Origin of the sequence: Bradyrhizobium sp. HKCCYLS1011, assembly GCF_051167795.1 — a bacterium.
Taxonomy (GTDB): domain Bacteria; phylum Pseudomonadota; class Alphaproteobacteria; order Rhizobiales; family Xanthobacteraceae; genus Bradyrhizobium.
In genome coordinates, this window is sequence record NZ_JBNPTT010000004.1 from 452,202 (window position 1) to 509,666 (window position 57,465).

The following is a 57,465-nucleotide window of genomic DNA, read 5'->3' on the forward strand; positions in this document are numbered from 1 at the left end:
TACAATTCTGCCAGTGCTCGGCGTGCGAAAAACCTATGCCGTGATCGACGGCCTCGAGGGCTGTACTTATCACGTCAAATTCCCCGACCTCGACGCCACCGGCGACAGCGGGGCCGGCTCGATTGTCGCGCTGGGCAAGTTAAATGACGCGCAGGGACGGCGGCGCGTGGTGCTCGCCGTGCGTTCGGATCTCGCCATCGAGGACTAGATGACGGCCAGCGGGGCAACTTGGCTCGATCGGCAAGCGGTCTCGCGCGATCCCGTGGTGCTCGGTCAGGCGAGTTTCGGCGCAGAGGGACGTCGTTCCTCTCAAGTCAAGGCAAAATAGGGGGTCGATTCCAGGGAGAACACAAGCCCAACACCCGCTATCCACGTCTCGGGTTTCGGTCTGCCGAAAGCTGCGACATTAGCGCAATCCACACGCGAGATCGCGGCTTCACAATCTTCCCCGGCGGATCGCCCAGCGTTCATGGCTATCGCGCATCACGCGCTCGAGCGCTGCCCGTGAACCCAAGGTCCTCTCAGAAATGCAAGCGATGACGGCATTGCGATCCTCGATGGATGGTTCATCGACGATCCATGTCCGCAGTTCTTCACCGGCGAGTCTAGCCGCAATCCGATCGGGTGTCGGATCAATGTCGTGTGCGACCAAGACGTTCATCACAATCCGGCCACCCGGTGCCAAACGGGCGCGGATGGCGTCGCAGGTCTCCGCATCAAACTCTTCCGTGAACCGGAATCCCGGTCCGCCGACGTCGATCGCAATGCCATCGTAGTATCCGCGGTCGTCGAACACGAATCTTCGAAAATCGGAGACGATGCATGGCAATTCGTCCGGAAGATCGAAATACCTGTGCGCGAGCACGAAACTGATCGGGTTAATGTCGACGATGGTCAATCTCTTGCCGAGACGCCACAGCCGTGTCGCAAGATTTCCGCCGCCGCAGCCCAGGACGAGTATCTGTTCAGAGCGGGATAAGAGTTCGTCCATAAGCTTGACGTAGGTGAAGACGCTTTCACCGTCGGGCGTTGCCTGACTCTGCCTTACGCCTTCTTCGAAGTACACACGTGTTCCATCCCACGAACACTCGACGATGTCGATCTGTCCGTTCTTCCCTTGATAACGCCCCAGCAGTTTCACGGCAGGCAACTATCCCAAAGACTAGAGTATCAGAATAAATGCATTAAACATCTCTTATCATGTAGTTTGCGGGGCACCAACGATGCCGATACTGCCGGCAATGTTTCCGCGTTTGTTCGATAGAAATTCGATTGAAGTCTCCAGCTCAGTCCAGTCCGAGCTGCCATGAATTTTTCAATGATATAATTTATATCTAGATTGATGCTTGAGGTAGCAATTCGGATTGTGTAGGTATCTTCAATGAGAATCTCACCGGAGCTCGCCATTTCATGATCACGGCCAACCAACTTAGGGCCGCCCGCGCGCTTCTGAATATCGACCAGCGTCAGATGGCCGAGCTCGCTGATCTTTCAGTCCCTACCATTCAACGCATGGAAGCAAGTGACGGCGTTATCCGCGGGAATGTCGATTCCCTGGTGAAATTAGTTTCCGCGCTGGAGAATGCCGGGATCGAGTTGATCAATCCGGGAGTTGCGAGTTCGGCCGGTGGTCGAGGCGTTCGTCTCAGAGAACAACACGTCACGAAGCCGAAGATGAAGAACACGAAGCAGCCCAAGGCTTCGCCACGGACTTTAGAACGGGCGCGATGAACCTCCCCGCGTCATCCGGGAGAGGGGTTTCCCGATCGGGCGTGATGAGATTACTGAAGAGAAGTGTACTCGCAAGCGGGTTCTGACGCCTTAAAGCGCCTAGATGGCAGCTCAGGGCAACAGGAACGATTTGATCGGTATATCGCCAGCATGCTGCGAGGCGGTTGCAGGCAAACGTCACGCTTCCGATGGACGCAAATAGGAAACAAACAGCGGGCCGCTGGCTGCAAGATCAGTCTCGAAAGACGGCATGAAACAGCCTCCCCAGAGGCTTACGCCGAAGTGGCGTCTGGGGCCGCTCGATCGAGCAAGGCGAGAAGTCCCTGCAAGACCATCGTGGGGGAGGGAGGACAACCGGGAATATGAAGATCGACGGGAACTACCTGCGAGACCCCTCCCGCCACCGCATAGCTGCCGGCGAAGCAACCGCCATCGCGGGCGCAATCCCCCACGGCGACGACCCATTTCGGATTCGGGGTTGCGTGATAGGTGCGCTCCAGCGCGTCGCGCATGTTCTTCGTTACCGGTCCCGTCACCATCAGCACGTCTGCGTGCCGTGGCGAGGCCACGAACCTGAGACCGAAGCGCTCGATGTCGTAGTAGGCATTGTTCAACGCGTGGATTTCAAGTTCGCATCCATTGCAGGATCCGGCGTCGACCTCGCGTATTGAGAGACTTCGGCCGAGGTGTCGCCGCGCAGCGCGACCGACCGCTGTTGCGAGCTCGGTTACCGCGGTGTCGTCTGGCAACGGCGCCTGCTCGGTCAATGGCGGCCGGAACAGGCTTTGGAAGAGCAGCTTGCGCATTTGTGCGGTCCCTAGAGATCCTGGCCCGAATAGGAACAGTTGAACGACTTATTGCAGAGTGGAAAATCTGCCACGATATTGCCCTCGATGGCAGCTTCAAGGAGCGGCCATTGAAACCATGAGGGGTCGCGCAGATGGCATCGTTCCACCCGCCCATCCTGTAAGCGCAGCCAAATCAGAACGTCGCCGCGAAATCCCTCGACGATTGCCATGCCTTCGCGCGGCTCCGGCCGATGCGCCACACGCGTTCCGATCGAACCCTCGGGAAGGCGGTCCAATATCTGGTCGATCAGAGAGAGGCTCTGCTCAACCTCACGCACGCGGATCCAGACGCGCGCATTGACATCGCCCTCAGTCAGGACCGGTACTTCAAAGTGCAAACTGTCATATGGCGGGTAGGCCAGTGTCCGGCGAGCGTCAAAGGATCGGCCAGACGCGCGGCCGACGTAGCCTCCGGCGGCGTATTGCCTGGCCAGCGTTGGCTTGAGCACGCCGGTATCCACCGTGCGATCCTGCAGGGATGCGGTGTTGTCGTATAGTTCGACCAAAGCCGGAAAGCGCCGGCGGATGTTAGCCAGCGCCGCTCGGATGATTGCTGTCCCGTCGCCGTTCAGGTCATGGGTCACGCCACCGGGTACGACAATATCCCGCATCAACCGATGACCGAATGCTGCATTTGATGCACGCAGGACGCTCTCGCGCAACACGCCGCAGTGAGCTTGCATCAGCGCGAAAGAGGCATCGTTGCAGATCGCCCCAATGTCGCCGAGATGATTGGCGAGCCGCTCGAGCTCTGCAAGGAGAGCACGCAGCCAGATTGCACGATCCGGCACGACAAGCTGTAAGGCGGCCTCGGCCGCCCGCGAAAACGCAAAGGCATAGGCGACTGTGCTGTCGCCTGACACGCGTCCTGCGAGTTGAGCAGCTCGCTCCACACTGGCGCCAATCATGAGCCCCTCGATACCCTTGTGGGTATATCCGAGCCGCTCCTCCAAACGGACCACGGTCTCCCCGCTTGCCGTAAACCGAAAATGCCCGGGCTCGATAATCCCTGCGTGCACCGGACCGACCGCGATTTGGTGCAGGCTATCGCCCTCCGCCGGCAGAAAGCGATAGGGCGACGACGACTGCGACAGCGCGTCGATGCGATCTCCCAATGGAAAGCGTACGCCCCAATTGTTGTGATCAAGCCAGGGGCGCGAATCGGGCGAGCCGTCGGCCACCAGTCCAAACAGATCGAAGATAGCGCGTTCCAGTCGAAGCGCCGGCGGGTGGTGCTTGCCGACCGAAGGATAACTGTGATCGGGGCAGTCCAGGCTGACGGTGGCGATCTCTGCCGTATGTCCATCCATGATCGCCATGTGCACCGTTGAGAGCTCTCCCCAAAGGCCGAGCAGGCTCCAACGTCCCTGTGCCAGCTCGCTTGCCGCAAATGTCCATACCGAAGCATCGACTGCAACTCGCGGCCACGGGCTGTGTTGTTGGACCTGGCGGCCCTCAAGCATGAGATCGATCAGCGATGGCATGTCCGGCTAATCCTAAACTATCCTAAAAGGCGAGCTACATGCTGGAACCAGACGACGAGCGGCGCGGGAAGATAGATTCCCGCCATCAGAACCAGTGCAAGATGCGCAAACATCGGCACATAAGAAGCCTCGGCAGGCTTGGTGCTGCCGCGAGGTTCACCGAATGCGACGCTTGTCAGGCGCAACGTCAATGCACCGAACGCTAACAACAGCCCGAGCACCAGTACGATTGCGAGCAGGGGCTGGCGCGCGAAGGTCGAGCTCACGACCAGGAATTCGCTCATGAAAATGCCGAGCGGCGGCAAGCCGGCGATCGCGACCACGCCCGTCACCAGACCCCAGCCCAGCGCCGGATGGCTCACGGTCAAGCCCCGGATCCTGCTGATCCGCTGCGTTCCCTTGATCTGTGAGATGTGGCCGACAGCGTAGAAAATCGCCGACTTGGTGAGGCTGTGCATCACCATGTGGAGAAGCCCGGCGAAATTAGCCAGAGGCCCGCCCATCCCAAACGCAAAGACGATGATGCCCATATGTTCGATCGAGGAATAGGCGAACAGCCGCTTGATATCGCGCCGGCGGTAGAGCATGAACGCCGCGAACACGAGTGAAAGCAGCCCCATCGTCACCATCAGGGGCCCGGGAGCAATTGCCGCCGGATTTGCCGCAAGCAATATTTTGAAGCGCAACAACGCATAAAGCGCGACGTTGAGCAGCAGGCCCGACAACACGGCGGAAATCGGCGTCGGACCTTCGGCGTGGGCGTCAGGCAGCCAGGCGTGCAGTGGTGCCAGCCCGACCTTGGTGCCGTAGCCGAGAAATAAAAAGATGAAAGCGACATTCAGAAGCGCGGGATCGAAAGCTTGCGAATGTTCGACCAAGGCCGTCCAGATCATGCCGTCCTGGCCCTCGCCCACAACCGGGCGCGCCGCCATGTAGACCAGAATCGTGCCGAACAACGCGAACGCAATTCCAACGCTGCCGAGGATGAAATATTTCCATGCCGCTTCCAGAGCGGCGTGCGTCCGATAGATGCCGACCATCAGCACCGTGGTCAGGGTGGCGATCTCCACCGCCACCCACATCAGGCCGATATTGTTCGACACGAAAGCGAGGTTCATGCCGAACATCATGGTCTGGTACATGGCGTGATAGAATCGCAGGTAGACCGGGGTTAACCGGCCGGTCTCGAGTTCATGCGCGATGTAGCTCGCGCTGAAGATGCTGGTCGTAAATCCCACGAAGGTGTTGAGCACGATGAAGACGATGTTGAGGTCGTCGACCAGCACGTATGGCCCTGGCTGTGGACGCTCGATCACGAACAACAAGAGCGCCGACAGAAATGTCGCCAAGCTTGCGACGACGTTTAGCCGCGCCGTCAGCCGGTAGCCCGGCAGCATGGCCAACAACGCCGCCGAGCCGATCGGGATCAGCAGAACCGCCGCCACTGGGTCGAAGGAATGCGGGTTCATCGCCGTTCGCCCCGGTAGTCGTCGAGTGCGGAGACATCAACCGAATCGAAGCGTTCGCGGATCCGGAACAGAAAGATGCCGATGACGATGAACGCGATCAGGATCGAGAAGGCGACGCTGATCTCAACGACGAGAGGCATGCCCTTGGCGCCGGTCGCTGCCAGCACCAGTCCGTTCTCAAGCGACATGAATCCGACGACCTGACTGACGGCGTTGCGGCGCGTTACCATGACCAGAAGTCCGAGCAGCACGACCGACAAGGCAAAGGCGATATCCTCCCGCGCCAAAGGGTCTGCCTCTGCTGTCACCCGCAGGATCAGCACCATGGAGAGGGCGACGAGCCCCATCCCGGCCAGCATGGTCGGGCCGATCCCCACTGCCGACTCGATGTCGCGGTGAATCCCGAGCTGTTTGATGATGCGGTGAAGCGCGACGGGAATGACGATTGCCTTGAAGACGAGGGCGATTGCCGCGGTCACGTAGAGATGAGGTGCGTTCTGGATGAAGGCTTGCCAGGCAACGGAAAGCGCGAGCACCAGAGCGTGCAGCGCGAATACGTTGAGCAGTGAGTAAAGCCGGTCCTGATAGAGCATCATGAAGCTGATCAGGACGAGCCCGCCTGCGAGCGCATGCGAGATGTCGAATTCGAGGCTGTGCATCTGCATCAGAAGCTCTTTGACACGAACAGGAGGAGAGTGCCGAGCAGGCCCAGCATGAGGGCCGCACCGAGAAATTGGGGGACGCGAAAGACGCGCATTTTCGCCGTGGCTGTTTCGAACAGCGCGAGGAAAAAACCAGCAGTCGTGAGCTTAACGAGGTACGCGACAGCGCCGATGGCGTAGGACAAGGGGCCGGTACCGAAGACTGCTATCTTCCAGGGGAGGAACACGCACGCGATCAGCGAAATATAAAGCAACAGCTTGAGGGAGGCGCCAAATTCGATCATCGCAAGGTGACGTCCCGAATATTCGAGAACCATTGCTTCATGCACCATGGTGAGCTCCAGGTGCGTGGCGGGATTGTCGACTGGAATTCGCGCGTTCTCTGCGAGCGCGACCATGATGAGCGCGATCATCGCCATCCCTAGCGATACCCGTAAGCCGACATACGACGAGGCTATGAAATTTGCGACCGTCGAAAGTTGGGTCGAGCCGGCAACCAGCGCAATACAAAATACAAACAGCAGCATCGCTGGCTCCGCAAGCGCCGCAATCATCACTTCGCGGCTGGAGCCAATGCCACCAAAACTGGTGCCGACGTCCATCCCGGCGAGTGCAAGAAAGAAGCGCGCACTTCCGAGCAGCGCCACGATGGCAATCAGGTCCGCTGTCCAATTGAAGAGGAGGCCGGTGGCAAAGGTCGGCACCAGGGCGGCGGCAACCCAGATCGCGGCAAAGGTGACATAGGGCGTCACGCGGAACAGCCAGGAGGCGTTGTCCGCCAGCACGACTTCCTTGCGGAGCAATCGCAGGAGATCTCGATACGGTTGAATGACCGACGCCCCCTGGCGACGAAGCAAGCGAGCCTTGATCTTGCGTACAAAGCCGGTCAGCAGCGGCGCCAGCAGCAGCACAAGAAGCATCTGCACGCCTTGCACAAGAATGTCTGACATCACGACCATATCGCGAGAACCAGAAGGAGCGTGACGAGGGTGACAAAAACCAGGCTGAGATACCGGCGTATGGTCAAGAATTGCAGGCGATTGAGTTTATCGGATGAGAAGCCAACCGCGCCTGCTATTGGCTCATACATTCTCTCCCAGATCAGATCGTGCAGTTCGATTCGCAGCCGCGCCGGCTTGATATCTCCGGGGGGCGGCATCTCAACATGGTCGCGGGCATGGAACACGAGCGTACCGAAAACGCGGCGAATGGGCTGGGCGAAGCTTCCGCCCGAATATTGGGCCGCGGGCGTCGGATCGGAAAAGCCGCAGCCCCAGGCCGGGCCCCGCCGCAACGCACGGGAGGCAAAGCGATGAATAAAGACGACGGCCAACGAAGCGGAAATCGTGACAAACACCATCACGAGCAAGCCGTTGTATGAACTACGACTCTCCGCAATCGGCGCGATCGAAAGCCAGGGTTCGTTGGCCTGGACCGGCATGCGGCCACTGAGGATCTGTAGCGTGATCGGCGAAAGCGAGTCGATCACCAGCCCAGGAAGAATCCCGGCCAACAAGCAAAGCGCGGCGAGGATGAACATTGCTGAAAGCGAGTAGAGATCCACTTCCTCAGCGGTTTCCGCCGCCGCGCCGCGCGGCCGCCCGAGAAAGGTCACGCCGTATGCCTTAACGAAACACGCCGCGGCCAACGCAGCAGCCAAGGCCAATAGCGCACCGACCGCAGGCACCGTGATCTTCAGCGCCCATTGCGACAACTCAGGGCTCTGCAGCACGGCCTGGAACATGAGCCATTCCGAGACGAAGCCGTTGAAGGGCGGGAGCGCCGAGATCGCGACACATCCGACGAGAACGGCGAAGCTCGTAAGAGGCATGCGGTGAATGAGGCCGCCCAATTTATCCATGTCCCGCTCGCCCGTTGCGGTCAGGACGGCGCCGGCACCGAAGAAAAGCAGACTCTTGAAGAAGGAGTGATTGAGAACGTGAAACAACGCCGCAGTGAAGGCGAGCGCGGCCAGGAGTTTCAGCCCACTGGCCTGGAAGGCCAACGCAAGGCCGAGGCTTGCGAAGATGACGCCGACATTTTCGATCGTGCTGTAAGCGAGCAGGCGTTTGAGGTCCTTTTCCATCATGGCGTACAAAATTCCCATGACAGCGGTGACGCCGCCAAGGAAGAGGACGATAACGCTTGCCGGCCATAATGGCTGTCCCAGCAGATCGAACACGACGCGAATGAAGCCGTAGATCGCGACCTTGGTCATGACACCGCTCATCAGCGCGGAAACGTGGCTTGGAGCCGCGGGATGAGCGAGCGGCAGCCAGACATGCAACGGCACCAGGCCGGCCTTTGAACCGGCTCCGAGCAACATCAGGATCAACACCAACGTGGCCACGTACGGTGTATGTGGAGCCGCGCGAATGGCCGCAAATCCGTAATCGCCGGCCGGCCCCCCAAGCAGGCCGAAAGCCAGCAGCAGTGCGAGCGTGCCAAAGCTCGCCATCACCAGATAGACGTAGCCAGCCTTCGCGTTGCCCGCTTCACGGTGGTGCGCCATCACCAGCGCCCAAGAGACCAACGACATGAATTCCCAGCACAGCAGATAGGAAAACGCATCATCTGCCAGCACCACGAGATTCATGCCGGCCAGAAAGGCAGGGAAAAAGGGAAGCACACGGTGGGGCGCCGCCTCGTGGTGACCGTAGCCGAGGCCATAAAGGCTTGCCATTGCTCCTCCGAGGTTGACGACAACAAGGAAGAACGAGGCCAACGGGTCGAGGCGGAAATGCGAGCCAAGCCATGGCAATCCGATCGGGAGGGTCAGATCGACAGCGTTCGCCGTGTCGCCAAGCAACCAGTGGATGGATCCAATCAACGCGATCGCAGACGCGGACAAGGTTGCGCTATAGATGATGGCGGTAGCGCTCTTTGAGCGACTCAGAAGGATTGCCAGAACGGCCGATCCAAGCAGCCCGCCAACACACAGCATTTGCAGAACGACAGCCGACATTACGTACGCACCTTCGCTCTGCTAGATGCTTTGTTTGCAGTCCGACTATCCAAATGGATTTTTGCCGAACCGGAATTGAGTTTCAGCCGCACCCCGCGTCCTTCGGCGTTACTGACAGCCCGCTCGTCGATCAACTCAATGCCGGCGGCGTCGAGCGCCGCAATTAGCTTCACCAGCGAATCGACATTGCCCCGGACCATTGCTCCACTAGCCTCCATACGCTGGATGGTTGGGACGGAAAGCCCGGACATTTCCGCGAGCCGCCGCTGATCGATACCGAGGAGCACCCTGGCCGCCCGCAATTGAGCCGCTGTGATCATCGGATTGTCCCGCCATCCAGATTCGAGCGAACGCTAAAACATCATCGCTGCATCATAATTATTCATGTTATATTGTCAATAAGTGATATCTAAAACATCTAATTCAAGTATCTCACGAGTTTGTCGACATTCGATCTTGGCGCGTCGAGGGACAGCATGACTTCGATACGTGCATACGAATTCGTCGATCACACGTTTGATGTGGTCGTTGTCGGTGTGAGGGGGCGATCTACGTGCCACCTAGGGCGCCCGTCGAGGCTGGCCCAACGGCTGCCTGCATCACAAAGGTGTTTCCGATACCCAGCCATACAGTCGCAGCCTAGGGCGGTGTTGCGGTCAGTCTGAAGACTGTTGGCAATCGCATATGTATGACTCCGTCAAAGGGTCAGAAAGGATCTGATTGGTCCCGGCGACTAGGGTGTGCCTCAGGTCTCTGGAACACGGTCGATGGTGCATCGTCTCGCCGTCTGGCGTACGTGGTCGCGACGACCGCAGACTCGTCGAACAATCACGAGCACAAGTCGAGAACCTGCGTCAGAAGCTGGAAGCAGAGCGAAATCGAAATCGGGCTGTTCGGAACGCGATCCAAAATGAGATCAACAAGCGCCATGAGCTCCTCGTTGATATCGAGCGGGATTACGCTAGTTGCGGCTCATTGGCGAAGGTGGCCACGGTTGTCGCGTTCGGTGCGAATTTCTTTTTCGAAATCGCCCGCTGCAAGCTCGGCCCTACGGCCTTCGAGGGGGTGGCTTACGAAACGAAGTTGATGATGGGGCGCGCTCCGGACGCTGGGGGGCGCGGCCCCGCGGCCTCCCCGCGAGGCGAGCCAAACCAACCTCGACCGCAAGTCGATACGTGCGATCGCATTCACTAGCCGGTCGATTTCCCGGTTCAATTGCCCAAGTTGCTGCTCGAGGCGCTGTCTTTTTGCATTTGATGCTATCGCGAGGCGCTTCCGCTCTTCGAGATATGTACGCACGTACTCCGAAATGACTTTCGGTGTTGGAGGAAAACAGGAGGACCGCCGCCGCTTCATGCAAATGAACCTGTGGTGCCATTGGCTCCGGACGGAAAGCGGGTGGTCCCGACGCCAAAAATGCGCGATCGAACTCCGTGCAAAGCAGATTGAAGCTCGGGACTCAACGAAGGAACGAAAATGACCGCGAGACCGCAATCGGTGTGCATTCAACCAGAGGCGGTTGTTGAGACGGATCCCCGCTGGACGCGCGTCCTGGCGCGTGACCGTTCGGCCGATGGACAATTCTGGTACTCGGTCGCAACGACCGGGATCTATTGCCGGCCGTCGTGTCCTTCGAGAGCCGCAAATCCGAGGAATGTCGGTCTTCACGGTTCGCTCGCCGAAGCGAAGGCAACCGGCTTTCGGCCGTGCAAGCGCTGCAATCCGGACGGTCCGTCTGCCGATGTCGAGAATGCCGCGATCGTCGCCAGGGCGTGCCGTTTGATCGAAGAGAGTGACGAAGTCCTGTCATTGAAGGGGCTCGCGCAGGCGGCAAATCTGAGCATTAGCTACTTCCATCGCTTGTTCAAGAGCGTTACGGGCCTTACGCCGAAGGATTATGCGGAAGGCCATCAGGCGTCCCGCGTTCGCGACAGGCTCGCCAGAGGGCATAGCGTGACGGAAGCGATGTACGATGCGGGATTCAACTCCAGTGGTCGCTTCTATGAAAAATCCAGGGACATGCTCGGCATGACGCCGACGCAGTATCGCGCCGGGGGCGCAAATGAAGACATCCGTTTCGCAGTCGGGCAATCCTCGCTCGGAGCCATATTGGTGGCGTCCAGCGACAAGGGCGTTGCCTCGATCCTGATCGGCGAAGATCCGGATGAACTTGTGCGCGATCTTCAGGATCGCTTTCCAAAGGCGCGGCTGATCGGCGCCGACAAGGACTATGAGTCGATGGTCGTTCGCGTCGTCGGCTTCGTGGAGGCGCCACGCATCGGCCTGAACCTCCCGCTCGACGTGCGCGGCACGGCGTTTCAGCGACGCGTGTGGCAAGCTCTGCAGGCTATCCCGGTTGGGCAAACCTCGTCCTATTCCAAAATCGCTCGCAGGATTGGAGCGCCGAAAGCCGTTCGCGCCGTAGCCAGCGCATGCGCCGCAAACAACATCGCTGTTGCGATTCCCTGTCACCGGGTCGTGCGCAATGACGGCGCGCTATCCGGTTACGCCTGGGGCGTCGAGCGTAAGCGCGAACTTGTCGCTCGTGAGGCAACTGAAGTGCGGTCGCGAGAAGGCCGCGCCGCCGTCCCGAGCGAGTCCTTCTCGAAGCGGTAGCCACGCGCGACCTTGTGCGGCGATGAGATGTGCGCGAGGCCGCGGCATCAGTCGGCGAGTCCTTCCCGATTTCAAAGCAAAAAGCGGAGTGCGACGCCGGCGGGATGACAGTACTCCCCGCGGCGTCCGTCGGAAAAAGCGCGGCTTGCGCCGTCGCAACCGACATCACGAGGAGCCTTTCAGCGTCCCCCGACAAAACAAGGGAGTTCACCATGAACATCTTGATGATCCTGACGTCAAACGACAAGCTCGGCGCTTCTGACAAGAAGACTGGAATCTGGCTCGAAGAATTCGCCGCACCCTACTATGCTTTCAAGGACGCTGGCGCCCACGTCACCTTGGCCTCCCCACTTGGCGGCCAGCCGCCTCTCGATCCCAGAAGCGATGCCCCGAACTTCCAGACGGAAGATACCCAACGGTTCCGTGCGGATAGAGCGGCCCAGGAGAACCTTGCCAGCACCGTTAAGTTGTCAAGCGTCTCCGCCGACGGCTTTGATGCGGTCTTTTGCGTTGGCGGTCACGGGGTGATATGGGACGTGGCCGAAGATGTTGCGTCCATCAGCTTGATCGAAACCATGTTCGCGGCGAACAAGCCCGTGTCAGCCCTCTGCCACGGGTCAGCTGTCTTCCGCCACACTAAGGCGCCGGACGGCACGCCGCTCGTTCGCGGGAAAAAGGTTGCCGGATTTACAAACGGGGAAGAAGCGGCGGTTGGGTTGACCGACGCGGTACCCTAGCTCGTCGAAGACATGCTCAAGCAGAACGGCGGCATCTACTCCAAGGCCGAGAATTTTCAATCCCACGTATTGACGGACGGGAATCTGGTGACGGGACAAAACCCCGCCTCTTCGAAGGGCGTGGCGGCCGCGGTGGTCAATTTGCTGTCGCTACCATCCCGATAAACCGGTCGCCCCGGGCGGGTGGCGATCCTGCGCGTATATAGACAAATGCAGGTCCGCCACCCGATCGGAGTTGTCCAATTGCGAATGTCAGAGATCGAAGAAATCGGTGTCCGTTTTCGTCATTGCAAGCCAATGGGTCACGCGAATGCGCGCTCGATGACAGGCTCGGCGTAGCAATCCAGACCGGCGAAGGCTGGACTGCTCCGTCGCTACAGCCCCTCGCAATGACGCCTCTTTTGATCAGTGCACAATTGAATATTGCCAAAGCCGCTACATGGTCCTGGATCGCTCGAGATCGGCGCCCTTGTATAGGGCCTCCGGTATTTGCGACAGGCGTGATGCATGGGCTTGTTGATCGGCGAGGCCATAGAACTTTTGAAAGCTCATGATCAGCGGCCGCCATTTATCGGGGTCGATCCTGTTCGGGTCGCCGTCGGCGAGGATGGAAGACTCGACAAAAACCCGCTGAATGCGCAATTCAAACAAGACGCGGCGGCCACGGCCCGCAGGATCGCACTCGGACATATTGTAGGTGCGCTCGACGACCGCTTCCATCTGGATCGGACATTCTCCAGCGCGCGGCGGATCGATGGTCTCGGACGCAATGGGGGTTAACCCCGCGATTCCGAACTTGTCCTTCTCGAAGCGGTAGCCACGCGCGACCTTGTGCGGCGGCAGGACGTTTGAGCCGGTCGTCAGCGCGATGCGGTCGACCGCCTCGACTTGCGCCTCGGACGGCAGATTGAGCACGCACTGGTTGGTGCGAATGATGTTCGCGACTGTCTTGGACGTCCGGTCGAGGCCGAGCACGCCGTGCCATCCGAGCCAGAACGCTGACGACATTGGCGCGAGATTCGCAGAACCGTCTTCGTTGCACGTACTGATCAACACCACCGGCGTGCCCACATAAAGTATCGGCGGCTCGCTCCTCAGCAACGTCGGCGCTGCAGCAAGTTTGGTATCCAGCATCGTGCCCCCTTCTGACGCGCGTCCTTCATGATCGCGCTCACAATTTCATCGGCACGATGCCTATCGGGCGAGAATCGCACAGGCACTCCGTTTATTGCTTTTGAATTGAATTGCCTTCCTCGCGTCATTGTCGGCCGTCGACAGAAAATTTGGATATCCCGGCAAGAAACGGAGCGTTGCTGCGACACCGCTTGTCTAGCGTCCGCACCGGAAGTTTGGTGCTTCCCGTGACAAATGGAAACTAGAGAGATCAAACATGTCGAAAGAAGATGACAACAAGGCGGTTGTCGGCCGCTGGTTCACCGAGTTCTGGGGTAAAACTGTCAACCTCGGTGTGGTCGACGAAATCGCAGCGCCCGACATGCTGCTGAAATACTCACTGCACGAACCCCGCCGCGGACGCGACGACATCAAGGCGTTCATGACCGATTTCCGCGCTGCATTTCCCGACCTGAACTTCTGGGGTATCGCGGACCTGATCGCCGAAGGCGATTACGTGGTCGGTCAGTGGGAAGGTGGCGGCACGCACACGGGCCCGGCGTTCGATGATTTACTGGCGGGCAGCCTCTCGCCGGCGAGCGGCCGCAAGATGCACTTCACGGGAACCACGATCTTGAAGGTCGTCAAGGGCAAGATTGTCGAAGAAATCGGACTTGATGATGGCGTGGCGGCGCTGACTCAACTCGGTCTCCTTTGGAACCTGACGACGCCTTCATGAGCGTATGGCTGATCCCGTCGGCTATGCACCGACCGCCCGTAAAGTGTGAAGCAGTATTCCTCGGAGTGCTGCTTCATGATACCTGAAGACAACAATCGACGGCCACGCGATCTGAGCAAGCGGCGCCTTCCGGAGACTACTTGGTGTCCTCTACTCTCATGTCAGGCTTCCCTTCAGCCGCAGCCGATCTGGTGACCCTGGCGAATTGGCGCGTCGCTCCGTACAGCAAATGGGCATTTCAGCATATGCGAGAAATCGTGCCGTCAGCGGATATTCCGAACGCGCCCGGCGATGTCTGGAAGCTGGCATCGGAGCCGAAGGATTTCTCTTCGTTTGGTTTCGAGCACGGCGGGAGGCGGTATAGCCTGGATCAATTCCTGGGCAATACCGACACCGACGGCCTCGTCATCTTGCAGCGGGGCAAGGTCATCTTCGAGCACTATGACAATGAAAGCGATGGGTCGTGAAGAATCCTGCACTTCTTGGTTTTAACGAATGCACCGTCTGGTTCGACGAGATCGCCGCTATTTGCTTTCAAGAAAGCGGCTGCGTTTCCGGGAACATATCAACGATCTTGTTGGTCATGCCGTTCACGATCAACACTGGTCCTTCATCTTCACGTACATGTAGTCGCGCAGTTTGGGCATTTGCGATAGAACCGGCGATGGCAGCGATTGGGCCTTAACTCCTTTTGGAATCGTCGCGCCAACTGCAGGGCTAAAATCCTTGGCAGATTTGGTGGCTGCTAGCCGGAATTCGATCTCGTTGTGTTCAGTTAGCACGGCCTTGCGAATCTGCTCGCGCTGCATGTTCGTGAGATTGAGTTTCGGCAGCGAAGGATTCTGCGGCACCTTTGTGCCGTTGCTCAGTTCAACCGCGCCCTGTGCATTCTGTTGCGCCAGCGAAAGCGCGGTGCCGCCGAGCATGATCGCCAGTGCGGCGATGATGGCGGAGGCTCTCATGGATTTCCCTTCTCTGAACATTCAGCCCTTAAACGAACAGGTTGTTCGTCCGTTCAGAGCATCAGGCGTGCCGATCCGAGCTGTCCTGCAGCGCCCCGGGGGTTGCTCGCTTTATGAGAGGCACGAGCTTTGCCATCCGGCGCTGTCGCAGCCGACGCGCAGGTTCCAAATCCGGAACCTGACCAATCCTTGAGTGCGAGAATCTCAAGAGGTGTGAGGTTGCTCACAACTCCACGTCGCGGATCGCACTAATCAAATGACTGCAAGAGGTTGCTGTGTTTGAAGCAACAGGAGATTTCCATGAAGCTTTTGATTATCTCTATAATCGCAGCCATCGGTCTGCTTGCCGTCGTGACCGGTAGCCCGCGCTCACACACCGTGTCGACAGTCGGGCGTGCCGGAACAGGAAGCACGTCGACATTGCACAGCATGCAAAGCGGTCGCGGCGCAGAAAAACTCCCGGTTGACGAATTTGATGATCGGTCATTGGTCTTTCCGCGAGAACCGAAGCGCTAACCAAATCGGTCGCGCTTATCGCCAAGGCTCGCACCATAGGGCCGCTTGAAAGAGGCTTCGAGGTTGGAGGAGAGAGCTTAGTCGAGCGGCGAACGTTACGGACCCAGAAAAACGGTCTGGATGGTGCGGTCGCTCCCCAACAGACCAAGCGATTCCAGCTCACCTCGATGAGCATCGACTTCCAAAATGGCCAAGAGAAGCGCCAGCACGACCGCGGTATAGACGAGGGACGGTGAGGCTCTGGCGGCCACAGCGTCACGATGTGGCGAAATCGCATCGCGAAATGTTCGCCACAAGGAGATGAGATGCAGATACGTTTTAGGTCGTATTTGCATGCCGTCATCCTTGACGGGTTATGATCAAGCATAGGATTAGGCTATGCCTGGTTCAAGACGATAACACCTGTTGCGGCATTGAGTAGCAGATGGCATTCCCTTCCTGCGGTGCAGCCGGGCAACGGCTTCAATCGTTGACAAGACCGACTGAGCGCAAATACCCGGTGTAACCGCCGATGATATGTCCGGACCGCCTGTAAGCCGCAGATGAATCGGATCCCAGGTCTCAGCACAAGTCTCCGCATCGTTGCAGCTACGATGGCAATGCATTTGGCGTCGGCGCGTGCGCAGCTGGCAGGTCACGGCGGGCCCGTGCGGGCCATCGCGATTTCCAGTGATAGCGACAGCCTTCTGTCGGGCAGCTTCGACACCGCCGCCATCCGATGGTCGCTCAAGACCGAAGCCGCTGAGCAGGTCCTTCGATTTCACTCTGATGCCGTGAACGCGGTTGCCTTCCTGAAGGATGGGCGAATGGCGACCGCCGGCGCGGATGCAAAGGTAGCGGTCTGGACGTTCGGCCGGCAACAGCCGGTCCGGGTTTTCGAAGGCCACACCGCGCCGATCGTTTCACTCGCTGTCTCGCCGGATGGCGCAAAATTGGCATCTGCCTCCTGGGACCATACGGTTCGCATCTGGTCGCTCGGCGACGGCGCGCAGCAGGTGCTGGAAGGGCATTCGCAAAACGTCAACGGCGTCGCATTCACACCGGATGGACGATCGCTGGTGAGCGTGGGTTACGATCGTGAGCTGCGGATCTGGTCACTTGTGGGCGGCACCCCAAGCGTCATCATGCTGGCTTCACCGCTCAACGCCGTGGCGGTCGCGCCGGACGGCGAGATCGTGACGGGTGGTGCAGACGGAAAGCTGCGCTTTCTGACGTCGGCGGGCCAGCAAAGCACCGAGGTGCAGGCCGGCCGGACGCCCATTGTCGCGCTGGCGATCTCTTCGGACGGCACGTCGGTTGCTGCTGCAGGAATGGGCGGTGGCGTGGCGGTCATCGACCGAAAATCGCGAAGCGTCGAGCGAACGCTGGTCGATCCAGACCCGCCTGTGTGGTCGGTTGCTTTCTTGGCGGACAACGCAACGCTGCTGACGGGCGGCGCCGACGGCAAGATCCGGCGTTGGAACGCGCGGACCGGCGATCCCATTGGCTCATCGTTGCAAGCCACGTCGCGCGATCCGCTTGCCGCCTATGCCGGAGATCACGGCGCCGAGGTGTTCAGGGCGTGTGTAGCCTGTCACACCCTGTCGGAGAACGACGCGCAACGCGCCGGCCCCACGCTTGCGGGCCTGTACGGCCGCAGGATTGCGTCGCTACCCGGCTATCGCTTCTCCGACGCGTTGAAGCGGATGGACATCGTGTGGACGCCCGAGACGGTGTCAAAACTATTTGAGCTCGGTCCAAACACCTATACGCCCGGGACAAAAATGCCGGAACAGCGGATTGGATCGGCGGAGGATCGCAAGGCGCTCACGGACTTTCTGGCGCGTGCGACGTCGAAATAACGTGTGGCTTCACCCGCGGGTTTGTCGAGCCAAAATTCCAACCGAGCTGTCGGACCCTGCTAGTCATCGTCTTCGCGGTGACGCAAATAATCCTCGGTCGTGCGCGGCGGCGCGCGTTCAGGAACGCCCTTGAACGGATCGAATTCTTGCTCGCTCATGGCGATCACGCGGCAATCTGCACACATTCTCACCACGTCAAGCCGCTTGTCGCCCGCTGGATACATCCAGTGCCGTCCTTCGAGCTTCGCGGCAATCTTGTCGATCGTGCTTTTCACGCCGAACGGCTTGTTGCAGCGGATACAAAGCGCCGGCGCCTCTTCCTTGATGATCCGCGGCGCTGCCCTGGCTGCACCAAAATCGATCTGTGGCTTTAATGTAATGACCTTTTCCGGACAGGTGCTCTGGCATAATCCGCACTGCACGCAGGCGTCTTCGACGAATTTGAGCACGGGACGTTCGGGATCGTCGCGGAGCGCGCCAGTGGGGCAGGCCGAGACGCAGGACAGGCACAGGGTGCACCCATCGACATTGATGCTGACCGCACCGAGTGGTGCGCCTTCAGGCAGAGCGATCACGTCGGTCGGCGCAGGCGCGACGCGGTGCAGTTCGTGAAGAGCGAGCCGGAGCAGGTCGCGCCGCTTGCCGAATGTTTTGAAGGTTGCGGGACGCTCCGCGGCCGGCGCGGGTTCGACCGCCCACAGCAGGTCCCCCAACACATCTGGATCGTCTGTTTCGATTGTCGAGACGCGTCGCCCGGCGAATCCGAGCCCGCAAATAATGGCATCAGCCATCGCTATGGTTTGGGAAAGACAGGCGACATCGTGAAGCGGTTTTGCCCGCAGAAGAAAACGGATTCTCGATGCACCATAGGCAAAGGACGCTGCGATCGCTTCGAGTCCAACCTGCGTCACCTCATTGACGGCAAACGGCAGCACATTGGCTGGAAGCCCATCGCCGTGGCGGGCGAGCGCATCGATCAGCGCGGTGCCGTGTTGGCCGTCGTGGAACAGCACAATGGCGTCTGAGCCGCCGGCCTCGCGGTAGGTCAAAAGCATCGCGCGCAATTTGTGCAACAGCGCGTCGGCCGGCGGCAGGGCATAAGTTGCTGCGCCCGTGGGACAGGCTGCGGCGCACCGGCCGCATCCGGCACAGACTTCCGCGTTGATTTTGACGTGGTCGCCATTCGGCGTGATCGCTCCGGTCGGACATAGATCCAGGCAGCGATGGCAACCCGTCAGCTTCGATCGCGAATGGACGCAGATATCTGCGGTGAAATTGACGTATTTGGGTTTGTCGAAGCTGCCGACAAGGTCACGCGCCCTGAGCACCGCGCGCAGCATAACGGCCGGATCTTGCGGGTCGGCGCGCAGATAGCCATCGCGCAAATCATGCGCGGGGAAAAGCGGCGTTCCGCCGGAGAGATCGAGGACGATATCGCAGCGCGAGGTCAGGCCGCTGCGCGGAGCTTCGAAGACAAGCGCGTCGCGCGAGGAGGGGCGGGGAGTGCCGTAGTCGTCGACCGTCAACTCGAAGGCCCCCAAATGGCCCCTGGCGTTGCGTATCGTGCCCTGGACGATCGGGAAGGATGTCGTTGCCGGCGGCATGATTTGCGACGGCTTCGTGATCATGACGGTCACGTCCAGATGCTCGGCAAGCAGTCGGCCGGCTTCGATCGCAACTTCGTCGCGGCCATAAACCAGTATCACCCCTTCGCTCGATAGCGTGACGAACGGAAAAGCAGGCGCGGCCTCGGACGTGGCTGCGAGCAGCGCGGCCATTTTTGGGCCCGCCTTCGTTCCCTCCGTCGACCAGCCGGCCGCCTCGCGAAGATTGACGAATTCCGTTTTGCCGGAACGCCCTTTCGCCTCGTCGCCAAACAGCGGGGCTTCTTGGGTGCAGCCGACGATGAGCGCTCCGTTCGCCTTTGCGGCGTTGCGGAAATCATCAAGCTCGGCGCGGCAGAGCTGACGGAACTCGGCGATTTCGCTTTTGCGGCATCCTCGTCTGATGGCGCCCGTATCGAGGCGCATCGTGTCTTCGCACGAGCAAATCAGGATCGTTTTCGGCGGTTCGGACATGCGCCGGTGCTCACCTCCCGAAAGGCAGGGAACGACCGCGAGTGGACTCGCATCGGCCCTTCTGCTCGATTAAGTTATTCTCACGAGAGAGGAAAAGGAAGCTGGAGGTCCGACTGAAACCGGCAGCCCCCAGGCGCTCGGCCGTTTCGGAGCCTATCAATCTGCCGCCGCCCTTCAGGCTGGTGAGGCTGCGCGAAAGTCATGACGCGTTTGCCCACGCCATCAGCATCGCGAAAGAGAGCGGAGCAGGTACGCTGACCTATGTAGGACAGTTCGATCTTGCCGAGTTCGCAGTCGTGCTTGAGCCCGGCGAACCCTTGTGCACTGCACGCCGCGCTTTCTACGCGGGCATGGTGGCACTGACCGACGCCTTGCGTGCTTATGCGCCGCCGAACAAGGAGATCGCGATCGACTGGCCGGACGCGATCCGTGTCGACGGTGGCCTTGTCGGTGGCGGGCGGCTTGGCTGGCCGCCATCGGCGGAGGATGAGCCTCCGCGCTGGCTGGTGTTCGGCGTGATGATCCGGACTGTTGCGATGATCGACAGGGAAGCCGGCGTGTATCCGCTTGCGTCCGCACTGGATCAGGAGGGCTTTGGTGAGGCGGGCGCAGTTCAGCTAACCGAAAGCTTTGCGCGGCACCTGATGCGCGCGCTGGACGCCTGGCAAACCGACGGATTCGACAGCATCGCACGCGAATATCTGGCTCGGGTGTCGCGCAAACCGCAGACCGCGCATGTGATCGCTGACAACGGTGATCTTATCACGCGCCGGACCGGGACGAACATGACCGATCGGCGTGACCTGAGGAAGGATTTGCTATCGCCGTCGTGGCTCGATCCGAAACTCGGAGGACCGCGCCTGTGAAACTCTTGCGCACTATCGCACTCGATCCATCCGACACGTTCGTGTTCGACGTGCCGGCTGACCCGGGCGATTGGGCGGTGTCAGGCGCGTTCCGATTTTGTGATCGGGATCCGGCGGAGCTGAGCGGCAAGGATCGTTCGGCATTCCGCAGCGGCTTTCTCGGAGTAAAGTCGTGGGGCTGGTCGACGCTGGCACAAATCGTCCACGCGACGGAGGACGATCGCCGTGCGCTGGTAGAACTCCTTGCGAAGCAGCTGGTGGAACGGTTCGGGGCTCCGGACCTCGCTGCCGCGCGCCTTGCCGCAGAAGAAGAAGTCGAGTTTGCGCAGTCGCTCTGCACGCATCCGATCAGCGCGCTGATCGCAGTCCATCGCTCGGCGAGCGAGGGCGAGGTCCGCGAGTCGTTCCGCAGGTTGCAGCTGCGAGAGGGACAGGGACACGGCAAGGCGTTCTCGTTTATGCAAGAAGTAGAGGATGACACCGAGCCGGACGGCAATTTCAACCTTGCGAATACGAGCGGGGAGCCGTCACGCCGATGAAGGATTTTTGGATCGCCTGCGGCTACCACTTGCTCGATCATAACGCGAGTGGTGAGCTGGTGGTCACGGATGAGTTCCTGAAGGCCTATTTTGCCCGTCCCGAGCTGATGCCGCCCGACGATGCCTGCAAGGTCGAACGCAGGCTGCATCAGGAGCTGCTTTCAGACCCGCGCCGAGCAGTCGCCGCGGCGGACGTTGCGGCGATCGCCGATACGGATGCACGGGAGAACTGGCAGTTCGTGCTGGCATTTCGTGATCTTCTGCTGGGGCAGCCCACATTGGAGGCGGCCTACCTTGCGCTGGTTCGTTCTCCGTCGGTCAATTTGCCGCCCCTGTTCCTGAACCAGCTCGTGCACGTCATCGTGCGTAACGCACTGCACGGCTGCGAGGATCCGTACGTGCTGCGCGCGGCCGAGCTGTTCTTCCGGCCCCAGCGCATTGTGCCTCACGAGCATTCGTTGCTGCTGGGTGACGAGGAAGTCATTGGCGGGCCTAGCCCGACGCCCGTGTTGTCGCTGATCTCCATGTTGGGGGCCGCAACCAGCGCTGGGGTCGACGTCTTGAGCGAGGAGAATGCCGACAGCTACTGGCACCGCAGCGACCGGTTCGATCTTGCGCTTGATTTCACCGGCGGAACAAGGGGGCCGGCTGCGCTGGCAGAGGCCATGAGGTGCTGGATTTGTCATTTGCTTGGAGTTGACGTCGCAATCGAGCCGCTCACAGCGCTGCGCAATGCGAAGCTCACCTGGTACGTCGGGCTCGATGCTGAAGCGACGGGGATCGGCGACCGGCTGTGGCATGGTGAGACGCTCGATGACCGAACGATGGCACGCGTGCTGACGCTGTTTCGGGTCATTGTTGCTGATGCAGCTCTGCTCGTCGATGCTGTCGAACGCGAGCCGGTCTATCTGATACTTGCGATGACCTCCGATCAGCTCGTGCGGATGAAGCCGCAGAATCTGTTGACGGGGCTGCCGATCAAACATCTGGAGGCTGCAACGTGAGCCCCGCCGCCCTGCCGTTGTTGCGCATCCCGGTCGGCGTCGTGGTCGAGCGCCGAAGAGCGGATTCGCCATGGATCGATTTTGTCTGGCGTGGCGCTGGCGTGTTACCGGATGAGCCGGAGATGGCGCCGTGGACTGTCGTCCGGGAGCAGGCGGGAACGACGCTGCTTTATGCCGGGAGCGCGACGGTCGATCTTTATCGTTCGGAAACGGCGCGGTATCGCGATAACCTCGCCAGCGGCGCTCCCAGTGTCTGGATCGTACTCACTCCGTCCGAGGGCACCTGGCCCTACGCCGTTTCCGCCGTCACCGCAGACCCCGCCGAAGGGGAGGCATTCACGGAAGCAGGTGCCAATCTGGTCGAAGCGGTGCCGATGCCTGAGGTGCTGCACCGGGCGATTGAAAATTTCGTCGCCGAGAACCATGTCGAGACGGAGTTCGTCAAACGCGAGCGGCGCCGCGCCGATCCAGAGGCGCTTGCGCGGCGCCACCGCGAAGGTGGGCACGAATGAGCGAAGAGCAATTTCTAGCGCGCTGGTCGCGCCGCAAGCAGGACGCCGATAACGCTGAATTGGCGCCGAAAAGGGAGCAGGGGTCAGCACCGTCCGACTGCGCCGCGGCAGAGCCGGCTCTCCCCGAGACAGATCTCTCGCACTTGCCCCCAATCGAATCGATTGATGCTGCCACCGACATCACTGCTTTCCTGAGCAAAGGTATTCCGCAGGAGTTGGGCCGTGCGGCGCTTCGTCGAGCCTGGAGTGCCGATCCCGCCATCCGCGATTTCGTGGGGTTGGCCGAAAATGCCTGGGATTTCAATGACCCGAACGCCATGGCCGGCTTCGGTCCGCTGGATTATTCTGCAGAGCAGGTGGACGCGCTCGTTCGCCGCATCGTCGACGGCGTAGTGGGGACCGCCGAGAGGCTCACCGAGCCGCCTACAGAAGCTGCCGAAGATGATGCGCCATCGGCTCGTGCGAACGCCGATTTTGCGCAATCATCAACTCCCCCAAAGACGGTCACGGAACCTCCATCGTTTGATGAGTCAGCAGCTGCGGAATTGCCGACAGATTCTGCTGCATCGCAATCGGAAGCCGCGCGTGAAGAGACTTCCCTTCCGCGCCGCACACACGGCGGAGCGCTGCCAAAATAGCCTGCGACTAAATGTGATAGCCCTTAGCTATGGCCTGCAATTGACCAGTTCTCGACGCGCGCCGTAAGCTTTGGTCCGCACCCGCAATTGGCCCCCGGATGGGAGGAGGTCAGCATGCGCGATGCAGGCCTTGAACGTGCCATCGATGCGGCGGGCGGCGTTGCCCAGCTTGCCCGAAAAATCGGTGTTGCCCAGCCTTCGGTGTCGAACTGGGAGCGGGTACCGGCGCAACGAGTGATTGCGGTCGAAGGCGCAACCGGCGTGTCGCGCGAGGTGCTCCGTCCCGATCTCTATAGCGAGCCTATTGTCGCGGTTGATCCAATCGACGCAGCCCGCATGCAGGAATACGCGCTGCTTGCGGCCTTGCTATCGTCGGCGCCGTCGGCCGCATTGCTTGAGCAGATCGCGCAACTGAAGGGCGATGCGACGCCGCTTGGGCGCGCCCACGCCGCTCTTTCAGACGCTGCGTCGAATGGCGTCGTATCCGAGATCGAGCGCGAATATTTCGATCTGTTCGTCGGCCTCGGCCGTGGCGAGTTGCTTCCTTACGAATCCTACTACCTGACCGGCTTTCTCAACGAACGCCCGCTGTCGCGCTTACGCAACGATCTGGCTGCGCTCGGCATCGAGCAGATGGAGAACAATCCCGAGCCGGAGGATCACGCGGCGACGCTGTGCGAGATCATGGCAGGCCTTGCGGCGGGCCGCTTTGCGGGATCGCCGGAGGTACAACGCGCTTTCTTCGAGAAGCATGTGTCGCGCTGGGTGGGACGTTTGTTCGCCGACATGGAGAAGGCGGAAGCCGCCAAATTCTACCGGTTGGTCGGGACGCTTGGACGAGTTTTTCTGGAAATAGAAAGCGAGGCTTTCACGTTCGCCAACTGACCAATGCCGCTGGTCCAGGAGAGATGCGATGCGAGACGAGAAGAAAACGACTGTCGGGCGCCGCGACTTCCTTCGCAAGGTCGGCATCGGCACGGTCGGCGCGGGAGCGACGCTGGCAACGCCCTTGATCACACAAGCGCAGGCTGACAGCGAGACCGACCAGGAGAAACGCAAGGCGCGCTACAAGGAAACCGACCACGTGAAAGCCTACTACCGCGTCAATCGATATCCTGGTTGAGGGAGGCGGCCATGCTGATCAAGAGAACACAACAGCGTTCCGAAACCGCCTCACGCGGATCAATCGCGGCCGGCCTGTCCGGGCAAACCAGTGGCCTCGACCGTCGCACGTTCCTGCGCCGATCGGGCCTTGCCGGCGGCGCGCTCGCCGCATTGGGCACGCTGCCGCTTGGTGGCGTGCGCCAGGCAAAGGCGGCAGCGGCGGGTCCCCTTTCATCCGGAGCCACCGTTCGCAAGAGCATTTGCACGCATTGCTCGGTTGGATGCACGGTGACCGCGGAGGTGTTGAACGGGGTGTGGATCGGCCAGGAGCCGAGCTGGGATTCTCCGATCAATCGCGGATCGCATTGTGCCAAGGGCGCCTCCGTGCGCGAACTCGTGCACAGCGAGCGCCGGCTGCGCTATCCAATGAAGCTCGTGGGTGGGCAATGGACGCGCGTCTCCTGGGACACGGCAATCAACGAGGTCGGCGACAAGCTGCTCGAGATTCGTGAGAAGTCGGGCCCGGATTCCGTTTATTGGCTCGGTTCGGCCAAGATGACGAATGAGGGCGCCTATCTGTTCCGCAAGCTCGGCGCGTTCTGGGGTACCAACAACACCGACCATCAAGCACGCATCTGCCATTCAACGACCGTCACCGGCGTAGCCAACACCTGGGGCTACGGTGCGATGACCAACAGCTACAATGATATCCGCAATGCCAAAACCCAAATGATCATGGGCGGCAATCCCGCCGAGGCGCACCCGGTATCGCTTCAGCATCTGCTTGAGGGCAAGGAGCTCCAAAGGGCGAACTTCATCGTCATCGATCCGCGTCTGACCCGGACCGCGGCACATGCCACCGAGTATGTGCGCATGCGGCCGGGCACCGACATCCCGGTGCTCTACGGCATGATGTGGCACATCCTCCAGAACGGCTGGGAGGACAAGGAGTTCATCCGGCAGCGCGTCTACGGTTTCGACGATCTTCGCAAGGAGGTCGAGAAATGGAATCCGGAAGAGGTTGAGCGCGTCAGCGGTATTCCTGGCGAACAGCTCAAGCGTGTCGCCAAGATGTTTGCGACGGAAAAGCCTTCGACGCTGATCTGGGCCATGGGCCAGACCCAGAAGACGGTCGGCACCGCCAATGTGCGGGCGAGTTGCATCCTACTCCTGATGACCGGAAATGTCGGTGGACAGGGCATGGGCGCCAATATCTTCCGTGGCCATGACAACGTGCAGGGAGCGACCGACGTCGGGCTCGATATCGTCACGCTGCCGTTCTACTACGGCCTCGCCGAAGGCGCATGGAAGCATTGGTCGCGGGTCTGGGAAGTCGACTACGACTTCCTGAAGTCTCGCTTCGACAGCAAGCAGATCATGGAAACCCCCGGCATCCCGCTCACCCGCTGGTTCGAAGCGGTGACGCTGCCGAAAGAGCAGGTGGCGCAGAGAGACAACGTGCGGGCGGTGTTCGTGCAGGGGCACGCCAGCAACAGCATCACGCGTGTTCCTGAATCCCTCAATGGTCTGAAGGCGCTCGAACTGCTCGTCATTGCCGACCCGCATCCAACCACCTGGGCATCGCTCGCTGTCGAGGCGGGACGCAAGGACGGCGTCTATATTCTCCCGGTTGCCACGCAATTCGAGTGCAAGGGTTCGCGCGTCGCCTCGAACCGCTCGCTGCAGTGGGGCGAGCAGATCGTGAAGCCGATCTTCGAATCGAAGGATGATCTCGAGGTCATCTATCTGATGGCGAAGAAGTGCGGCTTCGCCGACAAGATGTTCAAGAATATCAAGGTCGAGAACAATCTGCCGGAAGCCGAGGATGTGCTTCGGGAAATGAATCGCGGCAGCTGGTCTACCGGCTATTGCGGGCAGTCGCCCGAGCGACTGAAGGCCCACATGAAGAACCAGGCCAAGTTCGACTTCCTGACCATGCGGGCGCCCAAGGACGATCCGGAAGTCGGCGGCGACTATTACGGCCTACCATGGCCATGCTGGGGCTCGCCCGAAGTGCGGCATCCCGGCACCCCGCTGCTCTACAATACCAATCTCCACGTGATGGATGGCGGTGGCACGTTCAGGCCCCGCTTCGGGCTCGAGCGCGAGGAAAAGCTTCCTGACGGCACGACGCGGAAGGTCAGCCTGCTTGCGGACGGGTCCTATTCCAAGGGTTCGGAAATCCAGGACGGCTATCCGGAATTCACGCTGGCGGTCCTGAAGAAGCTCGGATGGGACACGGACCTCAGCGAAGCCGAAATGGCGACCATCAACAAGGTCAACTCGGCCAATCCGGATACGGTCTCATGGTCGCTCGACCTGTCCGGCGGCATCCAGCGCGTGGCGCTCAAACACGGCTGCGTGCCTTACGGCAACGGCAAGGCGCGCATGAATGCGTTCGGCTTGCCCGATCCTATTCCGGTTCATCGCGAGCCGATCTACACGCCGCGCGTCGATCTAGTCGCGAAATATCCGACACTGCCCGATGCCAAGCAGTTCCGAATGCCAAATATCGGCTTCTCCGTGCAGAAGGCGGCGGTAGAGAAGGGCATCGCCAAGCAATTCCCGCTTATCCTCTCATCGGGTCGTCTCGTCGAGTACGAGGGCGGCGGCGAAGAAACGCGCACCAACCCCTGGCTTGCCGAGTTGCAGCAGGACATGTTCATCGAGATCAATCCTGCCGATGCGGCCGACCGCGGTGTCAAGGACGGCGGCTGGGTCTGGGTCACCGGTGCCGAAAACAATTCGCGCGCCCGGATGAAGGCGTTGGTGACCGAGCGCGTCGGCAAGGGAGTGGCCTGGATGCCTTTCCACTTCGGCGGCTGGTTCGGAGGCAAGGATCTGCGTGGCAACTATCCGAAGGGCACCGATCCGATCGTGCTCGGCGAAAGCGCGAACACGATCACCACCTACGGATACGATCCGGCGACCGGCATGCAGGAGCCCAAAGTCACTCTCTGTCAGATCGCGGCAGCATAGGGAGCAACGACGACCATGGCACGTATGAAATTCCTCTGCGACGCCGACCGTTGCATCGAATGCAATGCCTGCGTCACCGCCTGCAAGAACGAGCACGAGGTGCCCTGGGGCATCAACCGGCGCCGCGTCGTCACTATCAATGACGGCAAGCCGGGCGAGCGTTCGGTCTCGATGGCTTGCATGCACTGCACCGACGCCCCGTGCGCGGCGGTGTGCCCGGTGAATTGCATCTACACGACGGCTGACGGGGTCGTGCTTCACTCCAAGGATCTGTGCATCGGCTGCGGCTATTGCTTCTACGCCTGTCCGTTCGGCGCGCCGCAATATCCGAAGGTCGGCAATTTCGGCTCTCGCGGCAAGATGGACAAATGCACGTTCTGCGCCGGCGGTCCCGAGGCCGACGGCAGCAAGGAGGAATACGAGAAATATGGTGCGAACCGTCTGGCCGAGGGCAAGCTGCCGCTGTGCGCCGAGATGTGCTCGACCAAGTCGTTGCTCGCCGGCGACGGCGAAATCATTGCCCAGATCTACAAGGAGCGCGTGATGAAGCGCGGCTACGGCTCCGGTGCCTGGGGCTGGAAGACCGCTTATCGCGAGACGATCGAGTCCTGAAAGGCGATAACGCCATCGATCGCTCAATATCGGGAGGAATGTAAGGTGTGTCTTGCACGATTTATTCGGCTCGCGATTGGCACGGGCGCACTGGTGCTTCTCGTCTCCGTGGCTGCACCGTCCGTTGCTCAGCAGGTCAACCCGACCGCCAGCTCGGTCAGGGAGCTGCAGCTTCTTCAGAAAATGGACCGGATCCAGGGGCGCGTCAGCATTCCCGACCAGCGCTCCAGTGTGCTCGTGCAACCAGCCGGGCGCGAGTGGCGTGAGTTCCGCGAGGTTGCGCTGCGCTGGATTGGCGGCATCGCCATTCTTGGCATGCTCGCGGTGTTGATCATCTTCTATCTCAGCCGCGGCATGGTACGACTGGAGAGCGGTCGCTCGGGGCGGGCCATCGTGCGCTTTAGCTCATTCGAGCGCTTTGTGCATTGGATGACCGCGACCTGCTTCATCGTTCTTGCGATTTCCGGATTGAACGTCACCTTCGGCCGTCCATTGCTCCTGCCGCTGATTGGCCACGAGGCCTTTTCCGACTGGTCGCAGTGGGCAAAATACGCACATAACTATCTGAGCTTCCCATTCACCATCGGAGTCGTGCTGATCTTCCTGATGTGGATCGCGGGCAACATCCCGAACAAGGTGGATGTCGAGTGGCTCAAGCGCCGCGGCGGTATCGTGGGTCACGATCATCCACCGGCCTATCGCTTCAACGCCGGCCAGAAGGCGATCTATTGGATCGTGGTCATCGGCGGAGGTTTGGTGGCGGCCACCGGATATAACCTGATGTTCCCCTTCTATCTGTCCGGGATTGAAGGGATGCAGCTCGCGCAAATCGTCCACTCCATCGTGGCGATGTTGTTCATCGCGGCGATGCTGGCGCATATCTATATTGGCACGATTGGCATGGAAGGTGCGTTCGAAGCGATGGGCAGCGGCACCGTCGATGTCAACTGGGCCAGGGAGCACCATAACCTCTGGCTTGAAAACGAGATTGCGCGCGCGGATGCAAATAATGCGCGGACCGCCGCGACTGCGGCAGAGTAGAAATCCGGCAGCCCCGGCGTCGCTTCAGAGCGCCTCGTGCTCCTCGCATAGGCCTGGCAGAAATTACAGTCGTGTCTCCATCGACAGATATTCGATCTGTTGAGCCGGAAACTTGTCTACGCCGGCCAATTTATACAGTTCTTGCAACGGCGGCCTGCCAGCTGAGGGTGATTCAGTCGAAAGCGACCACGATCGCAGCAAGGTCGAGGAACCGGCAACAATCGTAAGAGCGATCGTGAGAGCGAGTATCGTCGAACGCATGGAGAATCTCCGCTCAGCCTCTGTCGGCGCAAGGTTGCACACGGTTCAAAGCGGAATCGGAAGAACTTCACAAACCGTTAAGGTCGGCGTCGCGATCACACGTTACGGAGCAGCCTTGAGCGCTTCGTAAACAAGCGGTACGCAAATCGTTGTCCCTGCCTGGAATCTCTCAGCGCGACGCTTAGAGACGCACAGCTGTCGTTGCAAAGGCCTCTTGCACTGGCTCTTGAACCCAATTGAGCACGACAACGGCAGCCGCAGCAATAACAATGGCGGCGATGCAGGCTAGCAGGAAGGCTTTCATGGCAGGTCTCTTCAGGAGACTGAAAAGGCGCGTAGATTATACAAGAAGGGTCGATTGTGGACAAACCAAAACGTCGCAATGTTCAATCTCGGGGCGCCAAGGCCTCTCCGGTCGTCCACACGGGAGCCAGTAGCACCGAACAAATGCGATTGAGGCGAGGTATGGCGCAGTGCGGAAATAGCAGCTGCAGGGATCGTTTGCCTAGCCACGATTGAAGCGATCGATGACGTGTTTGGGACCGTGCCAAAAGCCCTTCGGCGGTGGGGGCCGCTATCGGCGCGAACCAGACACTTACGAGCTGGCAACTGTTGATAAGCAGTTCGACGACGAAGCGCACCGTTTCAGCCGAATCTACGAAGCACGCGGAGAACCATAGCTAGAGCAAGTGTAGAGCGGTAGTTTGCAGACTGCTGAAGTAATGGCAGTCAATCACGAGGTGAGGCGCTTCTGGTGCGGCGGCCCAGCGGCGACGAAATGAAAGCCTAATAACATTGGATAACATTGGTGGGCCCCGCAGGACTCGAACCTGCAACCAGACCGTTATGAGCGGCAAGCATATCGCTTGGCTTCGTTGATTTTGCTTCGCTTTCGTTTGCGTTCGATCGCGTTCATTGCATTCGAACGATGAGATGAAATATCCGAATGCGCCAAGTGCCACCTGCGAGTGTCACCCGATCGTGAAAAAACTAACAAAAAGGTCATTTGAGTTGGCGTGATGCCGGAATAGATACTGTAAGTTGTCGCTCGTCCTTCACGAGCGTTCGGAAATTTCCTTTGCCAGAAGCGCTGCCCGCTCCGAGTGGAGAGGGCTCGAGAGGTCGCGTGTCGCTCGATCGGCGTCGGGATGCGCGCGCCACGGAACTGGAGGAAATCATGGACGCAATGAATCCGGATCATCATCGTCATCACCACAATCACGATCGCGAAAACCAGGAGGTCGCCGTCACGCAGACCAATCTGGTTGCAGATAGTGCGCAGACCCCTGGCGTCACAGCGACAACGACAATCGATCCAAACCTCATCAATCCCTGGGGCATTGCCGAAAGCCCGACTGGGCTTTTCTGGGTCTCGGATAACGGCAAGGGCGTGACGACGATCTATAATGCTGCCGGAATGCCGGCCGGGCCTCAGCTTGTAACGGTCGCAGGAATCGCCGGAGAAGACCATTCCGCCCCCACCGGACAGGTCTTCAATGCAGGAAGCGGTTTCGACGTCACCAGTGGCGGCAAGACTGACTCGGCGAAGTTCATCTTCGCAACGGAGGACGGCACAATATCCGGCTGGAGCCCGAACGTAGATCCCACGAGCTCGGTCATCGCGGTCGATAATTCGAGCAAGGGCGCCGTCTACAAGGGTCTCGCGATCGGCACTAATGACGAGGGTACCTTCCTTTTCGCTGCGAACTTCAACAGTGGGAAGGTCGATGTCTTCGACCAGAACTTCAATCAGGTGAACAGCTTTACCGATAAGCATCTGCCGCATGGCTATGCGCCCTTTAATGTCCAGGTCCTTGATGGCCACTTGTTCGTTACGTTCGCATTGCAGGATGCGGCCAAGCATGACGACGTTGCCGGTGCGGGCAACGGCTTCGTGGACGAGTTCGACCTCGAAGGGCACTTACTCCAAAGGGTGGCATCGCGCGGGCCGCTCGATTCACCCTGGGGGCTTGCAATCGCGCCTGCCTCCTTTGGAGAGCTGAGCGGCGATCTACTGGTCGGAAACTTCGGTGACGGCACCATCAATGCCTTCAATCTGAAGAGCGATCACTTTGACGGCAAGTTGCTCGACGCCGCCGGCGCTCCAATTACCATTGGTGATCTCTGGGCTCTGGTTCCTGGCAATGGCAGTGGCAACAGCGACCCCAACAAGATCTATTTTACGGCCGGTGTGCAGGACGAAGCACAGGGCCTGTTTGGCACCTTGTCGGCGACCCCCGAGCCGGATCGGTCCTCCATGTCGATGCCGGGCTCGCATCCGCACGGCTGAGGGCGGTGCCATCACTGAGAGACGGCGTTCGGCTTTTCGTTCTGCTGCATGGAGTTCTTCGCACGTGTGGAGCTCCGTATCGGCGGCGTCGCAGGGCCGAATTCCTGGAAATGCAGAGGAGTGCTAGTCTGAGGAGGACCGCTCGTGGAGATATTGGGCGGGCAGTCTTTCGGCTTGGATATCGATAGTCGCTCGCGAATATCCGCAGCCAGTCCCGGAGCAGCCAGTCCCGGGGATGGGCTTGCGGTGGGGAATGGCGCGGCCCGCCCTCGTGACGGCGGCCACGAGGTTCATCCGCGCCTAGAGGCCGTGATCAATGCAGCCCGATTCCATGGCATTGCGCTCGACCCGCGCGAGTTTCCCTGCACCGACCGTCACCAAGTGCCCTCCGCTGCTGCGCTCTCCGCCTGGTTGCAGAACGCCGGCATGTGGGCACGCGCGGTACGGCTGCGGTGGCGTCAACTCATGCGGTTGCAGGACGCCGGGCCGGTGGTGCTGCTGTTCACGGACGGTGGTGCCGCGTTGCTGGTCGGTGCGAATGCCGAGCACAATATCGTCGTCCTCAAGGATGCCCGCGCGGCTGCAGGCGGATGCACGATTGCCGCGGACAGGCTGCGGCTGGAGCAGGTCTGGTCGGGTGAGGCGGTCCTGCTGCGCGCCCCGCGTAGTCAGCCGGAGGCCGAAAAGCCATTTGGCCTGAGCTGGCTCGCGGGCCTGGTGCTGCAGGAGAAGCGATCGCTGCGCGATGTGGGGCTGGCATCGCTGACGTTGAGCTTTCTGACGATCTTTCCGCCATTGCTGGTCATGAGCGTGGTCGATAAGGTCCTCACCCACAATAGCTACTCGACGCTCGCGCTGCTCGCCGTGCTGCTCGCGACTGCGGCCGTGTTTGAGGTCCTTCTCGGCTATGCCCGCCGGCTGATCGTTCTCGTCGTCGGCACGCGGCTCGATGCAAAACTGAACCTGTATGTCTTCAACCGCGTGTTGCGGCTTCCGCTTGACTATTTCGAGCGGCATCCCACCGGCGAAACCATGCACAAGATCGTGCAAGTCTACAAGGTCCGCGAATTCCTCACCGGAAAGCTGCTGAGTACGTTTCTCGATTTGACGACGCTCGTCGTGTTGCTGCCGTTCCTGTTCTTTCTCAACACCACCCTGGCGTGGATCGTCCTGGCCTGCGCCGCGTCGATCATGTTGGTCATCCTTTCTTTCCTGAAGCCCTTGCAGCGGGTATTCGCCAGGGTGGTTCGCGCCGAGACCGACAAGGCCTCGGCGCTGGGCGAGACCATTTTCGGGATCAAGACGATCAAATCACTCGCCCTGGAACGGCAACGCAGCGCGCTATGGGATGTGCGTGTCGCCGATGCCGCGACGTGGCGCCTTGCCTTCGGTAAGTTGACGAACTGGCCGCAGACGATCGTCGCCCCGATCGAGCGTTTCATGTCCACTGGTATCGTCTTGGTGGGGGCTTACATGGCGCTGGCGGACAATAGCGGCTATGCGGTCGGTGCGCTGTTCGCCTTCATGATGCTCAGCATGCGTGTGGCCCAGCCGCTCGCCGGGCTGGCACGTCTGATAGAGGATTACCAAAGCGTCGCAGCCGCGGTCGGTGAAGCAGCCTCGGTGCTGAATCGTCCGCCGGAGTCCGAGGCCGCCTTTGGCGGGCTGCTGCCACGGTTTGCGGGCGCCATTTCATTCGAGGATGTCAGCTTCACCTATGAGGGAACAACGCTTCCCGCGCTTGACCGCGTGACCTTTGATGTCCCGGCCGGCACGATGCTTGGTATCGTTGGACGTAGCGGATCCGGCAAGTCGACGTTGACGCGGCTGCTGCAGGGCATCAACCGCGACTATACCGGCTTCCTGAAGATCGACGGCAACGACGTGCGCGAGATCAATCTGCGCCACCTGCGCCAGAACTTTGGCGTGGTGCTGCAGGAGAACTTCCTGTTCCGCGGCTCAATACGCGACAACATCATCGCGGGGCGGCCGGGACTGACGCTAGACGACGCTGTAATCGCCGCGCGCCTTGCCGGCGCCGAAGAATTCATCGAGCGCATGCCGAATGGCTACGCGACGCTGATCGAGGAAGGTTCGCCGAATGTTTCAGGCGGACAACGGCAGCGGCTGGCGATTGCGCGGGCACTAATCAGCGATCCGCGAATCCTGATCCTGGACGAAGCGACCAGTGCGCTCGATCCCGAGAGCGAGGCGCTGCTGAACGCCAATCTGGTTCGCATTGCACGCGGCCGGACGATGGTGATCGTGTCGCATCGCCTTTCATCGTTGATAGACTGTGATCAGATCCTCGTTCTGGAGAGGAGCAGGGCGGTCGACATCGCGCCGCACCGCGTGCTCCTCGAACGCTGCACCATCTACCGTCAGCTCTGGATGCAGCAAAGCCGCCATTTCGAAAGCCAAGGGCTACGTCATGCCGCTCTTGCTCACTCGCCGCTCCGGTGCAGCTAGCCTCACCGGCCGATCGGATGATTTGACGCTTCCGATGGTCTTGGAATTCCAGTCGCCGACCACGGCAATCATTGCAGCTCCTGTTCCCCGGGCCGCGCGCGGCACAATCTGGATGATTGGTGGCATGTTCGCCGCGTGCGCGGCGGCGATGTGGCTGTTCCCGATCGACAGGGTTGTGACGGCGCGCGGAAAGGTAGTCTCCCGGGCACCGATGGTGGTCGTGCAGCCTCTGGAGACCTCGATTGTCCGCTCGATTAATGTGACGGAAGGACAAAGCGTTCACGCGGGCGACGTGCTTGCTCGGCTTGATCCGACCTTTACCAGCGCCGATGTCGGCGCGCTGCAAGCACAAGTCGCGAGCTTGCAAGCCGAGGTGGCGCGCATGCAAGCCGAGGTGGAGCAGAGGTCCTTCCAGTATTCGGGGACTGATCAGCCAATGTTGCTTCAGGCTGGCATCTACGCGCAGCGCGAGGCGGAACGGAGGTCCAAGCTGGAATTCTATCGACAGAAGATCGATGCCCTGGCATCCACAGCGGCGCGGTCGACCGCGGATGCCAAAGCCTTCCGCGAGCGGCTAGCCGTTGCCCAAGCAGTGGAGGCCATGCGCAAGAAATTGGAGGCATTGCAGGTCGGAAGTCAGCTCAACGCCTTGATCGCGACCGACAGCCGGCTCGAGATTGAGCGCAGTCTGACCACGGCTCTCAATACAGCGGAGAGCGCCAAGGCAGAACTTGCCGCGATGATCGCTGAGCGTGACGCCTATGTTCAAGACTGGCATGGCCAGATCGGCCAAGCGCTGTCGGAAGCATCTCGTAAGTTGAGCGATGCGCGGGAGTCGCTGAACAAGGCGCTGTTGCGGCGCGAGTTGATCGAAATGCGCGCTGACCGGAATGCCGCTGTGCTGACGGTTGGCAGGGTTTCCGAGGGCTCCGTGCTGCAAGCGGGCGAGCAGCTGATTACGCTGGTGCCCGACGATGCACCGCTCGAGATCGAAGCGGACATCGCAGGGCGTGATCATGGCTTCGTCCACATCGGCGCCCCTGTCGCTGTCAAGTTCGACACCTTTCAGTCGACACAGTACGGATTGGCTTATGGAACGGTTCGCACCATCAGCGCCGACAGTTTTACGGCGGAGGACAGCACGAAAGCCCGTACCGGCGCTGGTCCTGTGAACCCGGCCGGCGCCGAGCCCTACTACCGTTCGCGCATCACTCTCGACCGATTGATGCTGCACGACCTGCCGGCTGGCTTTCACATCATGCCCGGCATGCCGGTTGCCGCCGACATCAAGGTCGGCAAGCGCACCGTGATGGCTTATCTGCTTGGCCGGATACTACCAGTGATGTCGGAAGGGATGCGCGAACCGTGAGATGCACCGAGGAAGGGACCGCGGGTCGCAAATGCGCAGCTACGAGACGAGCACGTCTTCTCGATCGTGTTGTCGGCCTGCTGTCGTCATCGGCAGCATTACGACGTGCGATTCGACTGAAGAAGCAGTCTCAGACAACACGTGCCTTTGCGCTGTTCGCCTTTGCCGCCGATGCCGGCATCGCGGAGGCCGCATACGAGGTCGGGCGCTGCTATCTGGAGGGTTCGGGCGTCCCGCTCAGCGTCACCGAGAGCGCGCGCTGGCTCACGCGCGCCGCGGCTCTGGAACATGTCGAGGCCCAGTGGTTGCTCGCGGCACTGCACATTCACGGGGTTGGCGCCGGAGCGGATCCACAAGCCCTTGCAGGCGAGCCCACGTCCGCAAATCTGTTCCCAGCGAAGCAAGCGCCGGCTCCCGACTTTGTCGCGGCGGAAAAATGGGCGCGGCGGGCAGCCGAGCGCGGCTCCGCGGACGGACAGGCCGTGCTTGCCTATATCCTGACCTCTGGCCCGGAATCGATGCGCAACCCGGAAGAGGCGCACGCGTGGTATAAGCGCGCCGCCGAGGCCGGTTGTCCTCAGGGCGCGCTCGGATATGCGCAGTCGCTGGCTCGATCAGTCAAGGATGAGGAAGGGCGGCGCAGGGTTGTCGAAAATCTCCGTCGTGCTGCACAGGCCGGATTGGCACCAGCGATTCATCTGCTTGGCGTGATGACCGAACACGGTTGTGGAACGGAGCGAGATCCCGCGGCTGCCGCCGAGCTTTACCGACAAGCGGCTGCCAAGAACAATCGCTCGGGCCAGGCAAACTGGGGACGCATGCTGATGCAAGGGCTTGGAGTCGAACCAAACCCGGCAGAAGGTGAGTCGTGGCTCCGCAGGGCGGCACTGGCCGGCGATCCGGATGCGGCGGCGCTTGTCGGCGACCTCTACGCCAAGGGAGGGGCGTTGCCGCCCAATCATGCAGAAGCGGCGATCTGGTTTCGCCGTGCGGCAGAAGCCGGCCACCAGACGGCGGCGCGGGCGCTCGGCCTGCTTTACTTGACTGGCGCCGGGGTGGCGTGCGACCCGAAAGAGGCGGCGAGCTGGTTGCGCATCGCCGCCGATGGCGGCGATGCGCAGGCTCGGGTGGATCTCGCCAATCTTCTCTTGCGAGGTTTCGGTGATGGACGCGCCGAAGACCTCACCGATGCGCGCCATTGGCTTGAGCAGGCGGCTGCGGCCGGTAATCTGGTGGCAGCGCTCAACTACGGCCTCTGTCTGGCGGAAGGGGCCGGCGTTGAGCGCGACGAGCGGCAAGCGGTCCGATATCTCCGCCGGGCCGCCGATGGGGTAGCGAACGCGCAATATTGGTATGGCCGCATGCTTGTCGACGGGCGTGGTACCGAGGCCAATGCCGAGGCAGGTCGTGCCTGGATCGCACGCGCTGCCGCGGTCGGCATTGCGGATGCCGAGGCGGCTCTGGCGGAAATGATGGTGAATGGCCGCGGCGGACCGCGCGATCATCTCGCGGCAGCCGCGTTGTTCGAGAAGGCCGCCGGCAAAGGGCACGTTGGCGCGATGTACGCGCTGGGCGTGTTGAGCGACGGTGGACATGACGTGCCGACGGACCCGCTGGTGGCGCAGCATTGGTTCCGAGCAGCCGCTGAGCGGGGCCATTCCGAAGCTCAGAAGATGCTGGGTCGATATTTGGCGCGAGGGCTGGCGGGCGAGCGGGATCTGGAAGCAGCACGTCTGTGGCTGGGGCGTGCGTCAGCTCGAGTCCTGGCGGACGCGGGGCTTGATCTCGCTTCGAAACAGTTCGTGCCGCCGACGCAATCGTCTGAACGAATGCGCCGTCCTATCCATCTAGCAAAGCTCTGAAGCTGCTATGAGCAGTCTGCGACCTGGATCGCGAAGCCAAAACCCTGCGATGGAGTTGATGTCATGCCGAACAGCATGCGTCGTGTTCTCGTCATCGAGGACGATTCGCAGACCGCCAATGAGCTTGGTCGTTGCTTGGGTTCCGCCGGCTATGACGTTACGATCGCGACCGACGGCGAGAACGGCCTGCGCTTTGGTCGCTCCGCCGAATATGTTGTGATGACCGTTGATCGTGCCTTGCCGGGCATCGATGGGATCGAAGTGATCCGGCGCCTCAGGCAATACGGGATCGGGACACCTGCGTTGATCATCAGCGCGCTTGGCCAAGTCGCCGATCGCGTGGACGGCCTGCGTGCAGGCGCCGACGACTACCTGGTGAAGCCGTTCGCCCTCGTGGAAATGCTGGCTCGTGTTGATGCGCTCTCCCGGCGGAGCACTTCGGTCTGGCAGGAAACAACGCTGCGGGTGGGGGATCTGGAAATGGACCTCGTGGCTCGAACCGCGTACCGGGCCGGCCGACAGATCGGGTTAAGGCCCCGCGAATTCAGGCTCCTCGAGTACCTTGCCCGCCACGCTGGCGAGGTCATCACGCGAAACCTGCTGCTGCAGCACGTCTGGGGTCTGGATTTCGATCCTGCGACGAATCTGATTGATGTTTACGTCGGACGTCTGCGAAGAAAGATCGACAGCGAACAGGCCTATCCGCTCATTAACACGGTGCGGGGTGTCGGGTTCTGTATCCGGGCCGCGGCGTGAAGCCTGGCAGTTGGATATCGGGATTCGTGGTCTAGGCATCGAGCTCCTCCGGCCGCTTTGTGCGATGGGGCCGCCGAATACGCGATTGAAGTTGCGGAAGTCGCGGTGGATCTGAAAGTGCAACGCTGGTTTGACGATCCGTCGAGCACATGGCGATGGGTGATCAAGCTGGGTTTCTGGCGCGGTGATCTGAACGGAGCGGGTGCGCCGCGTAGCCCCGAAGGTGAGCTGGCTTGCCGAGCCGTAGCTCGCTAGCCCCTTGGGCTCGGCGCGGCATCCTTCACTCACTTCGCGAGCGAAGGCTGGTGCCCGGCAGGAATCGAACCTGCAACCAGACCGTTATGAGCGGCAGGGTATCGATCGCCGTTGTTGAGTTTCCTTCGTTTTCATTCGGGTTCGATCGCGTTCGTCACGGTTAGTTCGCGCTGTTTCTGGAGCGAAACTAGTGCGGTTATTCGCGCTGGAAAGGAGTTGCATGGTGCGCTCGAACGCAGGCCTCGCTTCCTTTGTGCCAAAGGCAAGCCGAACCAACCGGCGATTAAAGATGTCGTAGCCGGAAAGGAGTTTCCGCTTCAAACTCGCGCGCGGGACGTAGTTTGCTGTTTACGCTGGCTAGGTGGCTTCGCAGAGCGGACATCGACCGTCCGCTGCGGTGACGAGCTGCCGCCCGATCTCACGCCGCAGCGCTTCCCTGTCCCATGTCGATCCGTCGCTCTTGGTGATCCTCTTGGCGAGTTCGAGCGCGTGGCTCTCGGCGGCATCGTCTCCCACCCGGATGAGGACCTCCTCGTGGAACGGGCACACGGTCGTCGAGCGGGTCGTCTCGAGCGCGTAGCGCACAACGGCCGCGAGGTCGTCACGGTGAAGGTCCACGGACATCATGGCTCTCCTGAGCACCACGATGAAGCTTTCGGATCGAGGGTCGAACGCAAATCAGCCCCGGCTTCCGCAGAAGGAGCGCCGAGGCTGATTGTTCGCTGCGTCCATTTTCCAGTTCTTTTTTCCAGTTCTTTGGCAGTGAAACCCGCGGTGCCAAGTTTGGTTCCAGCGAAACCGGCCGGGCGGCCGCTCTCCGAGCCGGCCCTCTTGTTGCGGGTCTTGGCGCAGTCGACAGGCGAAGACTCGGAGTGTCTAAGAGTCCGGGCTCCGCCTCCTCGCGCAATCGGCGTCGTAGCGCCCTGATGCAGTTCATTGCTAGGCCCGCCCCTGCGGTTCGCCTTGACCCACCTCAACTACGGAGAGAGCACTAAGTAGTGATCCGTAATTTCGCCGATGGGCGGTGAGGGCGCATGTTCGCGGCATGCGGCGGCAGATCCTGTTCAAGTGCCCGCGCACGGGAATAACCGTTCAGCTCCGGCTGGACGAGGAAGCCCTGGAAGCGCGTAAACCCGAAGACACCCACGTCCCGGTGTGGTGCCCGGCGTGCACATCGCTGCACTTCGTCAACAGCACGACGGGCCAGCTTCTTGGCGAAGCGCGGGGGCGGCCCGGGTCGCGTCGTCAGGAGCCGACCTGATCCGTCGCGTCGGCGGTCGCACCCATTTGGCGCGGAGCCGGTCGGACGACGCGCGCGCGATCGTGCTGCACACTTTAATCCTGGCGGCCGCTTTCGGCGCAGGCTCGGTTGGCGGCGGCCTTCATGAGCGCGGCGCCTTCGGCCATAGTCTCGAGCGCGCCAATGCGCTGGACCCGCGCCGACAACCGCGAGGTCAGACTGGCGCCAACGGGTCAGTCGAAAATGCGTCCGCGACCAAGGATTGCTTTCGGGTCGAAAACGGACTTCAGCAGACGCATCGTCCTGAGTTCCGCGGGGCTTCGAGAAAGGTGCAGCCAAGCTTTCTTGTCGATGCCGATGCCGTGCTCGGCCGAGATCGAGCCGTTGTGTCGGGCGACCAGGTGATAGATCTTCTCCGCGGCTTCGTGGTGTCTGGGGGTTCGAATGACATAGTGCAGGTTGCCGTCGCCGACGTGGCCGAACACGATCAGTTCGGTTGAGGGATCGATGGCCCTCAGTTCGGCTTGGCCGTCCCGAAGAAAGTCCGCGATCCGGTACGTTGGAACGCTGATATCGAGGCCGACGACATGTTGAAGACTACGGACATAGTCGGCACAGGAATCTCGCATATCCCACAACGATCGGAATTCCCGAGAGGATTGTGAAACGACCCCATCGAGTGCGAGACCGTCTTCGATTTCCTGCATCAAGCACGAAGCAAACGTCTCAACAATGGACGACTCGCTGACGGACTGGACTTCGGTGAGCACGTAGGCGGGGGCGGTTGTTCGGATCGGTCGTGGAATGCCGAGAAACCTGACGACACCATCAACCGCTTCTGGAAGCATGAGTTCGAAGGCCGACAGAGAAGGACCAAGAGCTCGTCGCAGCCGGCCAAGGAGGCCCAACGCCGCCTCGACGGACGGCACCGCTAGGAAGGCGTTGGCTTCGGCGACGGGCTTGGGATGCAAACGCAGCCTCGCACGAGTAACAACGCCCAGCGTGCCCTCGCTGCCTATGAACAGCTGGTTCAGATCGTAGCCGGTGTTGTCCTTGTCCAGACCGCGCAGTGAGGAAAGTATCGTGCCGTCGGCCAGGACCGTTTCCAGGCCTGCGACCTGAGCCCGGAACATGCCATACCGCAACACGCGAATGCCGCCGGCGTTGGTTGCGATATTGCCGCCGATGGTCGCCGTCCCCCTGGATCCGATATCGACCCCGAAAACATGCCCGGCCGCGTCAGCCGCCTCCTGCACAGCTTGGAGCGGTGCTCCCGCTTCCACGAGGATTGTGGCGCCGTCCTCAGAAATCTCTTCTATGGCGGTCATGCGCTCCAACGACAGAACCGCCTCGCCTCCGACGACACGATGCGCGCCCGAAAGGCCGGTGCGACCGCCTTGGACGACAAGTGGCTGCTCAAGCTCGTTGCATGCGGCGAGGCATTCGGAAACCTCCGCAGTTGACCTTGGTCGAAGGACAAATCGCGGCGGCGCAGAGTGCTTTCCCCTGCGGTCTTCCCGATAGCGCGGGTCGACCGAATCGCCGACCAGAAGCGCACCTCGCGCCAACTTGCTGGACAAGCGCTCGAGCAGGACCCGAAGGGCCGGTTCAGGAGCGGCCGGGTTGGCGCCAGACTTGATCGGGTTCACGGCACCGTTGCTCCGAGAAAACGCAAGGTCCAGGTTAGTGTCACCCGCCTGTTTGTCAAACCTGTCACTGCCGCAGCTCGCCGCGGACATCGTGGCCGGCAAGATCAAGGTGCGCGTCGTGATTGATGTGAAGGCGTAGGGTCGCCTCTCAAGGCAGGATATGCCGCCGGTCGGCTGGAATAACCAAGGGCAGCGCCGATGGCTCGGGCTGCCTCCATGACGTGAACCGAATACTCCTTGATCTGCTTGCGCTTGATGCGCGTATCGGGCCCGGACATGCCGATTGCTCCAACGAGCTCACCGGAGCGGCCGAGGATCGCGCAAGCGCAGGCCGCGATGCCCTCGCGCCACTCGCCATGCAACACGGAGGAGTAACCCTGCGCGCGTGCCAGCTCGATGTCCTCACGCAGCTCCTTGATCGTCGTTCGTGTCGTTTCGGTGTAGCGCCTGAGATGCGGCCGGAATCGTTCCAGGTAATCATCAGGCATATGCGCGAGCATCGCCTTGCCCGTCGCCATGGTGAACGCGGGGGCGCGCATGCCTACGCTCGTATGCGCGCGGATGTGGTGAGCGCTTTCGATCTTGTCGACATAGACGACGTCCGTATCCTCGAGCACGGAGAGATGAATGGTTTCGCCAGTGATCTCGGCAAGCTTCGCCATCGCCGGCCGCGCGACGTTGATGAGGTCCATTCGGTGGATCACGTGGCTGCCGAGGGCCCAGATCTTGGTCGTGAGCTCGTATGTGCTGTGCGGGGGTATCTGGCGCACATAGCCTTGTGACTGCAACGTCATCAGCAGCCGATGCACGTTGCTCTTGGTGAGCTTCAGCTCGCCCGCGAGGTCCGTGACCCCACGGGGCTGCTCGCTCAGAGCAAGTGCTTCCAGGAGGCGCAGTCCCTTGGTAAAAGCCTTATCCATCCACCAGCCAAATTAGAATGATCTTTCGCTCGATCTAGCATGGCCGCGCAATCGGCCATAGCCCGCGGGTGGGACCAACCCCAATCATTTCGGATCGGGGCTGGTCAGCCGGCCTATTGGGCCAGCAGGGCGTTAAGCTTCTCCTGCCCGTACTCTTCGTTGGTGGAATTTCCTGCCGGCGAAGCTGCGCCCCAATAATCCGGGCTCCATTCGATTGCTTTCGACACGTTGTCCGGATTGTTGGCCCAGTAGCGGGCAAGCTTCTTGTCGGTCGCCGCCTCGAACACAATGGGGGAGGGAAGGGCGACCGGGAAGGTCGAAGTGAGCTGCGCCGCGCGCTTGGCCTCGAGCCGCCAGGACAGCAGCTTCAGCGCGTTGTCGTAGTTCGGAGCTCCCTTGGGTATCGAGAAGAAGTCGTAGTAGACGAAGCCCTGATTGAAGGTCAGGTCGATCGGCGCACCCTCCAGGGCGAGCTTGCTCATGGAGCCGGTGTAGGCCATGCACATGTCGGCTTCGCCATCGAGCAGGAGCTGCGGCGGCTGCGCGGCCGTGGTCCACCATTTCGCAATATAGGGTTTGATCTCCTTGACCTTCTTCAGCGCCCGCTCCATGTCGATCGGGTAGAGCTTGCTCTTCTCCACGCCGTCGGCCATCAGCGCCGCCTCGAATACGAACCTCGGCCAAGCGGGCATGCAGCGTCGCCCGGGAAACTTCTTCACGTCCCAGAAGTCGGCCCAGCTCGTCGGTACATTGTCCCCTTTGTACTTGTCCTTGTTATAGACAAGGCCGACGCCGATCACCTGCAATGCCACGCCCTTCTTGCGCTTCAAATTCTCCGGCATCGCCGCCAGGGTCTGTTTAGCTGCGTCTGACAGCTTGGAGTAGTCGATGTCGGCCAGGCAGCAGTCGCCGAGCAACTTCGTTTCCTGGTCGAAGATGAACGTCAGGTCCCATTGCGCCTTGCCGGCTTCGGCTTGCGCCTTGATGCGCGGGCCGCTACGGGCCTCCTGTACGGTGACGACCTTGATGCCGGTCTCCTTCTCGAACGGGTCGTACATGACCTTGCGCAATGCATCGCCGTATCCGCCACCTGGGTCCTGCATGATCACGACGTTGCTCTGCGCATGACACGGGGCCGTTCCCATTGTGACAAACACGGCAGAGGTCAGAGCGAAAGCCGACAGTCGCAAGCGTCTCATTCCCAGCATTTTATCTTTCCTCCATTTGACATCGATCTGTATCACGCCGCCTTCCGCGACGCGGCGAGAACGGGCCGTGCAAGGACGAGCCCTGCGATTACCAGCAGCACCTCCAGCGTCGAGACCACGGCCAGCACCGGATTGAGGCGATAGTTGATGTCGCCCCACAGCATGAGCGGAAGCGTCTTCAATTGCGCGCTCGAGAGGAACAGCGTCAGCACCAATTCGTCGAACGAGTGCAGGAAGGCGAAGAACGTCGCTGCAGCGAGGCCCGGCATGATGGCCGGCATCGTCACGAGGCGGAACACCGTCAGAGCCGACGCGCCATGGACAGAGGCCGCCTGTTCGAGCCTCGCATCGACGCCTTGAAGCGAGGCGGACAGGATCACCACGACGATGGGAAGGCCGCCGATCGCATGCGCGGCGGCGAGGCCAAAGACGGAGCCGACGAGATCGAAACGCAGAAACAAGCTGTAGAGCGATAGGCCGAGAACGACCGGAGGAACGATGATCGGGCTCACCAGAAACAGCATGATGGCGGATTTGCCGCGAATGCTGCTCCGGACGATGCCGAGTGCTGCCGACGCGCCTAGCACGATCGCAATGCCGGCCGACATCGCCGCGACGATAAGGGATGTCCAGAACGCCCGCATCCAATTGGAATCGGAAAAGAACTGCTCATACCAGCGCAGCGAGAAGCCCGGCGGCGGGAAGGTCAGATAGCTCGCGTTGCTGAAGGAAATGATCATCACCACGATGATCGGTAGGATGAGAATGGCAATGACCATGCCCCCCATGATGCGAACGCTCCAGGTCCCGCAACTCGCCGGCAGGCGCCCGAACAACCTCAGAATAGGCCAACCGATCAGGTCGGCAGCTGAAGCGCCGAGACCGCGATGGCTCGCTTTGGCGTAGCGGTCTGTCGGAATTGGCGCGGTCTCCGTCAGCTTGCGGCCGCCCCAGATGAACTCGAAGCCGAGGAAGCGCCCGGCCACGGCGACAACCGCCAGCGTGATGGTCAGCAGCACCACGCCCAAGGCCTGCAAAAATCCTTCTGATGTGACCGAGTCTGCCTGCTGCGTGATATGCATGGCGAACATCTGGTCGCCGGGTCCCCCGAGCAGAGTCGGCGTGATGAAGAAGCCGATCGCGGCGACGAAGACCAGCAGGAAGCCTGCGCCCATGCCGGGCAAGGTCAGCGGGAACGATACGCGCCAGAATGCCGCGATCGGCCCGGCGCCGCTCGCCAGCGCTGCTCGGGGCAGGCTTTGATCAAGGCGCGCCACGCTGGAATAGATCGTCAGCACCATCAGCGGCAGGAGCACCGCGGTCATGCCGAGCAGCACGGTGCCGCGATTGAAGAGAAGCTGCACAGGCTCGCTCAATATGCCGAGCGAGACCAGCAGCTTGTTGACCGGCCCGTTGCGGCCGAGCAGGACCATCCAGGCATAGGTCCGGATCAGGATGGCAATGAAGTAGGGCAGTACGATCGCGGTCGCGATCAAGACCTGGGCCATGCCGCGACTGCGGTGAATGAGGAGCGCAGTCGGATATCCGAACAGCAAGCACAGACCTGCGACCGTCACCGAGATCTGCATCGTGCGGACGAGCGAATCCCAATAGAGCGGTATCGCGAAGACCCGCTCGAAATACGACGACCATGATGGCCCACTCACGCTGATCCGGATGAGGTCGATCAGCGGGAGGACGTAGATGAAGGAGAGAAAGGCAAGCGCGGGCAGGAGCAACAGCGCCGGATCCTTCAATCTCCTGGCCAGATCGAGGGTCGCAGGACGGTCTGCGGGGGCGCCGATCGATGCGGAGGTCATGCAAGCACCCAGCAGTCCGCGGCGTCCCAGCTCACGTGGAGGCGATCCCCGACGGCGGGCAGGGGCCGGTTGGCCATGTCGGTACACCTGATCAGGAGTGGCTCTCCGCTCTCCATTCGCGCCTCGATCCGCAAGATCTCGCCGAGGAAGATCGCGGATGTGACGCTGACCGGCACGGAATTCGCAGTCGGCTCGTTCGACACGGCAATGCGTTCCGGACGCACCAGCACGGTCGCACGCCCAACATCGATCGTGTCGCGGCTTTCGGCGCAGAACACGTATCCCGCGCGGTTCTTCATCGTCAGCGTTGATCCGCGCTTCTGGAGAATATCCGCCTCGATCAGGTTGCTCTCGCCGACGAACGAGGCGACGAAGCGGTCGGTCGGATGCCGATAGATGTCCAGCGGCCGGCCGATCTGAACGATCCTGCCGGCGTTGAGCACTGCAATGCGGTCGCTCATCGTCAGCGCTTCTCCCTGGTCATGGGTGACGAACAGGATCGTGCTGCCGATGGTCTGGTGGAGGTCGCGGATCTCGATCTGGATCGACTCCCGCAGCCGCCTGTCCAGGGCGCTGAGGGGTTCGTCCATCAGCACGACCTTGGGCCTCTTGACGATGGCGCGGGCGATCGCGACGCGCTGCTGCTGCCCACCCGACATCTGGGAGGGAGATTTCGTCGCATGCTCGGTCAGCCGCATGATTTCGAGCGTTTCCGCGACGCGTCGCTCGGTCGTGGCCCGGTCGACGCCGGCCATGCGAAGCGGAAACGCGACGTTCTGGCTGACCGTCATGTTCGGAAAGAGCGCGTAGCTCTGGAAGACCATGCCAAAGCCGCGCTTGTGCGTAGGTACGTTGTGGACAGGCTTGCCGTCGACGAGGATTTCGCCGCTGTCGAGGCTTTGGAATCCGGCCACGAGGTTGAGCAGCGTCGTCTTTCCACTGCCGGAAGGGCCAAGAAGCGTGATGAACTCGCCCGGCTCAATATCGATACTGATCCGGTCGACGGCATGAAAGCTGCCGTATCGCTTCACCGCTTCGCGGACGGCAATGCTCGATCCGATGGCGTCACCTTCGCGGAGGCGACCGGTCCGCGACGTCCGAACGTTTGCATCGCCGGAGCGCATTGCGCGCAGAGCCGCGGGCTCACCCATTCTCTCCCTCCCAGGTGTTCTATATTGTAGAACGTTATTCCAATTATTCTTGGCGCTGCGTCATATCTTGTCAAGTCGAGCTGCCCGATCGCAACGCAATGGCGCGCCCGGTGATCAGTTAGGGGAGGGCGGTGCTGCAAACGGAGGCCGTCGCCGGCCAACCCAGATTGACAGTGTCGTCCAAATTCGCCTAACTTAATTTGAAATAGCGTTCTATAATATAGAACATGCCTCGGGGAGGATGATGGTGTTGAGCGAGCCTCGCGTAATGGCGAAGCACATCGAGCCGGGCATGCGCATGGCGCTCCCGGTCGACTACGCCGGCGTCTCCATGGCTATGACGCGGCCGATCATCGAGCATGGCGCGGGCAATCTCCATCTGGTCTGCGTTCCAACCGGCGGATTGCAGGTCGACCAGCTCGTCGGCGCAGGTCTGGTCCGGACGGTGGAGACCAGCGCCGTCTCGCTGGGTGAGGCCGGTGGCGCGCCCCGGTTCAACGCTGCTGTCAAGGAAGGCGCCGTTCGATTGAAGGACGCAACGTGTCCTGCCATCTATGCCGGCTTGATGGCGGCGCAGAAGGGCAGTCCCTTCATGCCGCTTCGAGGGCTGATCGGAACCGACCTGCTCCGCCATCGCGACGATTGGCGGGTCGTCGACAATCCGCTGGCGGACGGAGGCGATCCGATCGTGCTGATCCCAGCCATCGAGCTCGACGTCGCGATCTTCCACGTGCCGATGGCTGATCGCTTCGGCAATGTCTGGATCGGCCGGCGCCGCGAGCTTGCCGCAATGGCCTACGCCTCGCGGATTGTCCTCGTCACGGTGGAGCGAATCGTCGAGGAGAATCTGCTTGCGGATGAGATGAGCGCCGCCGGCGTACTGCCTGCGCTCTACGTCACGGAGGTGGCGCGCGCTCCGAAAGGGGCTTGGCCCTACGGCCTGTGGGGTGAATATCCGGCCGACAGCGCAGAGATCGCACGGTACGCGAAAGCTGCGCGAACCGCTGATGGCTTCTCGGCCTACATGGCCCAGGCGCAGATGGAGTCAGCGTCATGACCGAGATCCTTCCTCGCGAAGTGCTGATCTGCACGATCGCGCGGCTGCTAGATGGGGTGAGGCATGTCGCGGTCGGAGCCTCGTCTCCTATTCCTGCGGCCGGCGCGATGCTTCTGCGCGCGCTCAAGGAAACGGGGGGCGTCATCGGCCCGCGCATTTCCATCCTCGGGTCCGTCGAGCACAATTTCTTCACCAACGGTTCGGCGGAACTGTTCGATTGCGCGGGTCAAGGTCGGATCGATGCGTTCTTCCTCGGCGGCGGTCAGATTGACGGCTTCGGCAACGTGAACCTCGTCGGCGCCGGGAGCTATCCGCGCTCGAGCGTGCGGTGGCCGGGCTCGTTCGGATCGGCCTATCTCTATTTCGTCGTGCCGCGCGTCATCCTGTTCCGTGAGGAGCACACGCCGCGCGTCTTCGTGGAGAAGGTGGACTTCATCAGCGCCCCGGGCGTCAGCGAGGACGGAATTTACCGACGCGGCGGCCCCGTCGCCTTGCTGACCAGCAAGGGTCTCTTCCGCTTCGACAAAAGCAGACCGGGATTCGAGCTCGAAAGTGTTCATCCCGGGCATGATCTTGCGGAGATCAAGCAGGCAACCGGCTTTCGGTTCGCCCATGACGCCGAGCCGCGGCAGACCGCGCTGCCCGATCGATCGACGCTCGACCTGCTCCGCGGCCGCGTCTTAGACGAACTCGCCGAGACCTATCCCGAATTCGCTGCGCAGATGCGGCAAGATCTTGCGGCGGTCGACGCATGACCAGGGTCAAGCGGGTCCCGCATTGCAGCCATTGGGGTGCGTACACGATCCTCGTCGAGAATGATCGCATTGTGGGCGTCGAGCCCTTCGAGCACGATCCGGCGCCGTCCCCCATCATCCATTCCATCGCCGAATGGGCCAATCCGGAGCGGCGCGTGCTGAGACCAATGGTCCGGTCCGGCTGGCTGGACAAACGTGAGAAAAGCGATCGCCGGGGCCGGGGCCGGGAGAAATTCGTGCCGGTGAGCTGGGACGAGGTGACGACGCTGGTCGCCGGCGAAGTGCGCCGCGTGGCCGGTACGTTCGGCAATGCGTCGATCTTCGCTGGCTCCTATGGTTGGACCAACTCCGGCCGTCTGCATCATGCTTCTTCTCTTCTCAAGCGCATGCTCAATCTGGTCGGCGGCTTCACCAGACACGTCGACACCTATTCCATCGCGGCAGGACCTGTGATCTTGCGTCACACGCTGGGCAGTGACGACGCATGCGGCGGCCGCGCCAATACGCTCGATACCATCGCGCAGCACACCGAGACCCTGGTGGTGTTCGGCGCCCTGTCGCCGCGAACCGCGCAAAACGAGGCCGGTGGAATCGGCAGCCACCGGCTTGAAACCTATCTCAGGGAAATCGTCGAACGCGGCGTCAAGATCGTTCACGTCTCGCCGCTCAAGGACGATCTGCCCGACTGGGTCAACGCCGAATGGTGGCCGATCCGGCCGAACACAGACACCGCGCTGATGCTCGGCCTTGCCGGTGAGATTGTGAAGGCAGGCCGGCACGACACGGATTTCCTCGCGCGTTGCACCAGCGGCGCGGACCGCCTGCTCGGCTATCTCGAAGGCAAGACGGATGGCGTGCGCAAGGAAGCCGCGTGGGCCGCGGAGATCTGCGGCCTCGATGCGGACAGGATCGCCCTGCTGGCAAAGCGCCTGGTCGACACGCGCAGCATGCTGACCGTGAGCTGGAGCCTGCAGCGTGCCCATCACGGCGAACAGCCGTTCTGGGCGGCGCTCGGACTTGCATCGGTTGTCGGCCAGATCGGATTGCCGGGCGGCGGCGTCGGCTACGGCTACGCTTCCTTGGGAGGTGTAGGAGCCCCACTCAACCTCGGCAGGTCTCCAGCTATTTCACAGCTGATCAGGCCCATCGACAGCTTCATCCCGGTGGCGCGGATCAGCGACATGCTGCTCAATCCCGGCAGGCCATTCAGCTATGAAGGCGAGATCCGCACCTATCCGGATACGAGGCTGGTCTATTGGGCGGGCGGCAATCCCTACCACCATCATCAGGACCTCAATCGATTGTCGGAAGCCTGGACGAGGCCCGAAACGATCATCGTGCAGGACCCGATGTTCACGGCGACGGCCCAGCGGGCCGACATCGTGCTGCCGGCAACCACGTCGATCGAGCGCAACGATCTTGCCGGCAACAGGCGCTCCGACTTCATCCTGGCGATGAAAAAGGCCATCGAGCCGCTGGGCGAAGCCCGTTCCGACTTCGAGATCTTCAACGCGATTGCCAGCAAGCTCGGAGTGGCCGAACGGTTCAACGAAGGTCGTGACGAGATGGGCTGGATCCGGCATCTCTACGAAGCCTGCCGCGGCGACGCTTCGGAGCGCTTCGGCTTTGCGATGCCGGATTTCGATGCGTTCTGGGAAGCCGGCTATGCCCGCTGCCCGGCCAAGGCAGAGCATACGTTCCTGGCCGACTTCCGCAACCAGCCGGAGGCGCACGCGCTCAGGACCGAAAGCGGGAAGATCGTGCTCGGCAGCGAGACCCTGGCCAGGCTGGACTATGCCGACTGCCGCGCGCATCCCGCCTGGATCGAACCGGCTGAATGGCTCGGCAACGCCGCCGATGCGGGCCAGATGCACCTTATCTCGCACCAGCCGGTTGGTCGTCTTCACAGCCAGCTCGAAACCGGCGCATCGAGCCGTGCCATGAAGCGCAACGGCCGTGAACGGGCTCGCCTTCATCCTGACGACGCGGCTGCTCTCGGCATCGCTGATGGCGGGACGATCCGTATCTGGAACGGCCGCGGGGAATGCCTTGCGACGGCAGAGGTCACCGACAAGATCCGTCAGGGCGTGCTGGTGCTTCCGACCGGTGCCTGGTTCACGCCGACAGGAAATAGCGGCCTCGAGGTCGCCGGCAATCCGAACGTGCTCACGCTTGACATCGGCACATCTCAATTCGGACAGGGCTGTTCGGCCCACACCTGCCTCGCGAGAGTCGAGCCGTACGCCGCCGATCGGCGCGATGCGTTCGAGGCCTATCAGGAATCGCTCGTCGCGCTCGCGGCAGTCTAACAGGAGCTTTTGAACGTGTCTGCGCCCGCCATCAGCCGCTTTCCCGTCCCCGACATCGCGACGCTCCCCGAGGATATCCGCTCGCGGATTGAGGCGGTTCAGGAGAAGTCCGGCTTCGTCCCCAACGTCTTCCTGACGCTTGCGCATCGCCCGGACGAGTTTCGGGCGTTCTTCGCCTATCACGACGCACTGATGGACAAGCCCGGCCCGATCACCAAGGCCGAGCGCGAGATGATCGTCGTCGCGACCAGCAGCGCCAATCAATGCCAGTATTGCGTTGTCGCCCACGGCGCCATCCTGCGCGTGCGGGCGAAGAATCCGCGGATCGCGGACCAGATCGCCGTCAACTATCGCAAGGCCGATATCACTGCGCGGCAAAGGGCGATGCTCGATTTCGCGATGAAGGTCTCAGCGCGAGCCTATGAGGTGGACGACTCCGACGTTCAGGATCTGAAGGAGCACGGATTCACGGAGGAGGACGTCTGGGACATAGCGGCTATCGCTGCATTCTTCGGCATGTCGAACCGCCTCGCTAACGTCACAAGCATGCGTCCGAACGATGAGTTCTTTGCAATGGGCCGCTGATCGTCTCGGACGAAGACCGCGATGGTATCGCTTGTCATCGACAGACGATTCCGGGGGCCCGCCCAACTCCGGCAATGGAGACGTCTCGCCAAGCACGTCGCCGGAGGTGCCAAAGTGACATTGTGCGCCCTACCACCGCAGGAGCGGCCGCTTGCTGAGTTGGCACCAAGAGGTGTTGGCCAAAGCACGAACCACGTGGCTGCTGACCGACCTGCAGGTTTAGTTCGGAGCAATGGCATCAACGAGAGTGGGAGCAGCGTATGACCAGCCGCGAAGCAGAGCGCGAACTTCGTCAGTCCATCATCGACGCTTGTCGCGAGATGGCAGCGCAAGGTATCAACCAGGGAACCTCTGGAAATATCAGCGTCCGAACCGATGATGGCATCCTGCTCACGCCGTCCGGTCTTGCATACGACCGCATGAAGCCCGAGGACATCGTGGTCATGAAGTGGGATGGTTCATGGACCGCGTCGGCCAGCAACGTTCCGTCGACGGAGTGGCGTTTTCACCTCGATATCCTGAAATCGAAGCAGGAGGTCGGCGCCGTCGTTCACGCGCATCCAATCTTCTGCACCATCATCGCGATCATGAATCGATCGATTCCCGCGATCCATTACATGATCGCCGCGGCCGGCGGTAACGACATCCCCTGCGCGCCGTACGCGCAATACGGCACGGCCGAGCTGTCGCAGGCGGCCTTGGACGCGCTTCGCTATCGCCGCGCCTGCCTGCTCGCACATCACGGTCTGATCGCCATCGGTCCCAACCTGCGCAAGGCCATGTGGCTCGCGGTGGAGGTCGAGGTGCTCGCCAAGCAGTATCACGGTTGTCTTCAACTTGGCTCTCCTCCGCTGCTGCCGGACGAGGAGATCGACAGCATCCTGAAGCGGTGGGGGCAGTACGGCTTGCGCGATAGCGACGACACGCCCAAGACTCCTCAGCACTCGAACTAGATCACCATCAAACCACTGTCCCGCGAGAATTCATGGCCCACACTCACGACGTCAGCGTCTGCGGCACTTATATCATGGATATTCTGGGCGTCCCGGTGACCGAGATTCCGCCCGGTGGCGGCCGCTTGCTGATCGAAGAAATTCGGCTCGCGGTCGCCGGCACTGCCGGCGGAACGGTCGTCCCTTGCGCGCGTCTGGGACTGAAGGCGCTCGCGGTGGGCGCCGTCGGCTCCGACGAGAAGGCAGACTGGGTGTTGAACGCGCTGGAGCGTGAAGGGATCGACATCTCTCTCATGGAGCGAATGGCCGATAGTCCGACTTCGGCCACGATCCTGCCGATTCGACCCGACGGCTCGCGTCCAGTCATGCACGCAAGAGGCGCTTCCGCTCGCTGGCGGATCCCACCCGAAACACAAAAGGCTGCTTGTCGGAGCAAGATTCTGCATCTTGGTGGGGTGGGCTCACTGCTTGCGATGGACGGAGCGCCTTCTGTCGCGTTGCTGCGGGACGCGAAGGCGGCCGGTTGCACGACGACGCTGGATCTCATCCAGGCGCGCCGCGAAACCCTGGCGCTGGTCGAGCCGTTGCTGCCCTACGTCGACTTCTTCATGCCGAGCATCGACGAGACCAATGCCATGGTCGGAACCGACGATCCCGCCGCGTGTGCGCGGTTCTTCATCAACAAGGGAGCGGGGGCCTGCGCGATCTCCCTCGGTGGCGACGGCTCATTCGTGATGACGAGCGACGGACGTCAGTTCACGGTGCCGGCGTTCGAGGTCGCGGTCCGCGATACTTCGGGATGCGGCGATTCCTACACCGGTGGCTTCATCGCCGGGCTGGTTCGCGACTGGGACCTGCTCGACTGCGCCAAACTCGCGACTGCGACGGCCGCGATCGTCGCGACGGGGCTGGGTTCGGGCGCCAATCTCGTATCGTTCGAGGAGACCGTGCGAGCCATGAACACGCTCCCGGTCCGCAGGCCTGCTCGCGCCTGATCTTTTCAGACCATCAAAGAGTTCATCCGAACAACACAGGAGAACGCAACATGGCCCGACATGCGATCGTGACGGGAGCCAGTCGCGGAATTGGGCGCGCGATAGCCATTGGTCTTGCGGGGCGCGGCTACGATCTGGCGCTGACCGACCTGGCGGGCCAGGAGAAGGTTCTTCTTGAGACCGTTGCTGAGGTCAGAGAGCTCGGCGGCCGCTGCATTCCAGTGCTGGGCGATGTCAGCGCCATCGACGATTGCAGGCGGGCCGTGGCTGACGCCGTGCAGGGTCTCGGGCACATCGATGTCCTCGTCAACAATGCGGGGATCCTCAGGCTGGCGACCATCGAGGAACTGACGGCCGATACGTGGGACCAGACGTTCGCCGTGAACACGCGCGGCGTCTTCCAGATGACCCAGGCCGTGGTGGCGCATATGAAGTCGCGCAAATACGGACGGATCGTCAACATCGCCTCGCTTGCCGCCCGAACGGGCGGTCCGGGACAGTCGCACTACGCGGCGTCCAAGTCGGCGGTGGTCGGCTTCACGCGAGTTTCATCCATGGAATTCGGGGGATACGGCATCACTGTCAATGCCGTATGTCCGGGCATCATCGTGACGGAGATGGGACTGAACAATCTCCGCGATCCGGAGCGGGTCGCCTATTTCGAGAAAGTCACGGACCTGCACCGGCTCGGGCAGCCGGAGGATGTCGTCGGTCCCGTGGCGTTCTTTGCGTCAGACGATTCTGCCTTTGTGACCGGCCAGGCCTTGAACGTGGATGGAGGTATCTTCTACAGCTGACAACCGGGGGTGACTGTAACCTATTGCGATCTCTAGGGTCGCTTTCTCGCGGTTTTTCGGAGTTCGTGTTGATCTGTGTAGCGGACTGCGCAGCTTTTGATTCCGCTGTTCGGAGGTTTGTTTAAAGCAAAGTTCGTTCCCAATCCAAGTCCTTGCAGTCGGCCTCGGTTCTTCACTTGGAAGTCAGCATCGGAAGCACCGCCCGGTCGGGGACCATGGCCAATGTACGGTTGGATGTTTTGCTGTGAGCCATTGATCTGCAATGATCGGCTTTTGCTGCCGTTGGGGCAAATCTCTTGTAAAATCAACGGCGGCCGGTGTCTCTCAATCAGCGGGTCCCAGGTTCGAGCCCTGGTGCGCCCACCAAACCTTTCAAGGACTTACACGAAGCCACCGTTTGAGAGTGCCGAAGTCACGCCGCCCCCTGCACTTGGCGAGAGCCGTCTGCAACACATAGGCCGGCTGGATGCTTGGGCGCTCTCGTTCGCAACACGGTTCCCATTGCCTTCGTCATCGAGGTTCTCTCCGACCGCTGGGAGTGAATCATGACCACGATATTTGCGAGCGTTCGACAATCAGAGTTGGAGCAGGAACTTACTTGGCTCCGCGACATAAGACCATTCCGACTTCTCCTCCCTCCTGCTGTATGCCAAAGTCTTCTCCGGCCGTACAACGGGACAAGGGGAAATCCGAATCATGATCATGGATCGTGGAATTGCCGACCCCGACGCGATGGGCGAGCGGGCTGTGGCTGGGCTTCCGTCGCGGCTTCTCAATCGCCGGGCGTTTCTGTTCGGCTCCGCGGCTGGTCTCGCCGCATTGGGCCTGGCCGGTTGCGCATCCGACTACATGAGTCTGGCCGAGGCGGGGAAAGTGTACGGACCTGTGCCCGACGAGAAATTCCCGATCCCTGCGGTCGATGTTAGCAAGATCAATCCGAAATATTTTCGCAAGACAGTGCGCTACGACAGCAATGAGGCGCCCGGTACTATTATCGTTGATCCCGGCAAATACTACGTTTACCGCATCGAGGGCGAGGGAAACGCTACCCGCTATGGCGCCAATGTCGGCCGCGATGGGTTTCGATGGAGCGGGGAGGCTTATGTCGGGCGCAAGGCCGAATGGCCTACCTGGACGCCACCGAAGGAGATGATCGCGCGCCAGCCGGAGGCGGGAAAATATGCTCGCGGCATGCCGGGAGGTCTCGACAATCCCCTTGGTGCCCGCGTGCTCTACCTCTATCAAAATGGGGTGTACACGCTTTACACGATCTATAGCACCAGCGACCCCGAAACGATCGGGAACGGCATTACGAGCGGCTGCACCGGCCTCCTCAGTCAGGACATGATCGATCTCTATTCGCGAACGCCCGTCAAAACGAAGGTGATCGTGCTGCCGGCATAAGGCAACCGTCGACCGTAGCATCTCAACCCGGCTCTCACTGCTGCGAACTGCGTCATGCGGAAGATTGGATAAGATATCGTGCTCCTGATGATCGCGGTCGAGACTCCGGGCATGAATTGCATTCTCCGTCCGGATGTCTAAAGAGCTGCGTCTATCAATCGCTCGCGCATGCGCGGGACCACGAAATCGACGAAAGCGCGCAGCTTCAAGGGCAGCCGGCTCTGTGTGTCGTAGACGAGATGCACGAGGCGTGGCGCCGGCTCGAAGGATTCGAGGACGAGCTTGAGCCGGCCGCTGCGGACGTAGTCGACGATCTGGTAGGACACCGCGCGGACCAGGCCCGCCCCAGACAGCCCCGCGTCGATCGCCGCATCAATCGTGTTCACGCTGAGACGCGAGCGGAATGAGGCCGTGATCTCGGCGCCTTCGGACACGAAATCCCAGGAGCTCAACACCGACACGCTCTGAAACGAAATCACACTGTGCCGTGCGAGGTCGTCGGGCGTGGATGGGATGCCGTTCGTAGCGAGATAGTCGGGACTTGCGCAGATCACGTGTCGCACCGTGCCCAAACGCGTCGCGATCAGGCTCGAATCCGGTAGAGGGCCGATCCGCAGCGCGACATCGACCTGATCATCCAGGAAGTGCGCGACCCGATCGGTCATGACCAGCCCAACGGAAACGTCCGGGTACGCGGCCAGGAAGCGTGTCACCACCGGCAGCACATGCAACCGTCCGAACATGATCGGCGCGGTGACCACCAAGTCCCCCTTCGGCTCGGTGTATTCGCCCGCGGCCGCGCGCTCGGCTTCGGTCACCTGCTCGAGGATCGCCTTCGCGGCGCTGACATAGGACCGGCCCGCCGGCGTCAACTCCAGCCCCTTTGCGGATCGGATCAGCAAGGTTGCGTTCAGGTATGCCTCAAGCTCCGCGACCTTGCGACTGACCGTCGCCAGCGGAAGCCGGAGATCACGGCTCGCTTTCGAGAGGCTGCCGCTCTCCGCCGCCGCAAGCAGCACCGACATGGCGTCCAGGCGATCCAATGGGCTTCCATAAAGCGAGAGGTCTCCTCCCAAACTTAGCGACTGCCGCAAATTTTTGGAAGGCATAAACGACAGGGCGGCGCCACACACCACCCTGTCCGCGGCGTCCGAACCGTCGAGGAGAGACGATGACCACGACCCGCACCCACCACCGCAGCGCAACCGTAAAAGGCCACAAGATCTTCTACCGAGAGGCCGGCGACCCTTCTGCTCCCACCATTCTGCTGCTTCATGGCCTGCCGACCAGCAGCCAGATGTTCCGCGACCTGATGCCGCTGCTTTCCGATCGCTTCCATCTGATCGCGCCTGATTACGTCGGCTTCGGTCATTCGGACGCGCTGTCGCGGGATGCGTTCACCTACAGCTTCGACAGCCTGGCGTCTCATGTCGCCGGCCTGATCGAGGTGTTGAAGCTCGATTCGTACATCCTCTACATGCAGGACTATGGCGGGCCGATCGGCTTCCGCCTGTTCACGCGAGCCCCCGAGCGGGTGAGAGGCTTCATCATTCAGAACGCCAACGCCTACATCGAAGGCGTCGGTGATGCGCCCAAAAAGGTGCTGCTGCCGCTCTGGGAGAACCGCACGCCGGAAACGGAAAAGGCTGCGCGCGAGTTCGTCAGCCTGGAAGGCACCAAATTTCAGTGGCTGGTCGGGGCGAGCGATCCCGAAGCGATCAACCCGGACAACTGGATTCTCGACCAGGCGCTGCTCGATCGTCCGGGCACACAGGACTACCAGATCGATCTGCTCGAGAACTACAAGACTAACGTCGCGCTTTATCCCGAATGGCAGGCGTCTTTCCGCGCGCACCGACCGAAGACGCTGATCGTCTGGGGCAAGCACGACCCGTTTTTCATCCCGCCGGGGGCGCGCGCCTACCTGAATGATCTGCCCGACGCGAAGCTGGTCTGGCTCGATGCCGGCCACTTTGTGCTCGACGAAAACGCCCCGCAGGTCGCCGCCGAGATCAAGGCGGTCTTCGTTCCCGAAGCCAATTCCGCCGCCGGCTGAGCGAGCCCGCCGTCGACGTCCGTCGCCCATCTGCGATCAAACCTCCTCAAACTAAGAACCTCAACCATGACCAAATTGCTATACATCAAAGCTTCGCCGCGCGGCGCCGCCTCCAAGAGCAGCGCTATCGCCGATGTTTATGCAGCTGCGCTGCGCGAGCGGTTTCCCGATCTAGCCGTCGACACGCTTGACCTCGCGCAGGAAAAGCTTCCCGACTTCGACGGTGACAAGGTCTCCGCGAAGATGGC

General features: G+C 61.2%; 52 protein-coding genes and 1 pseudogene (1 of these 53 cut by a window edge). 34 read left to right on the top strand and 19 right to left on the bottom strand.

The genetic code is table 11. The features are described from left to right. Window positions 1-22 precede the first annotated feature (22 nt). Window positions 23-208 (top strand): hypothetical protein, encoded by a 186-nt coding sequence (locus ACQR1W_RS15170; RefSeq protein ID WP_434851512.1) that lies wholly within the window; start codon window positions 23-25, stop codon window positions 206-208. A gap of 228 nt (window positions 209-436) precedes the next feature. On the opposite strand, the gene ACQR1W_RS15175 is transcribed toward ACQR1W_RS15170, so the two are convergent. Continuing rightward, complete coding sequence (locus tag ACQR1W_RS15175) at window positions 437-1,141, bottom strand: spermidine synthase (protein ID WP_434851513.1); 705 nt, start codon at window positions 1,139-1,141, stop codon at window positions 437-439. A gap of 269 nt (window positions 1,142-1,410) precedes the next feature. On the opposite strand from ACQR1W_RS15175, the gene ACQR1W_RS15180 reads away from it, so the two are divergent. Further along, entirely contained in the window at window positions 1,411-1,731 is a 321-nt protein-coding gene (locus tag ACQR1W_RS15180) for a helix-turn-helix domain-containing protein (protein WP_035983425.1), read from the top strand. Window positions 1,732-2,003: 272 nt separating this feature from the next. Here the strand turns inward: ACQR1W_RS15180 and ACQR1W_RS15185 are convergent, their stop codons facing one another. From ACQR1W_RS15185 to ACQR1W_RS15215, 7 genes are read right to left on the bottom strand one after another with little or no spacing between them, the layout of a single operon-like run. Further along, a complete protein-coding gene (locus ACQR1W_RS15185; protein WP_434851514.1) occupies window positions 2,004-2,537 on the bottom strand; it encodes an NADH-quinone oxidoreductase subunit B family protein in 534 nt (177 codons plus the stop codon). A gap of 11 nt (window positions 2,538-2,548) precedes the next feature. Then, on the bottom strand, window positions 2,549-4,063 hold the full coding sequence (locus ACQR1W_RS15190) for an NADH-quinone oxidoreductase subunit C (protein ID WP_434851515.1): 1,515 nt from the start codon (window positions 4,061-4,063) through the stop codon (window positions 2,549-2,551). Window positions 4,064-4,080: 17 nt separating this feature from the next. Next, window positions 4,081-5,532, bottom strand: coding sequence for a hydrogenase 4 subunit F (locus ACQR1W_RS15195; RefSeq protein WP_008973140.1), 1,452 nt, complete (start codon window positions 5,530-5,532; stop codon window positions 4,081-4,083). After that, window positions 5,529-6,191: a hydrogenase-4 component E gene (locus tag ACQR1W_RS15200; protein WP_035983424.1), complete on the bottom strand. Its 663-nt coding sequence runs from the start codon at window positions 6,189-6,191 to the stop codon at window positions 5,529-5,531. The genes ACQR1W_RS15195 and ACQR1W_RS15200 overlap by 4 nt, the downstream gene beginning before the upstream one ends. Before the next feature lie 5 nt (window positions 6,192-6,196). Then, a complete protein-coding gene (locus ACQR1W_RS15205; protein WP_035983364.1) occupies window positions 6,197-7,153 on the bottom strand; it encodes a respiratory chain complex I subunit 1 family protein in 957 nt (318 codons plus the stop codon). After that, window positions 7,144-9,159, bottom strand: coding sequence for a hydrogenase 4 subunit B (hyfB, locus tag ACQR1W_RS15210; protein ID WP_434851516.1), 2,016 nt, complete (start codon window positions 9,157-9,159; stop codon window positions 7,144-7,146). The genes ACQR1W_RS15205 and hyfB overlap by 10 nt, the downstream gene beginning before the upstream one ends. Then, window positions 9,159-9,479: a helix-turn-helix domain-containing protein gene (locus ACQR1W_RS15215; RefSeq protein ID WP_008973136.1), complete on the bottom strand. Its 321-nt coding sequence runs from the start codon at window positions 9,477-9,479 to the stop codon at window positions 9,159-9,161. Before ACQR1W_RS15215 ends, hyfB begins: the two co-directional genes overlap by 1 nt. A 1,156-nt stretch (window positions 9,480-10,635) precedes the next feature. On the opposite strand from ACQR1W_RS15215, the gene ada reads away from it, so the two are divergent. Continuing rightward, window positions 10,636-11,775 (top strand): bifunctional DNA-binding transcriptional regulator/O6-methylguanine-DNA methyltransferase Ada, encoded by a 1,140-nt coding sequence (gene ada, locus ACQR1W_RS15220; protein WP_434851517.1) that lies wholly within the window; start codon window positions 10,636-10,638, stop codon window positions 11,773-11,775. Between the two features lie 212 nt (window positions 11,776-11,987). Further along, window positions 11,988-12,677, top strand: a pseudogene (locus ACQR1W_RS15225) (type 1 glutamine amidotransferase domain-containing protein). Window positions 12,678-12,947: 270 nt separating this feature from the next. Here the strand turns inward: ACQR1W_RS15225 and ACQR1W_RS15230 are convergent. Then, complete coding sequence (locus ACQR1W_RS15230; protein ID WP_434851518.1) at window positions 12,948-13,583, bottom strand: flavin reductase family protein; 636 nt, start codon at window positions 13,581-13,583, stop codon at window positions 12,948-12,950. A 319-nt stretch (window positions 13,584-13,902) separates the two neighbouring features. Here ACQR1W_RS15230 and ACQR1W_RS15235 point away from each other — a divergent pair, with 319 nt between their 5' ends. Then, window positions 13,903-14,364 carry an ester cyclase gene (locus tag ACQR1W_RS15235; protein WP_434851519.1) on the top strand — a complete coding sequence of 154 codons (462 nt, stop codon included), beginning with the start codon at window positions 13,903-13,905 and terminating at the stop codon, window positions 14,362-14,364. Window positions 14,365-14,522: 158 nt separating this feature from the next. Next, window positions 14,523-14,831: a hypothetical protein gene (locus ACQR1W_RS15240; protein ID WP_434851520.1), complete on the top strand. Its 309-nt coding sequence runs from the start codon at window positions 14,523-14,525 to the stop codon at window positions 14,829-14,831. Between the two features lie 129 nt (window positions 14,832-14,960). Here ACQR1W_RS15240 and ACQR1W_RS15245 read toward each other — a convergent pair whose 3' ends face one another. Then, on the bottom strand, window positions 14,961-15,326 hold the full coding sequence (locus tag ACQR1W_RS15245) for a hypothetical protein (RefSeq protein ID WP_434851521.1): 366 nt from the start codon (window positions 15,324-15,326) through the stop codon (window positions 14,961-14,963). A 300-nt stretch (window positions 15,327-15,626) separates the two neighbouring features. Between ACQR1W_RS15245 and ACQR1W_RS15250 the strand changes: the two genes are divergently transcribed. Together ACQR1W_RS15250 and ACQR1W_RS15255 are read left to right on the top strand one after the other, a co-directional pair. After that, entirely contained in the window at window positions 15,627-15,842 is a 216-nt protein-coding gene (locus ACQR1W_RS15250; RefSeq protein WP_434851522.1) for a hypothetical protein, read from the top strand. Window positions 15,843-16,435: 593 nt separating this feature from the next. Then, window positions 16,436-17,683 (top strand): c-type cytochrome, encoded by a 1,248-nt coding sequence (locus ACQR1W_RS15255; protein ID WP_434851523.1) that lies wholly within the window; start codon window positions 16,436-16,438, stop codon window positions 17,681-17,683. A 59-nt stretch (window positions 17,684-17,742) separates the two neighbouring features. On the opposite strand, the gene ACQR1W_RS15260 is transcribed toward ACQR1W_RS15255, so the two are convergent. Continuing rightward, window positions 17,743-19,713, bottom strand: coding sequence for a 4Fe-4S binding protein (locus ACQR1W_RS15260; RefSeq protein WP_434851847.1), 1,971 nt, complete (start codon window positions 19,711-19,713; stop codon window positions 17,743-17,745). A gap of 209 nt (window positions 19,714-19,922) precedes the next feature. Between ACQR1W_RS15260 and ACQR1W_RS15265 the strand changes: the two genes are divergently transcribed. The 10 genes from ACQR1W_RS15265 (at window position 19,923) to ACQR1W_RS15310 (ending at window position 29,056) form a co-directional block, all read left to right on the top strand. After that, window positions 19,923-20,627: a biotin/lipoate--protein ligase family protein gene (locus tag ACQR1W_RS15265; RefSeq protein WP_434851848.1), complete on the top strand. Its 705-nt coding sequence runs from the start codon at window positions 19,923-19,925 to the stop codon at window positions 20,625-20,627. Continuing rightward, window positions 20,624-21,166: a DUF6505 family protein gene (locus ACQR1W_RS15270; protein WP_434851524.1), complete on the top strand. Its 543-nt coding sequence runs from the start codon at window positions 20,624-20,626 to the stop codon at window positions 21,164-21,166. Before ACQR1W_RS15265 ends, ACQR1W_RS15270 begins: the two co-directional genes overlap by 4 nt. Then, complete coding sequence (locus ACQR1W_RS15275) at window positions 21,163-22,170, top strand: DUF6352 family protein (protein WP_434851525.1); 1,008 nt, start codon at window positions 21,163-21,165, stop codon at window positions 22,168-22,170. The genes ACQR1W_RS15270 and ACQR1W_RS15275 overlap by 4 nt, the downstream gene beginning before the upstream one ends. Further along, window positions 22,167-22,682 carry a DUF3305 domain-containing protein gene (locus tag ACQR1W_RS15280; RefSeq protein ID WP_434851526.1) on the top strand — a complete coding sequence of 172 codons (516 nt, stop codon included), beginning with the start codon at window positions 22,167-22,169 and terminating at the stop codon, window positions 22,680-22,682. The genes ACQR1W_RS15275 and ACQR1W_RS15280 overlap by 4 nt, the downstream gene beginning before the upstream one ends. Next, entirely contained in the window at window positions 22,679-23,320 is a 642-nt protein-coding gene (locus tag ACQR1W_RS15285; RefSeq protein ID WP_434851527.1) for a DUF3306 domain-containing protein, read from the top strand. Before ACQR1W_RS15280 ends, ACQR1W_RS15285 begins: the two co-directional genes overlap by 4 nt. A 114-nt stretch (window positions 23,321-23,434) precedes the next feature. Continuing rightward, the gene (locus ACQR1W_RS15290) at window positions 23,435-24,205 is read left to right on the top strand and encodes a Cro/CI family transcriptional regulator (RefSeq protein WP_434851528.1); all 771 of its coding nucleotides are present in this window, start codon (window positions 23,435-23,437) and stop codon (window positions 24,203-24,205) included. Window positions 24,206-24,233: 28 nt separating this feature from the next. Then, the gene (locus tag ACQR1W_RS15295) at window positions 24,234-24,443 is read left to right on the top strand and encodes a twin-arginine translocation signal domain-containing protein (RefSeq protein WP_434851529.1); all 210 of its coding nucleotides are present in this window, start codon (window positions 24,234-24,236) and stop codon (window positions 24,441-24,443) included. Window positions 24,444-24,454: 11 nt separating this feature from the next. Then, complete coding sequence (locus ACQR1W_RS15300) at window positions 24,455-27,403, top strand: formate dehydrogenase subunit alpha (RefSeq protein ID WP_434851530.1); 2,949 nt, start codon at window positions 24,455-24,457, stop codon at window positions 27,401-27,403. A 15-nt stretch (window positions 27,404-27,418) separates the two neighbouring features. Beyond that, window positions 27,419-28,015: a formate dehydrogenase FDH3 subunit beta gene (gene fdh3B, locus ACQR1W_RS15305; protein ID WP_035983358.1), complete on the top strand. Its 597-nt coding sequence runs from the start codon at window positions 27,419-27,421 to the stop codon at window positions 28,013-28,015. A 45-nt stretch (window positions 28,016-28,060) separates the two neighbouring features. Further along, complete coding sequence (locus tag ACQR1W_RS15310) at window positions 28,061-29,056, top strand: formate dehydrogenase subunit gamma (RefSeq protein ID WP_434851531.1); 996 nt, start codon at window positions 28,061-28,063, stop codon at window positions 29,054-29,056. Window positions 29,057-29,498: 442 nt separating this feature from the next. On the opposite strand, the gene ACQR1W_RS15315 is transcribed toward ACQR1W_RS15310, so the two are convergent. After that, window positions 29,499-29,621, bottom strand: coding sequence for a hypothetical protein (locus tag ACQR1W_RS15315; protein ID WP_434851532.1), 123 nt, complete (start codon window positions 29,619-29,621; stop codon window positions 29,499-29,501). Between the two features lie 822 nt (window positions 29,622-30,443). Here ACQR1W_RS15315 and ACQR1W_RS15320 point away from each other — a divergent pair. The 5 genes from ACQR1W_RS15320 (at window position 30,444) to ACQR1W_RS15340 (ending at window position 38,063) form a co-directional block, all read left to right on the top strand. After that, window positions 30,444-31,607 (top strand): TIGR03118 family protein, encoded by a 1,164-nt coding sequence (locus ACQR1W_RS15320; RefSeq protein WP_434851533.1) that lies wholly within the window; start codon window positions 30,444-30,446, stop codon window positions 31,605-31,607. A 411-nt stretch (window positions 31,608-32,018) separates the two neighbouring features. Then, complete coding sequence (locus ACQR1W_RS15325) at window positions 32,019-34,076, top strand: peptidase domain-containing ABC transporter (RefSeq protein ID WP_434851534.1); 2,058 nt, start codon at window positions 32,019-32,021, stop codon at window positions 34,074-34,076. Window positions 34,077-34,110: 34 nt separating this feature from the next. Next, window positions 34,111-35,445: an HlyD family type I secretion periplasmic adaptor subunit gene (locus tag ACQR1W_RS15330; protein WP_434851535.1), complete on the top strand. Its 1,335-nt coding sequence runs from the start codon at window positions 34,111-34,113 to the stop codon at window positions 35,443-35,445. Next, window positions 35,442-37,307, top strand: a complete 1,866-nt coding sequence (locus ACQR1W_RS15335; protein WP_434851536.1) for a tetratricopeptide repeat protein — start codon at window positions 35,442-35,444, stop codon at window positions 37,305-37,307. The genes ACQR1W_RS15330 and ACQR1W_RS15335 overlap by 4 nt, the downstream gene beginning before the upstream one ends. Before the next feature lie 63 nt (window positions 37,308-37,370). Then, window positions 37,371-38,063: a response regulator transcription factor gene (locus ACQR1W_RS15340; protein ID WP_434851537.1), complete on the top strand. Its 693-nt coding sequence runs from the start codon at window positions 37,371-37,373 to the stop codon at window positions 38,061-38,063. 612 nt (window positions 38,064-38,675) lie between these two features. On the opposite strand, the gene ACQR1W_RS15345 is transcribed toward ACQR1W_RS15340, so the two are convergent. After that, entirely contained in the window at window positions 38,676-38,942 is a 267-nt protein-coding gene (locus ACQR1W_RS15345) for a hypothetical protein (protein ID WP_434851538.1), read from the bottom strand. Between the two features lie 421 nt (window positions 38,943-39,363). On the opposite strand from ACQR1W_RS15345, the gene ACQR1W_RS15350 reads away from it, so the two are divergent. Further along, window positions 39,364-39,579 carry a hypothetical protein gene (locus ACQR1W_RS15350; RefSeq protein WP_434851539.1) on the top strand — a complete coding sequence of 72 codons (216 nt, stop codon included), beginning with the start codon at window positions 39,364-39,366 and terminating at the stop codon, window positions 39,577-39,579. Window positions 39,580-39,791: 212 nt separating this feature from the next. Here the strand turns inward: ACQR1W_RS15350 and ACQR1W_RS15355 are convergent, their stop codons facing one another. From ACQR1W_RS15355 to ACQR1W_RS15375, 5 genes are all read right to left on the bottom strand, one after another. Beyond that, window positions 39,792-41,297, bottom strand: coding sequence for an FAD-binding oxidoreductase (locus tag ACQR1W_RS15355; RefSeq protein ID WP_434851849.1), 1,506 nt, complete (start codon window positions 41,295-41,297; stop codon window positions 39,792-39,794). 14 nt (window positions 41,298-41,311) lie between these two features. Further along, window positions 41,312-42,127 (bottom strand): IclR family transcriptional regulator, encoded by an 816-nt coding sequence (locus ACQR1W_RS15360; protein ID WP_434851540.1) that lies wholly within the window; start codon window positions 42,125-42,127, stop codon window positions 41,312-41,314. Between the two features lie 113 nt (window positions 42,128-42,240). Beyond that, complete coding sequence (locus ACQR1W_RS15365; protein ID WP_434851850.1) at window positions 42,241-43,230, bottom strand: extracellular solute-binding protein; 990 nt, start codon at window positions 43,228-43,230, stop codon at window positions 42,241-42,243. Window positions 43,231-43,367: 137 nt separating this feature from the next. Then, complete coding sequence (locus tag ACQR1W_RS15370; protein ID WP_434851541.1) at window positions 43,368-45,155, bottom strand: ABC transporter permease subunit; 1,788 nt, start codon at window positions 45,153-45,155, stop codon at window positions 43,368-43,370. Then, window positions 45,152-46,306: an ABC transporter ATP-binding protein gene (locus ACQR1W_RS15375; RefSeq protein ID WP_434851542.1), complete on the bottom strand. Its 1,155-nt coding sequence runs from the start codon at window positions 46,304-46,306 to the stop codon at window positions 45,152-45,154. Before ACQR1W_RS15375 ends, ACQR1W_RS15370 begins: the two co-directional genes overlap by 4 nt. A gap of 244 nt (window positions 46,307-46,550) precedes the next feature. Here ACQR1W_RS15375 and ACQR1W_RS15380 point away from each other — a divergent pair, with 244 nt between their 5' ends. From ACQR1W_RS15380 to ACQR1W_RS15415, 8 genes are all read left to right on the top strand, one after another. Then, window positions 46,551-47,363, top strand: coding sequence for a CoA transferase subunit A (locus tag ACQR1W_RS15380; RefSeq protein WP_434851543.1), 813 nt, complete (start codon window positions 46,551-46,553; stop codon window positions 47,361-47,363). Continuing rightward, a complete protein-coding gene (locus ACQR1W_RS15385) occupies window positions 47,360-48,118 on the top strand; it encodes a CoA-transferase (protein WP_434851544.1) in 759 nt (252 codons plus the stop codon). Before ACQR1W_RS15380 ends, ACQR1W_RS15385 begins: the two co-directional genes overlap by 4 nt. After that, window positions 48,115-50,427: a molybdopterin-dependent oxidoreductase gene (locus ACQR1W_RS15390; protein WP_434851545.1), complete on the top strand. Its 2,313-nt coding sequence runs from the start codon at window positions 48,115-48,117 to the stop codon at window positions 50,425-50,427. Before ACQR1W_RS15385 ends, ACQR1W_RS15390 begins: the two co-directional genes overlap by 4 nt. A gap of 15 nt (window positions 50,428-50,442) precedes the next feature. After that, window positions 50,443-51,012, top strand: coding sequence for a peroxidase-related enzyme (locus tag ACQR1W_RS15395; RefSeq protein ID WP_434851546.1), 570 nt, complete (start codon window positions 50,443-50,445; stop codon window positions 51,010-51,012). A gap of 260 nt (window positions 51,013-51,272) precedes the next feature. Continuing rightward, window positions 51,273-51,965: a class II aldolase/adducin family protein gene (locus ACQR1W_RS15400; protein ID WP_434851547.1), complete on the top strand. Its 693-nt coding sequence runs from the start codon at window positions 51,273-51,275 to the stop codon at window positions 51,963-51,965. A gap of 32 nt (window positions 51,966-51,997) precedes the next feature. Further along, window positions 51,998-52,960: a carbohydrate kinase family protein gene (locus ACQR1W_RS15405; protein ID WP_434851548.1), complete on the top strand. Its 963-nt coding sequence runs from the start codon at window positions 51,998-52,000 to the stop codon at window positions 52,958-52,960. A gap of 50 nt (window positions 52,961-53,010) precedes the next feature. Further along, entirely contained in the window at window positions 53,011-53,757 is a 747-nt protein-coding gene (locus tag ACQR1W_RS15410) for an SDR family NAD(P)-dependent oxidoreductase (RefSeq protein WP_434851549.1), read from the top strand. 696 nt (window positions 53,758-54,453) lie between these two features. Then, on the top strand, window positions 54,454-55,161 hold the full coding sequence (locus tag ACQR1W_RS15415) for a L,D-transpeptidase (RefSeq protein ID WP_434851550.1): 708 nt from the start codon (window positions 54,454-54,456) through the stop codon (window positions 55,159-55,161). Window positions 55,162-55,298: 137 nt separating this feature from the next. On the opposite strand, the gene ACQR1W_RS15420 is transcribed toward ACQR1W_RS15415, so the two are convergent. Further along, a complete protein-coding gene (locus ACQR1W_RS15420) occupies window positions 55,299-56,204 on the bottom strand; it encodes a LysR family transcriptional regulator (RefSeq protein WP_434851851.1) in 906 nt (301 codons plus the stop codon). Between the two features lie 128 nt (window positions 56,205-56,332). On the opposite strand from ACQR1W_RS15420, the gene ACQR1W_RS15425 reads away from it, so the two are divergent. Both ACQR1W_RS15425 and ACQR1W_RS15430 read left to right on the top strand, forming a co-directional pair. Next, window positions 56,333-57,217: an alpha/beta fold hydrolase gene (locus ACQR1W_RS15425; protein ID WP_434851551.1), complete on the top strand. Its 885-nt coding sequence runs from the start codon at window positions 56,333-56,335 to the stop codon at window positions 57,215-57,217. Window positions 57,218-57,283: 66 nt separating this feature from the next. Continuing rightward, on the top strand, window positions 57,284-57,465 hold the beginning of the coding sequence (locus tag ACQR1W_RS15430; RefSeq protein WP_434851552.1) for an FMN-dependent NADH-azoreductase. The gene runs 448 nt beyond the window's last position; the window shows 182 of its 630 coding nt (coding positions 1-182); it begins with the start codon at window positions 57,284-57,286; its stop codon lies off the right edge, out of view.

Bases quoted from the DNA above. Each gene is read 5' to 3' on its own strand.
- ACQR1W_RS15180 (WP_035983425.1), top strand. From the start codon at position 1,411: ATGATCACGGCCAACCAACTTAGGGCCGCCCGCGCGCTTCTGAATATC.
- ACQR1W_RS15185 (WP_434851514.1), bottom strand. From the start codon at position 2,537: ATGCGCAAGCTGCTCTTCCAAAGCCTGTTCCGGCCGCCATTGACCGAG.
- ACQR1W_RS15190 (WP_434851515.1), bottom strand. From the start codon at position 4,063: ATGCCATCGCTGATCGATCTCATGCTTGAGGGCCGCCAGGTCCAACAA.
- ACQR1W_RS15195 (WP_008973140.1), bottom strand. From the start codon at position 5,532: ATGAACCCGCATTCCTTCGACCCAGTGGCGGCGGTTCTGCTGATCCCG.
- ACQR1W_RS15200 (WP_035983424.1), bottom strand. From the start codon at position 6,191: ATGCACAGCCTCGAATTCGACATCTCGCATGCGCTCGCAGGCGGGCTC.
- ACQR1W_RS15205 (WP_035983364.1), bottom strand. From the start codon at position 7,153: ATGGTCGTGATGTCAGACATTCTTGTGCAAGGCGTGCAGATGCTTCTT.
- hyfB (WP_434851516.1), bottom strand. From the start codon at position 9,159: ATGTCGGCTGTCGTTCTGCAAATGCTGTGTGTTGGCGGGCTGCTTGGA.
- ACQR1W_RS15215 (WP_008973136.1), bottom strand. From the start codon at position 9,479: ATGATCACAGCGGCTCAATTGCGGGCGGCCAGGGTGCTCCTCGGTATC.
- ada (WP_434851517.1), top strand. From the start codon at position 10,636: ATGACCGCGAGACCGCAATCGGTGTGCATTCAACCAGAGGCGGTTGTT.
- ACQR1W_RS15235 (WP_434851519.1), top strand. From the start codon at position 13,903: ATGTCGAAAGAAGATGACAACAAGGCGGTTGTCGGCCGCTGGTTCACC.
- ACQR1W_RS15240 (WP_434851520.1), top strand. From the start codon at position 14,523: ATGTCAGGCTTCCCTTCAGCCGCAGCCGATCTGGTGACCCTGGCGAAT.
- ACQR1W_RS15245 (WP_434851521.1), bottom strand. From the start codon at position 15,326: ATGAGAGCCTCCGCCATCATCGCCGCACTGGCGATCATGCTCGGCGGC.
- ACQR1W_RS15250 (WP_434851522.1), top strand. From the start codon at position 15,627: ATGAAGCTTTTGATTATCTCTATAATCGCAGCCATCGGTCTGCTTGCC.
- ACQR1W_RS15255 (WP_434851523.1), top strand. From the start codon at position 16,436: ATGGCAATGCATTTGGCGTCGGCGCGTGCGCAGCTGGCAGGTCACGGC.
- ACQR1W_RS15260 (WP_434851847.1), bottom strand. From the start codon at position 19,713: ATGCGCCTCGATACGGGCGCCATCAGACGAGGATGCCGCAAAAGCGAA.
- ACQR1W_RS15275 (WP_434851525.1), top strand. From the start codon at position 21,163: ATGAAGGATTTTTGGATCGCCTGCGGCTACCACTTGCTCGATCATAAC.
- ACQR1W_RS15285 (WP_434851527.1), top strand. From the start codon at position 22,679: ATGAGCGAAGAGCAATTTCTAGCGCGCTGGTCGCGCCGCAAGCAGGAC.
- ACQR1W_RS15290 (WP_434851528.1), top strand. From the start codon at position 23,435: ATGCGCGATGCAGGCCTTGAACGTGCCATCGATGCGGCGGGCGGCGTT.
- ACQR1W_RS15295 (WP_434851529.1), top strand. From the start codon at position 24,234: ATGCGAGACGAGAAGAAAACGACTGTCGGGCGCCGCGACTTCCTTCGC.
- ACQR1W_RS15300 (WP_434851530.1), top strand. From the start codon at position 24,455: ATGCTGATCAAGAGAACACAACAGCGTTCCGAAACCGCCTCACGCGGA.
- fdh3B (WP_035983358.1), top strand. From the start codon at position 27,419: ATGGCACGTATGAAATTCCTCTGCGACGCCGACCGTTGCATCGAATGC.
- ACQR1W_RS15315 (WP_434851532.1), bottom strand. From the start codon at position 29,621: ATGAAAGCCTTCCTGCTAGCCTGCATCGCCGCCATTGTTATTGCTGCG.
- ACQR1W_RS15330 (WP_434851535.1), top strand. From the start codon at position 34,111: ATGGTCTTGGAATTCCAGTCGCCGACCACGGCAATCATTGCAGCTCCT.
- ACQR1W_RS15340 (WP_434851537.1), top strand. From the start codon at position 37,371: ATGCCGAACAGCATGCGTCGTGTTCTCGTCATCGAGGACGATTCGCAG.
- ACQR1W_RS15345 (WP_434851538.1), bottom strand. From the start codon at position 38,942: ATGTCCGTGGACCTTCACCGTGACGACCTCGCGGCCGTTGTGCGCTAC.
- ACQR1W_RS15350 (WP_434851539.1), top strand. From the start codon at position 39,364: ATGCGGCGGCAGATCCTGTTCAAGTGCCCGCGCACGGGAATAACCGTT.
- ACQR1W_RS15355 (WP_434851849.1), bottom strand. From the start codon at position 41,297: ATGTCCGCGGCGAGCTGCGGCAGTGACAGGTTTGACAAACAGGCGGGT.
- ACQR1W_RS15360 (WP_434851540.1), bottom strand. From the start codon at position 42,127: ATGGATAAGGCTTTTACCAAGGGACTGCGCCTCCTGGAAGCACTTGCT.
- ACQR1W_RS15365 (WP_434851850.1), bottom strand. From the start codon at position 43,230: ATGCAGGACCCAGGTGGCGGATACGGCGATGCATTGCGCAAGGTCATG.
- ACQR1W_RS15370 (WP_434851541.1), bottom strand. From the start codon at position 45,155: ATGACCTCCGCATCGATCGGCGCCCCCGCAGACCGTCCTGCGACCCTC.
- ACQR1W_RS15375 (WP_434851542.1), bottom strand. From the start codon at position 46,306: ATGGGTGAGCCCGCGGCTCTGCGCGCAATGCGCTCCGGCGATGCAAAC.
- ACQR1W_RS15380 (WP_434851543.1), top strand. From the start codon at position 46,551: ATGGTGTTGAGCGAGCCTCGCGTAATGGCGAAGCACATCGAGCCGGGC.
- ACQR1W_RS15385 (WP_434851544.1), top strand. From the start codon at position 47,360: ATGACCGAGATCCTTCCTCGCGAAGTGCTGATCTGCACGATCGCGCGG.
- ACQR1W_RS15390 (WP_434851545.1), top strand. From the start codon at position 48,115: ATGACCAGGGTCAAGCGGGTCCCGCATTGCAGCCATTGGGGTGCGTAC.
- ACQR1W_RS15400 (WP_434851547.1), top strand. From the start codon at position 51,273: ATGACCAGCCGCGAAGCAGAGCGCGAACTTCGTCAGTCCATCATCGAC.
- ACQR1W_RS15405 (WP_434851548.1), top strand. From the start codon at position 51,998: ATGGCCCACACTCACGACGTCAGCGTCTGCGGCACTTATATCATGGAT.
- ACQR1W_RS15410 (WP_434851549.1), top strand. From the start codon at position 53,011: ATGGCCCGACATGCGATCGTGACGGGAGCCAGTCGCGGAATTGGGCGC.
- ACQR1W_RS15415 (WP_434851550.1), top strand. From the start codon at position 54,454: ATGATCATGGATCGTGGAATTGCCGACCCCGACGCGATGGGCGAGCGG.
- ACQR1W_RS15425 (WP_434851551.1), top strand. From the start codon at position 56,333: ATGACCACGACCCGCACCCACCACCGCAGCGCAACCGTAAAAGGCCAC.